This window comes from Cellvibrio sp. ARAG 10.3, assembly GCF_051846955.1.
Taxonomy (GTDB): domain Bacteria; phylum Pseudomonadota; class Gammaproteobacteria; order Pseudomonadales; family Cellvibrionaceae; genus Cellvibrio.
This window is the reverse complement of record NZ_JBPYCU010000013.1, coordinates 57,672-115,342: the sequence shown is the minus strand read 5'-3', so window position 1 is coordinate 115,342 and position 57,671 is coordinate 57,672. Positions and strand designations below refer to the sequence as shown.

Below are 57,671 nucleotides of genomic sequence, written 5' to 3'. Positions count from 1 at the left end.
GACTATTTCTATCGGGAACAGCCCGGATCCCATTGACAAATGCCGCTTTTTTTGAATAATATTATCATACAATATAGATAAATCGCTGAGGCCTTCGGTTCCTTTCGGCTCAGCCTATCCAACAAGGTGATATATGACGTCTTATGCCCTGGGCCTGGATTACGGCTCGGATTCGGTTAGAGCCCTGTTAGTCGATGCTCACACAGGTGCGGAAGTGGCCACCAACGTGGTGTATTACCCGCGTTGGAAGAAGGGTTTGTATTGCGTACCGGCGAAAGATCAGTTCCGGCAGCATCCACTGGATTATCTCGAAAGTCTGGAAGCGGTTGTGCGGGGTTTATGGGCCAAGGCGCCCGCCGGTGCGGCGACGCAGGTGGTGGGCATCAGTTTTGATACCACGGGTTCAACGCCGGTGGCGGTGGATGCGGAGGGTGTTGCGCTGGCGCTGAAGCCTGAATTTGCCGACAACCCCAACGCGATGTTTGTGTTGTGGAAAGATCACACCGCTATCAGAGAAGCGCAGGAAATTACCGCTGCGGCCAATAAGGCGCCGGTGAATTATTTGAAGTACGAAGGCGGTATTTATTCGTCCGAATGGTTTTGGGCGAAGGCGTTGCATGTGTTGCGCGAAGACGCAGCGGTGCGCGCGGCGACTTATTATTGGGTTGAGCATTGCGACTGGATGTCGGCGGTGCTGACCGACACCACTCATCCGACCAGGCTGCGCATGGGCCGTTGCGCGACAGGCCACAAAGTGATGTGGCATGAAAGCTGGGGCGGTTATCCGCCCAACGAATTTTTTGTGGGCATTGATCCCTTGCTGGATGGCCTGCGTGACCGTTTGCCGAAAGAGACATTTGCTTCCGATCAGGCGGTCGGTCCACTCACCGCAGCTTGGGCCGACAAGTTGGGTTTACCGACGGGTATTCCGGTCGGTTTCAGCGCGTTTGATTGCCATATGGGTGCCGTAGCGGCGAACGTAAAACCGGGGGTGCTGACCAAGATTATGGGCACCTCGACATGCGACATTACTGTCGCGAGTTATGCAGATATCGGCGAAAAATGTATTCGCGGTATCTGCGGCCAAGTGGACGGTTCGGTAATGCCGGGCATGGTGGGGCTTGAAGCGGGACAGTCCGCGTTCGGCGATTTGTATGCCTGGTTCCGCAACGTATTGATGTGGCCGGCGATCAATGTGCTGCAACAGTCCACCGCTGTGGACGATACAACCAAAGCCACGCTGATTCAGGATCTCGAAGACAACACGCTGCGTATGCTTGGCGATGCCGCCAGCAAAATCCCTGCGGGTGAAACCGGCATTACCGCTCTGGATTGGGTAAACGGCCGTCGCACACCGGATGCTGACCAGACCCTATCCATGGCCATTACCGGTTTAAAGATGGGCAGCCAGGCGCCGCATATCTTTCGTGCATTGGTAGAAGCAACGGCGTTCGGTGCGCGCGCCATTATCGAGCGGTTTAAATCAGAAGGCGTGGCGATTGATTCCGTCGTGGTGATCGGCGGTATCTCCAAGAAATCCGATTTTGTTATGCAAGTGTGCGCCGATGTGTGGAACTGTCCTATCGATGTGCTGGAGAGCGAGCAAAGTTGTGCGTTGGGTGCGGCGATTTTTGCCGCGACTGTGGGTGGTGTGTATCCCGATGTGGCCAGCGCGCAAAAAGCTATGGCATCGCCAGTGTGCAAAACCTACCAACCGGATGCCGCGAACGCAAAAATTTACGCAAGCCTGTATCAAAAATACCAGCAGCTCGGTGCATTTGTGAGCGGGAATGCGTCAGGAGATGCGTCATGAGTTATCAAGAATTAAAACGTGCTACCTACGAAGCCAATATGGAATTACAGCAACGCAATCTGGTGGTGTACACCTGGGGTAATGTCTCGCAGATCGATCGCGACAAAGGCGTGATTGCGATCAAACCCAGTGGCGTGGCTTACGAAAAATTAACCGTGGATGACATGGTGGTTGTCGATCTGGACAACAACATTGTTGAAGGCAAGTTGCGTCCGTCGTCCGACACCAAAACCCATACACATTTGTATCGCCATTTTGACACCATTGGGGGTGTTACCCACACCCACTCAACTTATGCCACCGCCTGGGCGCAAACCCAACAAGGTATTCCCTGTTACGGCACGACCCATGCGGATTACGCCTACGGTGAAATTCCGTGCACGGCGGTGATGAGCGATGAGCAAATTAAGCGCGATTACGAAGAAGAAACCGGTGTACAAATTACCGATTGTTTCAAAGAGCGCAGCCCGGTGGAGGTGCCGATGGTGATCGTCGCGGGGCACGCGCCATTTACCTGGGGCAAGAACGCGGCGGAAGCGGTTTACCACGCGGTTATTCTGGAAGAGATTGCGCGCATGGCGTATCTCACCAAAACCCTGGACCAACAAGTCGCGCCGTTAAAGCAGGGCATTGTCGATAAACATTACCTGCGCAAGCACGGCAAGAATGCTTACTACGGCCAATCGAAATAAAGATTTACGCAATTGGTCTGCCCGCGTGCAGACGACGTAACAAACTGACAAAACACCAACGTTATTTTTGAGGAATCAGTAATGAAGATTTACGGCGATAAAGAAGTGTGGCTGGTCACCGGTTCCCAACACCTGTACGGCCCCGGCGTGCTGAAGCAAGTGGCTGAAAACAGCCAAAAGATTGCCGAGTCATTGACTGCCTCGGACAAGATTTCAATCAAGATCGTCGCGCAGGACACGGTTAAATCTCCCGGCGAGATTCTGTCGGTGTGCCAGCGCGCCAACAGCAATGAAAACTGTGTGGGCCTGATCCTGTGGATGCACACCTTTTCTCCGGCGAAGATGTGGATTTCCGGATTGAAAGCGCTCAACAAACCCTACATGCATTTGCACACGCAGTTTAATGCCGAGCTGCCGTTTGCTGAGATCAACATGCACTTTATGAACCTGAACCAGAGCGCCCACGGCGACCGCGAGTTCGGTCACGTCAGCACGCGTTTGCGTCAGGACCGCAAAGTGGTGGTGGGTCACTGGTCAACTGATTCGGTACAAAAACAAATCGACAGCTGGTGCCGCGTTGCCATGGGCTGGCACGAAAGCCACAACCTTAAAGTGGCGCGCTTCGGCGACAACATGCGGCAAGTGGCTGTGACTGACGGAGATAAAGTCTCCGCACAAATTCAGTTTGGTTACGAAGTGCATGCTTACGGTTTGGGCGATTTACAAAAAGTGGTCGATGCGGTAACCGATGAGGAAGTGGCCAACCAAATCGATGTTTATCGTGCAGAGTACGATGTGTCGCCCGCGGTGTTTGATGATGAACATCAATTCCAGATGCTGAAAAACGAAGCACGTCTGGAATTGGGTATGCTGAAATTTTTAACTGAAGGCGGCTTTGGTGCATTCACCAACTGCTTCGAGAATTTAACCGGCTTGACCAACTTGCCTGGCCTGGCCACACAACGTTTGATGGCCGCCGGTTTTGGTTACGGTGGTGAAGGCGATTGGAAAACCGCCGCCATGGTGCGCATCGCAAAAGTGATGTCCAAAGGTCGCGCAGGTGGCTCTTCGTTTATGGAGGATTACACCTATCACTTCGGCGCACCGGATCAGGTATTGGGCGCGCATATGTTGGAAGTTTGTCCGTCTATTGCCGCGGAAAAACCGAAACTGGAAGTGCATCTGCACACCATCGGTTGTCGCAATGACATCGCACGCCTGATCTTCACCGGCAAACCCGGCCCGGCCTTGTGTATTTCGGTGATCGACCTGGGTACCCGCTTCCGCATGATTATCAACGAAGTGGATACTGTAAACCCACCGCAAGAATTGCCCAACCTGCCTGTGGCAAAAGCCTTATGGGAACCGCGCCCGAATCTGGAAGTTGCCGCAGCCGCATGGATCCACGCGGGCGGTGCACATCACAGTGCGTACACCCAGGGTATTACGGCGGATGAAGCGGTTGATCTGGCGGAGATGGCGGGTATCGAGGCGATTGTAATTGGCGCGGATACGACTGTGCGTAATTTGAAAACCGAATTGCGTCATAACGCTGCGTTTTACCATTTGAGTCAGGGTGTTTGATTGATGTGATGGGCGATTGGGTGACGGTGGGTGAGACACGCCGTAAACCCATCCGTGGGGGCTCAGCAGCGACGTCCTGTCGCTGATGGTCTCACCCACCGTCACCCAATCACCCCGGCAAGTTTTTCGTAGCCCCACAAAAAAGTGAAACCCCTATAAACCCGTAGGTCGGATTAGCCGCACAGCGGCGTAATCCGACGCGATGCCTAAAATTGACAAAAAATTCATTGTTGTGCACGGATTAAATTTCACATAAAGCAATTGAAATCTCTTGAATCTTGTTAAGAGCTTCGAGAACTCTGCTTTTAAAGAACCAAAATCCCTGCGAAAAACTTGCAGGTGGTATCGGGTACCTTCAGGCGGGACCATCAGCGACAGGACGTCGCTGCTGAGCCTACAGGGAAGTATTCACGGCGTGTCTCGCCTGAAGGTACCCGATACCACTTAACACCAAAAAAATTTGGGCCAACTCCACCCCCTATGCTCTAATCGCTGCTTTTACCCAGCGAGAAAAAATATATGTACGACCACTTTGACGCACTGATTTTCGACATGGACGGCACCCTGGTAGATAGCGGGCAGTTACACGAAGTTGCCTGGACCGAAACCCTTACCCGTTTCGCCATCCCCATCGACCGCCCCTATATGCGCTCACTCGCCGGTGTTCCCACCAAAGGCACGCTGGAATTGTTGATTGAAAAATTCAACTGCGACGTCAGCGCTACCACAATTGAGATGAATGAATTTAAAGAAGCCTTTGTGCGCGAACACATGCACAAATATGTAAAGCCAACGGCCTTGTTGGACATCGTAAAAAAATACCACGGCAAAAAGCCGATGGCAGTGGGGACCGGTGCTTACACGGCGGAAGCAGAAACTATTTTAAAATTGTGCGGGCTTGATCAATACATTGATGTGGTTGTCGGTGCGGATCAAGTGAGTCATCCCAAGCCAGCACCGGATACATTTTTGCGTTGTGCTGAGTTATTAAATGCAGATCCGAAGCGCTGTGTGGTGTTTGAGGATGCGCAAATGGGCTTGCTGGCGGCACGTAACGCCGGGATGGAGGCCATTGATGTTTTGGCCGTTTTACAAATAGAAAACGATTATTTCCTGTAACGGAATTGACATGCCTGCGGAAACGCAGGCGCGCTAACTGCACCAAGGCCGGTTTTTATTGCCCGATAATCAACCTGGAGATCTCTGCAAACCCACACGATGGGTTTCAGAAATAGCCTGATAGCCATAATAAGGTAACAATAATAATGCAAACACAAAAATTATCGATCACCGAGAAAATCGGTTTTGGTGCAGGCGATATGGCCGTGAATGTCATGATCGCGGCGATGTTTTATTTCATGCAATATTTCTATACGGATATCTTTGGGTTAAAGCCTGTTCATGTCGGGACCTTATTTTTGGCTGCGCGGTTCATCGACGCACTCAGCGATCCGCTGATGGGTTTGATTACCGACAAATACAAATCGCGCCTCGGTCGTTTCCGTCCCTATTTTTTATACCTCGCCATTCCTTATGGTTTCGCGGTCTTTCTGCTATTTACAACACCGGATTTTTCCTACAACGCCAAGCTGGTATGGGCTTACGTCACGTACCTGTTTGCGACCTTGATGTTTACCGGTGTAGCGATTCCTTATATTTCCTACATCGGGGTATTAACCTCTGACCCGCAAGAGCGGTTGTCGGCCAATGGTTACCGGATGTTTTTTGCCAAGATTGCCAACGTCGTTATTGTTGCGTCTGTACCGCCTTTGGCGTTGATGTGGGGCGGTGATAATCCGGCCAAAGGCTATCAGCTCGCCATGGGCCTTATGTCCTTTGTCGGTGTGCTGTTGTTGCTGTTCTGCTTCTTTACCACCCGCGAACGGGTTGAGCACGTCGTGGATAAAAAACCGCTGGGCGAGCAACTTAAGTTGCTCCTGAAGAATGATCAATGGCTGGTGTTGTGCGCTTGTTGTGTCTTGGGCACTCTGGGTTATGCGTTGCGTGGCAGCGTCGCGTTTTACTATGCGATTTATTATCTCGGTGGCGATGAATCCCTCGCCGCGAGTTTTACCAGTGCGGGTATTGCAGCATCCATCGTATCTATGGTGGCGTCTACCTGGATTACCAAAAGCTTCTGCAAGGTCAATTTGTTCCGCTGGTCGCAACTGCTGGTGGCGTTGCTGAGTGTGGTGATGTTCTTTGCTGTCTCGCCGGGCGACATTGTGTTGGCATTTGCTTTATATATCTTGTTGTCGTTTGTCGTGGACCTGCATGCACCGATTTTCTGGTCCGCCATTGCAGAAGCGGTTGACTATGGCGAGGTAAAAAATGGCAAGCGGGTGTCCGGTTTGGCCTTTGGTGGTATTTCTTTCTGCCAAAAAGCGGGGGCCGGTCTCGCGGGTTTTCTAACGGGTGTGCTGTTAACCTATTTCGGTTATCAGGCGGGCGAAGCCCAAACTGAATTCGCTTTGACTGGCATCGCTTTAATGTTGACGGTTATTGCGGGTGGCTTTCATGCGCTGATGGGGCTGGTGATGTTCAAATACCGTATCACCGATAATTATTATCACCAGATGCTTGCGCAAAAGCCGCCGCATGAAAAGTCCGCTGGCGACGCCAATACGACCGTCGCGAGCGGCGAATCTGCACCCATTTAAATCCTCTTGGAGAATGAACGTGAGCCAGGTATTAACACCACTGATCGAACAACGTGCCGACCCTTTCATCTACAAACACACGGACGGTTTTTATTATTTCACCGCATCGGTGCCCGCCTATGACCGCATTGAATTGCGTCGGGCAAAAACCATTGCGGAACTGGCCACGGCGAAAACAGTGGACGTCTGGCACAAGCCGGACACCGGCCCGTACAGCGAATTGATCTGGGCACCGGAGATTCATTTCAATAAAGACCCGCAATCCGGTGAATCTGCCTGGTACGTTTATTTTGCGGCAGCGCCAAGCCGAGAGATTAAAGACAAGCTCTTCCAGCACCGTATGTACGCCATTCGCAATAGCGCGGCTAATCCGCTGGAGGGTGAATGGGAATTTATGGGGCAGGTGGATAGCGGCATCGACACCTTCTGTCTTGACGCCACCACCTTTACTCACAAAGGCGTGCTCTATTATTTATGGGCCCAAAAAGACAACGCCATCGAGGGCAACTCCAATCTTTATATTGCCCCCATGAAGACACCCTGGCAGTTGGCGGCGGCGCCGGTGATGCTGAGCAAGCCGGAATTCGACTGGGAGATTCGCGGCTTTTGGGTCAATGAAGGGCCATCGGTGGTTAAGCGCGGTGGGCGTATCTTTATCAGTTATTCCGCCAGCGCCACCGATGAAAACTATGCGATGGGCTTATTGTGGGCAGATGAAAATACCGACGTGCTGGACCCGGCCAGTTGGCACAAATCGCCAGAGCCGGTGCTAAAGACTTGCTATGAATACGGCATCTACGGCCCGGGCCACAACAGCTTTACGCTGGGTGAAGATGGCCAGACAGTGATGCTGGTGTATCACGCGCGCACCTATACCGAAATCGAGGGTGATCCCTTGTGGAACCCGGACCGCCATACCTTTGTAAAACCCTTGCGCTGGGATGCCGAGGGGATGCCGGTGTTCGGTCGCCCTTCCGTTGTCGAAGATTGAAAAGCGGCAAACCCTGCCGCTTTTTTACCCGCTGTTATTCCTTAAAAATCAAGCGCTTCGCTCAAACAGGGTGGGGCGTTATATCAACCTTTCTTAACGCATGATTGACGAAAAATACGCCAAAAAGTGCGTGCAATTTCACATTCCTCTGCTAACCTAATCAAACCTGTAAGGTATTTGTGGGGGAGCTGTTTGTTCACCCACGGGATAAAAATGAGGCTCGCGTGAATAATTTATCGCTCAAGTGGAAGATCTTATTAAGCGTAACGCTCACCTGCGTGGCAGCGGTGATCGTTACGACCGTGGTGACGGTTCGGTCCGGTCTGGCCACGACCGAGGAAACGATTGTCAACGATACCCGCACCCTTGCGCAGGTGCTCGGCGAGTCCAGCATCGGCGCCATGACCTTTGATGACAGCATGACCGTAACAGCCTCATTGGGTGCCTTGCGGGTCAGCCCGCGCGTGCTGAGCGCGGTGATTTACAACGGCAATAAACCCTTCGCCTGGTACGCAAAAGGTTCGGGTGCAAAAGAATTACCAGCCGGTATGCCCTCAACCCCCGGTGCTGTTGAAGTGGTTTACCAAGGCAAAGTTGTCATGATTACCGAAGCCATTGAATCCGAAGGCTCGCGCGTTGGCACCATCAGCTTGCGTGTGGATATGTCCGAGGTGGATCAGATTGTTACCGAAGCACTGACCTACGCATTGCTGGTGATTGTGATCATCAGTGTTATCGCAGCATCACTCGCTTACGCGGTGCAATTAAGTATTGTTAAACCGGTGAATAACGTTGTGCGCGCGCTACGCGATATTTCTGAAGGTGAGGGCGACCTGACCCGTCGTTTACCAGTCACCGGCACTGACGAAATTTCCGAATTGGCGCAGTGTTTCAATACCTTTGTCGAGCGCCTGCACACGATCATCGCCAGCGTGGCGGAAACCGCTCAGGAAGTCAGTGGTAATGCGGCTGTGTTGTCCAGTCTTTCGCGCGAAAACGAACGCGAAATCAAAACCCAGCAATCGGAAATCCAACAGATTGTGGTGGCCGTGAAAGAAATGGCCAGCGTGGTACAAAACGTGACGGTCAGCGTGACCGAAACCGCCGACAAATCCATGCAGGCTGACGGTGCAGCGTCATCCGGTAAGACCATCGTGACCAACACCATGGGTCAGATTAAAAACCTGTCGGAAGAAATCAAAACCGCTGCCGAAGTGATTGATCGTCTGCGCAAGGAAACCGTCAGTATCGGTTCTGTGCTGGATGTGATTCGCGGTGTTGCCGAACAAACCAATTTACTCGCCTTAAACGCCGCCATTGAAGCCGCACGTGCCGGTGAGCAGGGGCGCGGCTTTGCCGTAGTAGCAGATGAAGTACGTACCCTGGCATCGCGCACGCAAAGTTCCACCACGGAAATTCGCGAGATGATTGAGCGCTTGCAGTCCGGTTCCCACGAAGCGGTGGAGATGATGTCAGCCGGTACTGCACAGGCCAATTCCTCAGTGCAACAAGCCAGCGAAGCCAGTAGCTCCCTCGAACATATTACCGAGATTGTCAGCGTCATTCGTGACCGGACTAACCAGATTGCCGCTGCGTCCGAGCAGCAAAGTGCTGCCACGCGGCAAATAGAACACAATATAGATCGGATCTCTTCCGTAGCGACCAATACTGCCGAAAGTTCAGTGAGGATTACCTCCAACACTGAACACCTGGCCGATATGGCCGCGCGGATGGCCGAGCTTGTGGGTCGTTTCAAAATTTAGATTATTGTTGAAATCTACCGGAGATATTTTTCAATAATGACCTGATGCACGGTTGACGATTTGCGCGAGCAGATTCTCAACCGTGCGTTGTTTGAAACGATTTTTTTAAGTGAATCGAATGGGAAAAAAACCGCGAATTTAAAGAACGGGATGAAACCAAAAAGGACCGAACCAGCAGGGAGTGATATGAAACCGCGATTCAGTGTCCAACCCTTGTCATAACGCAGTCTATTGACCATTATGAGATTAACCATCATGAAGAAAACATTACTTGCTATTTCAATCTGCTGTGCATCTTTGTTTGCGCTTCCTACCCTGGCATGTAATAAGCCTGCGGCCAAACCGGAAATTCCCGACGCGGAAACCGTGGTTACCGCGCAAATGGTGAAAGCCAACAACGAAGTGAAAGCGTATGTAAAAGCGTATGAAGATTATTTAGCTTGCGCCAAGCTCTCCCGCGGAGAAGAAAAGCAAGAACTGGATGGTCTGAAACAATTTGCTGAAGATTTCAACGTTGTCGTTCGCGCGTTTAAAGCCAGAAGTAATGGCTAAGTTATGCTGATACTGCGCGGCTGCGATTACGCCAGCCTGACGCTAAAAAATAACATTGCATTTTCGTATCCCCCAAAGCACTGCCGGCCCCCGGCGGTGCTTTGTTTTTTGATCCGACGAAAAAACGCTGGCAAAGCATTATATTTGATATATAATAATACAAATGAACAACGCCGTTCATGAGCCTCCGTTTTATCGTCGGTATATTTGGTAGCTTTCCTTATCATCTACCTGATACCACTTGCAGCTCGCCCGGGATTTACCCGCGCGAGCTTTTTTATTTACCAAAAGCGGATATAAATGGCCGCAGTAATACCGAGGATGATGAGTGTGTGGATGATGTCCCACTTATCGATGCCCGCCCGGATTTCCGCGCGTTGCGCAGCGCTGATTGACGAATAGGTGAGGCCCGCTAATTGCTCATCGCTGGCGCGTGGCGTGAACATACTGGTGAGGATCACAATCGCTACAATCACGATAAACAGCGCGGAGCAGTAATACAGCCAGTTCATCGCTACCAGGCTGTAAAGTACACCATCCGGTGAAAGCTGATCTTTGAAGATGGTTAATATCAAGCGCGCCATGCCGAGCACAAACCCGGCGACCAACCCGACAAAACCGGCGGCGGGCGTAATGCGTTTGGAAAAGACACCCAACAAAAAAACAGCGGCAATACCCGGTGCAATCAAGGCCTGCACCAATTGCAAATATTCATACAACACACCGGATACCATTTGCATTACCGGTATCCACACAATGCCGAGCACAACCACCACGATGGTGGCGATGCGCCCCACTTGTAGCAATTTTGCTTCGCTCGCGGCGGGTTTATATTTTTTGTAGAAGTCGATGGTGAATAACGTCGCCGAGGAATTAAACAGCGAGGCAAGAGAGCTCATCAGCGCCGCGAGCAAGCCGGCGATGACAATGCCTTTAATACCCGAGGGTAATAATTCCGTTACCAGCACTGCAAATGCCTGATCGGCACTGTCCACCTGGATTTTTCCCTGGGCATTCAGGGCAAATGCAATCATGCCGGGAAACAAAAAGATAAACACCGGCAACAATTTTAAATAACCTGCAAAGAGTGTTCCGCGTCGCGCCGCCTGAATACCCTTGGCTGACAGCACGCGCTGTACGATGTATTGGTCCGTACACCAATACCAGAAGCCGATAATAATGGAACCGAAGATCACGCCGGGCCAGGGAAAGTTTGGATCGTTCGCCGGTCGGATCAAATGCATTTGATCGCCGTTGATGCGCTCAAGCTCGGCCAAACCGCCCACCATATCGAGGCCGACGTAAAGGATCACCAGCGAGCCCAGAATCAATACCGGTGTTTGAATGACCGACGTCCATAAAATGGCTTTCATACCACCCAGCACAGTGTAAATACCGGTAACCAACACCAAGCCCAAGGCAGCAATCCAGAAAAAATCGATGCCGAATACGCTGTCGATACCCAGCACGGTTTTTAACACCACACCACCGGCATAGACGGTGACGGAGACTTTGGTTAACACGTAACTGATTAACGAAATAATGGAGAGAAAAGTTCGCGAACGCGTGGAATAACGCCGCTCCAGAAATTCCGGCATCGTATAAATCTTGCTGCTCCAATAAAACGGCGCAAAGATCCAGCCGAGCAGGATAATAATCCACGACTGCAACTCCCAATGCGCCATCGCCATTCCCGACTGCATCCCGGCACCGGATAAACCGACCAGGTGTTCCGAGCCGATATTGGATGCAAAGATCGATGAACCAATCACCAACCAACCGGCATTACGACCCGCGAGAAAATAATCTGTAGTATTTTCCTCCTTTTGTCGTAGTGACCAGATAACGATGCCGAGCAGGAGAATGAAAAAACCGGTGAGGACATACCAGTCCAGGGGGCTGAATTGGATCATGAGGGCTCCTTTTGTTATTTGTTTTATGTTCTTATATCAATATAAATTGTGAATGACGAGTAATATTTCTTGCGAATCTCTAACGAATAAAACCCCACTTTGTGCAAGTGAGGTTTTGTGTGGTTACGAGCCTCCAAACGGAGGCTATTGACATGCCTTTTCTCAACTACATGGAATACCGAATCCCCAGTGCGTAGGTTTTGGAATAAATTCCATTGCCAAAGTTGAACAGGTTTTGATTTCCCTCGCCGTAGTAGCTCTGGTACACATCGTCCAGCAGGTTAGTTGCATCAAAGGTGACCATGATACTGTCCGTTACGTCGTAACTCAGCTGGAAGTCCAGGCTCTGTTCGGGACGATTCCAGAACTGAATTGGATTGGCGAAAATGGCCGCTTCGTTGCCGGTGTAAAACTCTTCGCGCCACACGTAAGACAAACGCGCATCGAATGTATTTCTGTCATACGCCAGAACGATGCTGTAAGAAGAGTCGGAAACGCCACTCATCTTCGATTCAATGTAACCGTTGCGGCTGCCATCTTCGTTAAATACCGGTGTCTGTTGTGACGAATCCAGCAATGTGAAGCTTGCCTGAACGCCCAGGCCGTCCAGTGTTTCGGGCAAGTTATTTGGGAAATAAACCAGGCCAACTTCGAGACCTGACAGTTCCCCTTCACCGGCGTTGATGGGTGCGTTTAAAACGTAAGGTCTCGTAACACCATCAGTACCTGTTCGAACAATTGTGCTATATCCCGGAAGTATCATACCCTCTAATTCACGTTTAAATACCGCCCCGTAGAGGGAGCTGCCTTCGGCGAAGTACCATTCTAGTGAAAGGTCATAATTCGCAGATTCCGTAGGTTGTAAATTGGGATTCCCGCCAGTGCCGGTTCCGTAAGGTACAGTCGTTAAAGGGTCAGTCCAGTAGCGTTGTGCATTCAGCGAGTTAAACTCGGGCATGCGCAATGTCTGTGTATAAGCCAACCTACCAACGAGGTCTGCAGTAATATCCCAGTTCAGGACCAGGCTTGGCAGAAACTTGTCGGTCTCATTGGTGCCTTCGCTGTAATCATAGGTGTTGGATTGAGCTGCTTGCTCCGCCCAAAACTGCATGTCCTGTTCATAAGAAACATAGCGGACACCAAGTTCACCACTGATGCTGTCACCAAGGCGGAATTCACTGGTGACAAAGGCAGCAGCGGAGGTCTCTTCAATATCAAAGGTTTTGTAGACTTCTTCTTTTTCAAGGCCATAGACAGCCCGTACAGCATCCGCGTTGTCGAGCAGATAAGAGCCGTCTGCAGAGATGAAACTATCGAAAACATTAGCGCGACCGGCAAAATAATCTTCAACCGTAAAGATCAACCCGGATCCATCACCGCTAGCGCCTGCTGCTGTCAATTGCTGCATCAACATTGAGACGGTTGTCGCATTGGCAGGGGACGCATCCTGGCCGCGGGTAAATTCTTGCGCACCTCTGTTTTCATAACGCCCGCCCGCCTTGATAGTGTTGATAAAGCTTCCGTCAAGCTCCCACTCAGCGTCAAATGTAAAGGTTGTCGAGTCACCGGTATTACCACCACCATTGTCATAAATGGTGGAGGCATTCCAGTTCGCAACGGCCGCCATATCGGACTCGTCTACTGAAGTCGCCGCGTTGTCCCAGAAAACAATGGAGGGAATACCGTCACGATCATTGTAATCAACGTCCAGGCCGGGTGCTGTTCTGGTAAAACGCATGGCAAAGAAATCGGTGGTGAATTCGCTGTCCTGATAAAGCAGTTCAGAATTGATAGTCAGGCTATCTGTTGGTGTCCATTTGGCTCCCAATGCATAAAGATAACTGTCTGTTTCACCGTAGGAATAATCACCGCTCTGGAAGCCACCATTATTTCGACCTTGGTGTTCTTTTACGACGATAGTGCCTTCATAAACCTCAGGAATGTCGATGTTGCCGTTGCCATGTTCCAGTGTGTTGGAGAACCACATAGCATTTTGTGATGAGTTTCGATAACCGGTATAGAAACCTTCGGCAAGAACTTCCAGGTCTTCATTCGGGGCCCATTGAAAAGAAACGCTGGCCGCAGGACGTTCACGATTACCAGTGAAGGATGTACCAAAGATCGCATCACGCATGAGTAAATAGTCAACGGTCTCTCCTCCGACGCTTAGAGTCGAGCCGGCTGTATGCGGCAAACCATTTTCCAGTCCAGTTTGCCAAATTAAACTATTGTCACCGACCCCCTCCTTCGTGTACCTATTGGGAATCATTTCATAAGGTGAGTAAGCAAAATGTGGATCTTCTGTGAAAAACGGAAAGACCGCGCCGGCCGTCATGGTGTCGTCGCGATAATTCGTCTCTACATACGACAGGTTTAGCAGCGCACCAAACTCACCGGCAGAGGTATCCCATCGATTGCTGAATAGCGCACTGATGTTCGGATCGATTTTATCGGGTTGATCGGAATAAATACCACGCGCAGCTAATACGATTTTTCTGTCAGAGAAATCAAACGGACGGTGAGTTTTAATGTCGATAGAGCCGGCTATGCCTCGCTCTACCTGATCTGCTGAACGGGTTTTGTAAACCATGACGTTCGATAACAAGCTTGCCGGAATATCCTGCAGAGCGACTGCACGGCCCGCACCCGTAAAAATATCTCGACCATTAACGGTGGTGTGTACATCAGTCAATCCGCGTACAGTTACGGTACTAACTTCACCTGAGCCGCGACCAGTAACTTGCACACCGGTAACACGTTGCAAGGCTTCCACAACGTTATTGTCCGGGAATTTACCGATGTCTTCGGCTACGATGGAATCCACAATCTGGATGTTGGAACGTTTAATGTCCAACGCTTTGGACAAACTTCCCCGAATGCCCTGAACAACAATTTCTTCGATAGGTTCATTTGCTTCTTGCGCGATGGCCGACTGTGCCAAAATCGCTGCAAGTATTGCACTGGATAAAGCTTTTTTTGAGTACATGATGTGACTCCGGAACTTTTATTAATATTCGATTGATTGCTCGCGCCTTACACTTGTGAGAGTGCGAGGTAATCATGCTTCTTATAATTGCACGGAAGGAGGGAGCATTGCTCCCTCACCTCATTCAAGGTGCAACAGAAGCCGCCCCTTCTTGATAGAGTGCATTGATTGCTTCAGCGGTAATCGCACCGCTGAAAATCTTCAGTTCGTCAATGGCACCGTTGTAGGGTGTATCCCAATAATTAACACCCAGTGCAAACTCATTAGATTCGCCTGGCACCGTAAATACGCGCGGGAATCCGCTGGTTTCAAGTTCGAGTTGACCATTGATGTAGATCTTCAGCGTGTCTCCATTGTCGCCGTCGACTGTCAATGCAAAGTGGGTCCATTCACCTTCAGGAATGCGATAACCAAGCTCACCATTGTCGAAGAAGGTCCCTTGCGTAGCCCACACACGTGTTCTGTTAGTGCCATTCATTGAAGGCACAACGCTTAGCCAGGAGGAGTTCGATGCGCCGCCAAAAAATGCGGTGGTGTAATTGGTAAAGGCTTCGGGTTTTAACCACAAGGAAACCGAATAGTTATTACTGCTGATCAAGTTGTCCGGCAGTCTTACACCTGATGTGCCATCCAGACTAAGTGCTGAACCTTTCACACCTTCAACGTAATTCACGCTGCCTTCAGGAGTATTGATGAGCGGGCCAGTGATTTCGCCTGCTCCATAGAGTCCCTTGAGTTCGAGCAAATCATTCTCGAAACTGTATTCAGCTGGCGCGAGCGATACCACTGTGACTGCGAAAGTTTTCGTTTCGGTGAACCCTTGATAATTAATGGTTGCCGTTAACGTCACTTCCTGATCGCCCTGTAGTGCAGTGGGTTGGGTAACCACGGCGGTGCCGTTCACAGGCTTCAGGAAGTCTTCGTTGCTCGATGTCCAACTGATTCCGGAAACAAAAGGTCCGACACGGGGCAATTCGAAATTACCGCGAACTGCTGACAAATCGCCTAGCTCCAACGCATCTTTTATGAATGCAGGAAATTGCGCTGGATCGGTCAGGTTATTCATTGCTGCACCGTTGATATCGAGGCTGCTTAGAGCATAGTCATATGCAATGAACTCGTCGATCTGGCCTGCGAATGGCAAATCCCAGCCATAATTGACGCCGAGAGCGAAATGGCCTCCCGTACCATTGAAGAGATCCGGACGTGGCATAGATCCACTTAGAACTCCGTTGATATAAAGTCTCATCGTGCCGTCCGCATAGGTAATTGCAACGTGTTGCCATGTATTTATTGGTGTTGCCGCTGAATGTACGATTTGGTTCCAGTCTTCGAATGTAGTGCCGGCTTCGATATATTTGCTCCATACCAATCCGGTTGATGTGAAGTGGGCAGCGCGGTCGGGAATGTAACTGACCCATTGATCCGGCAGTGTCGTGGACGCAAAAAAAGCTGGCGTATAAGCCGTCAGCGCACTGGCTTTCATCCAGAATGAAACAGTGTATTCGCTCGAATCAATAATGTCGTCTGGCAGTCTTACACCGTTGTTGCCTAGAAAATTGAATGCCTGACCAGCAAAACCTTCAACATAACTGGCAGCCGTTGCATTCAGGTTGAGCAGGTTGTTATCCGTCGTATTCGCTTCGGCAAAATTCCCCAAACGATCACTTAGCGCACCCTCAAAAGCGTAATGCGCAACGGCATTTCTGAACGCAGGGCGTGCTTGCAAATCAACGGTGAAATTTTTGGTAACGCGCTCACCATTCAATTCGATAGTAGCGCTCAACGTGACACTTTGGTCGCCGCGGTCAGGTGTGGGAATAAATACACTGCCATTGTTCCCGATGTAATATTCGTTGCTACTTTCCCAATTAATAGCGGCCCCATTTTTTCCGACTGTGGGCAGGGCATAGCCCTCATCTGCAATCGTCAGCTCTGTTTTCAAATCCAAAGCACTTGAAACTATTGCCAAGGCTTCGCCGGTTGCAGTAAGCGGATCGACGTGGCTGCCCCAGATGGTTTCACCACCAGCAGACATAGCAGAAAAAACAGGAACCAATTTTTGCAGATTATCGTCCCATTGCCACTTGATAACGCCATAGTAAATGCCAGAGGTCAGTTCCAGTTTGATAGCATCACCACTTTGGATTGCCCAGTTTCCAGTTTCTGCACCAGTGACTGTCCGGTCTGCATGTAAAGTCACGTAGGAAGATTGAATCGCAGCGGTATTTACGGCGTTACCCTGATTAATAAATTTGTAAAAGCCGGGTATCTCTGCGACGTCAACAGTGTTATGCCCTTCAAGCGGCACATAGCGCTGTGGTGAAGCCACTAACCAACCCGCTTTGTTAACGAACATTTCATGGGTGCGCACCGCATGCGCTTCGATATTGTTGGGGTAGTCTGTGGATGACGCGGGGAAGCGTGTATGCGTTACAAGAATGTGACGATCAGTTACTGCGTCATAATAGGCGGAGTTATGGCCGGGGGATTGATAACCCCAGGATTCGCTTTCTTCACCCAATGCGGTGGTAAATTCAAAGCCACCCATGAGTTTTCCGCCCACTTCCAGGCCAGGTAGATCTGTAATCTCATTGCCGGCTGGATCGTAGTAAGGACCGTCAGGTGTTTTAGAGCGAGCAATGCGAATATTGTAACCGTCGTTTGCTGCAAAACCGGCTACGGAATAGAACAGGTAGTAGTAGTCAGCAATGGGACTATAAATAACAAAGGCACCTTCGATTGCACGGAAGTCTCCGCCCAGGAGTTTCTTGCCATAACCTTGGCCTTCTTCGGGCATACCGGTGGCTTCATCCATTGCCAGTACAAAAATGCCACCGGAATAAGAGCCGTAGACCATCCACAGATTACCGTCTTTATCGTAGAAAGCCGCAGGGTCAATCACATTAGGATCAACAGCACCGTTCCAGGTGGTCTGCCCGTTATCTAACGGGTAGGAGGTAAATTCTGTAGCTTCACGATAGCCACTACGCAGGAAGATGCCTTTGTCAACATAAGGCCCCTCAATGGAGTCCGCCTCAGCTAAACCGAGGTATGAACGATTCCAGCAACCACCATCGGCTTCTGTCTGTGCGCAGTGGTTGTAGTAAAACCAGTATTTACCGTTGGGAGCCTGAATGACATCAGCAGCCCAGTTGCCGGTATAACCATCAGTCCACTCAATACCTTCAGCGAATTCTGTTGTGTAAGTATTAAATAGTGGACTTTCATCGACCGCCTCATTGCTTGAAAGGACGGAGATGTATTCCCAGTTGATCAAATCGTCTGACTGTGCGGCAGCCAGATGTGAGCCGAAAATATAGTAAGTATCGCCGGCTTTAATTATCGATGGATCATGCACACTGATATCTTGCCAGTCGACCGAGCCCTCACTATTGAGGGGCACGGAGCTTGAAACAACGGGTTTGGAGTAAGTGGGTTCTTCCGATGCAGGAACAGTAGGTTTGGTAGACTCGCCGCCACCACCACAGCCGCCCAAAAGCAGTAAGCCGCTCATAACAAGCGCTAAGTTCGTTAATCTCATGTGGGTGTAACCTCTTATGTTGTTATTACTTATGTTGTTTTAACTTATGGAATGGAGCACCACCGATGACGGACAGGCTGACCTGCTATCGGGTTATGTCTCCCGGTACTACAAACTTGCTGACAGTTATTAAAGTCTTTATATGTCATACAATAATACTAACTGTGCATATTGTCACACAATTTGGTGTCAGTAAAGCTTGAAAACCTTCTTTTGCCAGAGGTTGGCGATAGATTAATAAGATAATATAGAGGGGTTTGGAGGAGATTGGCCGAAAGGGAAAGCTAAAGAACCTACGCTATGAGACGAAGTGAGCAAGCTGGGGGAGATGACCAGAAGTTCCACAGTCCGGATATGAGAAAACTATTAATGGAGAAGAATAATGCTAAAAAATCTTAACCTCTGGTATGTCATGTTGATGATTGTCTGTTCCTCAGGTTGCGGCTTCACAAAGGGAAACCTGAACCCCCCGCAACAATTTGACTACCAAGCCACTCCCCAGGAAATCGGCACAACAACGCAGGCCATCGCGGACATAGATGCTCTACTGCAATCCTTTATCGACGAGAAAAAAGCCAGCAGCATTGCTGCCTTCGCGGCGAAGGACGGCAAGGTGATGTATTACGATGCCTTCGGTTGGAAAGACATTGACAATAAAGTCCCCGCTTCTGTTGATGATTACTATGTGCTTTTTTCCCAAACCAAGGCAATAGTAACGGTGGCGTTTATGACGCTTGTGGATAAAGGCCTGGTGGCGATTGATGATCCAGTGGCGAAATATTTTCCGGAGATTCCGGATGAGGTCATCACCAGGATTAATGATGACGGAAGTTATGAAACACGTCCGGCGATGACGCCGATGACCTTTGCTCACCTGATGTCACATTCATCCGGTCTCGGTGCAGGATTAGCGGGAGATATTCGCCGCGCTGAATTGAAGCGCGATGATCGCCCCTCTGGCTTTTTCGGTGGGCCCATACCGGACATTATCCCGCACGGCCAACATACCGGTGGTGGTGATCTGAATGCGAAATATCTGGAAGAAGAGATGCTGGCGCTGGTGAAATACCCGCTGGGTTTTGATCCGGGTAGTGAGTGGAACTATCACGTCAGCACCAATATGCTCGGCTATCTCGTTGAACGAATTTCCGGGCAACCGCTACGACAGTACGTAAAAGACAATGTGCTTTTGCCGCTGGGAATGAAGGATACCGACTGGTATTACGCGCCGGATGCGCTGGGTCGTTTTGTAAAAGCCTACACGGCGGAAGACGGTAAACTAATCGCTGCATCCAATATGTACAGCCAGGGCGCGGTCAGTTCCCAACAAACTTATGCGGAGGGCGCGATAGGTTTGAACGGCCCCATCGCCGACTACGCAAAATTTTGTCAGATGATGCTCAATAAAGGCTCGTTTAACGGCAAACAAATTCTGAAACCGGAAACGGTTGAATGGATGACGACCATCAACCGATTGCCGGAAAAAAATACCGGCGGCGAAGGCTTTCAGTTTGGGCTTGGGTTTGAGTTATACAACGAGAAGAAAAAGCCGATACCTGACGTGTCCAATTCTGCGTATGCCTGGGGCGGCTTATTCGGGACCGAATACATCATCGACCCGGAGAACGATTTGATCGTTTTGTTTTATCTGAATATGTATAAACGCGATGCCCTTTATCCGGAATTTTTACGTGAGGTGTATCAAGCAGTAGACAAAGTGAACCCGTAAACGATGCATCATTGTACGAAGCGGGTCTGGAAAAACCTGCTCCCTCCCTCATGAAATAACGCAAGGTTTCGTGGCGTGCATCGCCTGCAGATTGTGCAGGCGATGCACTGGTTCCCTTTACTGAACGCGTGTCTTTGAAACTGCTGATTTAATCGCTGCTGACCCAGCTCCATTGGCATGGCCTGACGCCGTAAAAATTGAGCGACTGTCCAAGCTGGCGGCTCCCCGTCCTGCATGGTTGATTCAGGCGGCGCATCCTATTTTATATTATAAAAATATAATAAATCATCGTAATGTGATATATCGCGCAAGATGGAGTGGTCTGAGTAGTGGCTTAGCAGCGTCTGGCGCTCAAGGGTGACCCACCTGGTCATGGAATGTTTATGTTGACAGGCGATGAAAGGAGTTATAGGATTAATTGTCTTATAATATGTCCTAAAAATAACATTTGAGCTGGGATCGCATTTTTATGGCGATTGAGGCGTTCCATGCGCTATTGCCGTAACTGAACACGTTATAAGACAGACACAAACAGAATAGGCTAATAATAATTGCTGTTCCTGCACTCTCACTTGATGGTAGGAAAAGCGCTGTCACAGGGGTTATCTTATGTTCAATAAAAAACTGCTCAGCTTATCGATATCGATGATTATCGGGTTCTCAGCCAGTCACTCTTTTGCGCAAACCAACGATGCGGAAGGTGCTGAAGCTATTGAAGAAATCATCATCAGGGGTGTCCGCAGCAGCGTTAAAAGCTCGCTCGCGATTAAACAAAATGCCGAACAAATTACAGATTCCATCGTTGCAGAAGATATCGGTAAATTGCCCGATAACAGTGTGGCCGCGGCGCTTCAACGCGTAACAGGTGTACAAATTACTCGCTTGAATGGTGAAGCCTCTGGTGTGATGGTGAGAGGCCTGCCCAATGTGGTAACGACGATGAATGGTCGAAACATATTTACTACGACCGGTCGTGGAATTGCCCTGGCTGATATTCCTGCTGATTTGCTTCAGCGGGTGGATGTAAAAAAATCCTCAAGTGCTCAGGATATTGAAGGCGGTATTGCCGGCGTTATTGATGTACGTTTACGCCGACCCTTTGACTTCGATGATGGACTCACTGTTGCGGGTGGTTTGCGCGGTGAGTACAGCGATAAAGCGGATGCAACAGATCCGATTGGCAGTGTGACGGTAAATAACAATTGGAGTACCGGCGCCGGTGAGTTCGGCGCAATGCTCAGCGTGTCTTACCAGGATCGTCAGTTTATGGATCAGGTAAATTTTGTGACAGCACCGGATGCCGTCACGATTACAGATCCTCGCTCCGCGCCATTAAATATTCCGGGTCAACCCTCATTAATTCCACCTGTTGCCGGTGCGTATTATCGTCACGGTGACCGCAACCGCACGTCTACCAACCTGGCTGTACAGTGGAGTCCTAACGAGACGGCGCAATATTACGCCGAAGCATTTTATGTTGGATATGAGCAGGATTCAGAATTGAATTTCTGGGTGCCATTGCCATCCTGGGGTGGGCATGTAGGTTACGTGGGCGAATATAAAGACGGCACCAACGTCGCCCAAACATTTATTCGTGATAATGCACCTGGCACCATCACCAGTAACCAGGCATTCGGTAATAGCTCCGACACCTTGCAGGCTGCAATTGGTGGTGAATGGACGTTTGAAAACTTTACGTTGAAATCTGACCTGGCCTACACCGAGAGCACGGCAGATAATCGTTCATTTATCCTTGACCTCGCGTTCTTTGCACCTCGTATCATCTATGATTTTTCGAAAGACGGCTCAGGAGCGTCCGATGTCATCATCCAGAATGCCGATGGCACACCCTATGATCTGAGTGATGTATCCCAATATGAGTTATGGCAATTCTTTGACCAGCACAGTCGTCAGGAAGGTGAAGATATCTCCTGGTCTACCGACGTAAATTACGAGCTGGCTGATACGGGAATTACGTCGATTGATGCAGGCGTGCGCTTGAGCCAGCGCACGGCATTCAATCAGGCAGCGGATACGGGTGGTCGCGGAAACATATCCGGAGCCCGTGTCCCATTGACTGATTTTCCGGGCATGGAAAGTATGACCCCCAACGATTTGTTGGACAGTGTGGTCAATCTTAATACCTCTCAATGGTTGACTCCTGATCGTGATTATATCTATGACAATCGCATTAATATTCGCACCGCTATGGGATATGGACCGGAAGAACCGGAATATAAGCCGGAATTATTCTTCGACAACGACGAAGATAATTATGCCGCTTATGTGAAAGCAAATTACGCTTTTGATGTAGGATCGATGCCTCTGGATGGTCAGATTGGCGCACGCGTTGTGCAGATGGATTCCACGTTAAGAGGTACGCTCGCGACCTCCGTTGACGGTGTAACTACCTATGAGCAGGTTGCTATTGATACCAGTGATACCGAAGTTCTGCCCAGTGTGAGTGCTCGATTGGCTTTGCGTGATGATTTATTTTTGCGCGCCGCAGCGGGTATGACCGTAACACGCCCGAACTTTGCAGATCTTAATCCCGCAACGGCTTATTTTCAGGCGACCGAAACCGGCTTTGCGCAGGGCACGGGTGGTAACCCTTATCTGAAATCCGTTGAGTCCAAAAATTACGATCTGTCATTGGAGTGGTACTTCAGTGAAACCAGCTCGCTTTCGGCAGCTATCTTTTACCGCGATATCGATGGTTATATCCAGGCTTATGCGGCAGAAGAAGTTAAAGATGGTGTGGAATACTTCATCACGCGGCCACAAAATACCGGTGCCGGCAGCCTGGAAGGTGTGGAGTTAGCCTATACACAATTCTTTGATAACTTGCCCGGGCTTTGGTCAGGATTGGGTGTGCAATTAAATGGCACTTTTATTGATGGTGAAACAGAATCGCCAGAAGGTGAAATGCAGCCGCTGACGAATGTCTCTGATGAATCTTACAATGCTATTTTGCTGTATGAGATAGATCAGCTTTCGGCGCGTTTGGCCTACAACTGGCGCAGTGGCTGGTACGATAGTTTTAACGCTGCTGGCGCTCAGCCGGGCAAGTCTATCGTCAATAAAGATACAGATTCATTGGATCTTTCAATCAATTATGACATCAATGACAATGTGACCATGACGTTAGATGCAACCAATTTACTGGATTCTACCTACCGTAATTATTTTGGTGGTGATTCGTCAGCAGATGCATCCTTGTATCCTCGCGATATTATCGTACGGGATCGCACCGTATCTTTAGGGGTTCGCTTCCGTCTGTGATCGCTATGATGTATAAAAGATTTTACATCGCCTTGCCGAAGCCATTGATGTGCTTCGGCACGGTGGTGTGATCCTTGTCGAATCGAGATAACTAATCAACCTCAAGCGAGCGTGATTGGTCATCTCTCTTTTTAACCTCCAATGGAGGTTTTTTTGCTTTCTGGCGGTTCCTTTTATTGAAGGTAGGTATGAAAAAACATATTAGCTTTTATCTGTGGGTCTTCTCTATAGTTTGGTGTATGCACGGGCATGCTGCCTCTCAGTTGACATCGTTTCCTTTGGTGGATGTACGTCTTCTTGATTCTCCCTTCAAGCACGCCGAACAAACCAATCTACAGTATTTGCTCGCCATGGAGCCGGATCGCCTGCTTGCGCCCTATCGGCGGGAGGCGGGTCTACCGCTAAAGACGGAGAGCTACGGCAACTGGGAATCGTCGGGCCTGGACGGTCATATTGGTGGTCACTACCTGACAGCATTGGCATTGATGTATGCGTCAACGGGTAATGAGGTGGTGTTGCAGCGCCTGAATTACATGGTTGATGAATTGAAAAAATGCCAGGAAAAAAATGGTAATGGTTATTTGGGTGGTATTCCCGATGGTGACGACGCCTGGAAGGCGTTGGCTAAAGGCAAGATAAAAGTCGACAACTTTTCACTCAATGATAAATGGGTTCCCTGGTACAACTTGCACAAAACCTATGCCGGTCTGCGCGATGCTTATGTATACGCCGGCAATGAAACCGCAAAGACGATGCTGATTAAATTATCAGAGTGGGCGTTGCAGTTAACCGAGCCGTTAAGTGATGAACAGATGGAATTGATGTTGCGCAGCGAATACGGCGGCATGAATGAAATATTTGTGGATGTAGCAGAGCTCACTGGCGACAAAAAATACCTGAACCTGGCAAAGCGCTTTTCCCACCGTCTTTTGTTGAATCCGTTATTGGAAGGCAAGGATGAATTAACCGGCATGCACGCGAATACCCAGATTCCCAAAGTGGTTGGCTTTAAACGCATTGCTGATGCGACCGGTGATAAAAAGTGGAACGATGCGGCGCGTTTCTTCTGGGAAACTGTGGTAGAAGAACGCAGCGTCGCAATCGGTGGCAACAGTGTAAAAGAACACTTTCACCCGGCGGAGGATTTTCAGGCAATGATTGAGGATGTCGAGGGGCCAGAAACCTGTAATACCTATAACATGTTGAAGCTGTCTAAATTATTCTATGAATCGTCGGGCAATCTGAAGTATCTGGATTTTTACGAGCGCGGTTTGTACAACCACATTCTGTCGTCCCAGCATCCGGACACGGGTGGTCTGGTGTACTTCACATCTATGCGCCCCAATCACTATCGCGTGTATTCGCAGGTGGATAAAGCCATGTGGTGTTGTGTGGGTTCAGGCATTGAGAATCATGGCAAATACGGGGAATTGATTTACGCGCATCAGGGCGATCAGCTTTACGTTAATTTATTTATTCCATCTACCTTGAATTGGCGTGAGAAGAAAATCAAGGTGCGTCAGGAAACAGCATTTCCCGATGCTGAGCGCAGTACAATTCATATTGAGAGTGACGGAAAATTTACCCTGAACATTCGTTACCCCAGTTGGGTTGCTAATAAAGCACTAGCCGTGCGCGTCAATGATAAAAAAATCAAGATTACGGCGAAGCCGGGTCAGTATGTTCAGATTAAACGAGATTGGCGCGCGGGTGACAAAGTGACTATCGATACCCCGATGCAGACGCACCTGGAGTCGATGCCAGATCAATCCGATTATTATGCTGTGCTCCACGGCCCTATTGTACTCGCCGCAAAGACGCAGCCTTTTCCAACAGAAAAGCTACGCTATTTCGCAGACGACAGCCGTATGGGGCATATTGCAGATGGACAGTTATGCCCCCTGGATGCAGCACCCACCTTTGTAACGGATGATAAAAATTTCCTCACTAAAATCACCCCGGTGACTGATAAGCCTTTAACGTTTCGTGTGCCGGTTATGGAGGGGGAAACCACTCGCCAGGTGGAGCTGATTCCGTTTTTCCGGCTGCATGAGTCGCGCTACACCCTGTACTGGCCCATGACCAGCAAGACGCAATATGAACAGTGGAAGGCCGCGAACAGTATGAAAGAACGCACGCGAATCGCGCTGGATGCGATGACGGTCGATGAGGTGAATCCAGGCCAGCAACAGCCGGAGTCAGATCACTTCTTAAAATCCGAACGCAGCGAGATGGGTATTCACCTGGGTCGCCACTGGCGCCACGCGGAAGGTTGGTTCAGTTATGTGATGAATGATCCTGACCGTGTGGCCACAACCCTGCGCGTAACTTATTTCTCCGGTGATGCGGGTCGGCGTTTTGATATTTTGGTCAACGATCATGTGCTTGCCGAGGTGGAATTACACGCGAGGGAGGGTGAGGATTTTTATACGGTAGATTATCCGATTCCGCGTGCGTTGGTGGCCTCGGCGCGTGATGGCAAGTTAGTGGTGAAATTTGCAGCGAAGGAAGATTCTATTGCCGGTGGTATTTATTATGTGCGGTTGTTGCGGGGTGGGCGTGGGGATTGATTGCGGCTTGGAGTAACTGATTGGATAATTTGTTGGATTAGTGTTTAGTTGCTGGCTGGGTGTCGGATTACGCCTTTGGCTAATCCGACCTACCCGGTAGCTCCCGTAGGTCGGATTAGACGCGTCAGCGTCGTAATCCGACAGATACCTCAATCTATCAACTTACTTTGATAGCGATCCAGATCTTTCGGATCTACCTTTGGCCATCCGTCTTTATCCCATGTCATCTCAAGGATTTTAATCTTTTGTAGATAGTCATCCGCCGTTTCGTAAGCGTGCAATACCAGATAATCTTTTTTGTCAAAGGTGTAAGCGCTGTTGTGCCCCAGGGCAATCCAGTTTTTATTGCCCGCGATTACCAAAGAGCCGCCACCACGATTCATATCCACACCGTCTTTATCCAGATAGGGCCCGCGAATGTCTTTCGCGCGGCCAACCACAACTTTGTAATCGCTGTCTTTACCGCGACAACATTTATCCCAGGACGCAAACAAATAATAGTAATCGCCCTTGCGAAAAATAAACGGCGCTTCGATGGCGGCGGAGCCGGCGCTGGCATCGTCTTCCAACAGGGAGCGTTCGCGCTTGGCGATGGTGTGCCATTCCTGGGGCTCAGCCAGTGTTGTCAGGTTCTGGTCCAGTTTTACCAACTTCAACCCACCCCAAAATGAACCAAAACTCATCCAGGGCGTGCCTTCGTGATCGATAATCACCGCCGGGTCAATCGCATTCCACATATCGCGATGAGGCACTGACTGCAACACAATACCCTGATCTTCCCAGCCGTAATCCGGTGAGGATGTATCGAGGGTTTTGGTTACGGTCACACCCATAGCCGAGGTATTTTTGCCGAAGGCGGATACGGAATAGTACAGATAAAATTTGCCGTTATGCTGCACGATGTCCGGTGCCCACAGGTGGCCATTAAAACTGGGTGACACCTGTTTGGCCCAGGCAGGTTCCGTGGCAAAGGCGCGCCCGGCAAGCTTCCAGTTTTTCATATCCCTGGAGCTGTAAAAGGTAATGCCGGGGCCGGTGCTGAACAGGTAATAGGTATCGCCTTCTTTCGTCATGACCGGGTCATGGACATCCACCTGGCGGGCGAAGGACAGGCAACTGATTAACAGGCCGCACAGCAACACCAGAGAGGGAAGGGCTACGCGGACAGGGGCAAAGGAGAGAGACATGGATAGCTCCAGATGTGGTTATTTACATTTCTATCATTGTTATCGATGGCCGCTAGGGCCTATTCGGTCACTATTGTATTATAATATTCCAAGTTAAGATAAAAATAACACCGCCTTTCTGCGGAGAGGCCAACCGGAGCCTTAGGTTTTATGAAAATCCCTGTCTGTTTATCGACTGTTCTGCTCATCCTGATTTCCGCTTGCGCCCAGATGCCGCCGGAAGATACAACGCCTGCTGCCGTCGATTCAGCGGCTTCCTCACCCTTGATTCCCCAGCGCGCTGATCCCTGGGTGTACCGCCATGACAACGGCCACTATTTTTTTATTGCGACCTCGCCGGCCTTCGACCAACTGGAGATGCGCCAGGCAAACACCCTGCGCGGCCTGGCGGATGCTGAACCCAAGGTGGTGTGGCGTAAACATCCCACGGGTGAAATGGGCGCGAATATCTGGGCCCCGGAATTACATCGTATCGATGGGGTCTGGTACATCTTTGCGGCGGGTGAGGCAGAGCAACCCTGGTTGATCCGCATGTATGTGTTGGCCAATACGTCGGCGAATCCGCTGGACGGTGAGTGGCAGGAGTTGGGGCGTATCAAAACACAGCGAGATTCCTTTTCCCTCGACGCTACGCATTTTGAACATCGCGGCAAACGGTATCTGCTGTGGGCGCAAAAAGATCCTGAAGAAAAATTCAATTCAGCGCTCTACATCGCGCAGATGAAAAGCCCCACGGAGTTGCATGAACCCGAGATCATGCTAACCCAACCGGAACTGCCCTGGGAAACAATCGGCTACAAAGTGAATGAAGGTGCGGCAGTATTAATCCGGCATGGAAAAATTTTCGTGAGTTATTCAGCCAGCGCGACAGACCATAATTATGCAATGGGTTTGTTATGGGCCGATGCGGATGCCGATCTGCTTGATCCGGCGTCCTGGCATAAATCGCCGCACCCGGTATTTTTCACCAACGCATCCCTGAAACGCTTTGGCCCCGGTCATAACAGTTTTACCCTGGCAGAAGATGGGAAGACGGATGTGATGATCTATCACGCACGGGATTATCGCGAGCTAAAAGGCACGCCGCTCACTGATCCTAATCGTCACACCTACATGCGGCGTTTGTTGTGGAAGGATGGTATGCCGGATTTCGGGCAGAATATGAGTGACGCCGACACCTGGCGCGCGCAATAAACCCGGGCAACCATGAATGCCCGTGTTGTAAAAGGCGCTTCCGTTGCGGCGCCTTTTTCTTGTAGTCAATAAAACCCATAGTCAGTAGAATGCGTCCCTCCCTGATGCTATCCGGAAATATTGTATGTCGAAGCCCGCTATCGCCTCCTCGCCGTTTGGTACAACACCCGCCGGTGAAGCCGTTACCTTATATACCTTGACCAATGCCACCGGCATGGAGATTGGCATCATCAATTTCGGTGGCGTTATTACCAGTATCAAAACAGCGGATCGCGCCGGGCACCTTGCGGATGTCGCCCTGGGTTTTGATGAGTTGGAACCTTACCTGCAAGCCTCGCCGTATTTCGGCGCCCTGATCGGTCGCTTTGGTAACCGGCTGGCGAAAGGGCGGTTCGAATTGGATGGCAAAACCTATCAGCTGGCGACCAATAATGGCGAAAACCATTTGCACGGTGGCGTCACGGGCTTTGATAAAGTGGTGTGGCAGGCCACGCCGTTTTCAGCGGACACGCAGGTGGGGGTGAAATTATTTTATTTAAGCCGCGATGGCGACCAAGGCTACCCTGGAAATTTGTCAGTAACAGTGACTTATACCTTAACGAACGACAATGAAATCCTCGTGGACTATCACGCGACCACCGACCAGGCAACACCGATTAATTTAACCCAGCACAGTTATTTTAATCTTGCGGGGCAGGGCGATATTTTGCAGCATGAGTTGATGATCAACGCGGATGCCTTTACGCCGATTGACGACACGCAAATTCCTTTGGGTGAGTCGCGCCCGGTAACTGGCACGCCATTTGATTTCAGAGCGGCCAAAAAGATCGGTGCGGATATCAATCAGGTGGATGAGCAATTGCGTTGCGGCTTGGGTTACGACCATAATTTTGTGTTGAACAAATCCACTCCCAACACCTTAACGCTCGCCGCGCGCGCGATGGAAAATACCACGGGCCGTGTGCTGGAGGTTTATACCGAAGAACCGGGTGTGCAATTTTATTCAGGTAATTTTTTGGACGGCAGTTTGCGTGGTAAAGGGAAAACCTATGCGTATCGCAGTGGCTTTTGTCTTGAGCCGCAGCATTTTCCGGATTCGCCCAATCAGCCCGGTTTTCCGTCGACAATTTTGCGGCCGGGTGAAGTTTATAACAGCCGGACAGTGTTTAAATTTTTGGTGCAATAGTTTTTTGCGGAAACCTTGTCGGATTACGCTGCGCTAATCCGACCTACTTGAAATACCGCATCCGTAGGTCGGATTAGCCGTCAGGCGTAATCCGACATGAATTCGAAGCTCCCGCAATACGCCCGCCGCCTCATAACCATTCCCCTCATCCTTTTCCTTCCATTATTAAAAATCGTTCCCTCCGCCAACTGGTTCCCACTCCCTAAACTCGTTAAAATCCTCAAGTCTTCATATTGTAAGACAATATTATCAATAATAACGCTAATAAAGGTGAATCTATGTCTGCACAACCTCTTGCACGGGGCCTCAAGCTCCTGCGCACCTTGCCTGTTATCTGTTTATTCCTGCTCAGTGGCGCTGTGTCGGCGCTGGAGCTGACCGGCCTGAAGAATTCCCACGACCCGGCCACGATCATCAAGGATGGCGATACCTACTTCCATTTCACCACCGGTAACGGTATCTGGTATTCCACATCCACCAATCTGGTTCACTGGACTGCCGGGCCCTCCACTGTGTTTGGCAGCGGCTGGCCTTCCTGGATTAATAATGCCGTCCCCGGTTTTGCGGGGCATTTCTGGGCGCCGGACATTATCCAGATGAATGGCTACTACTATCTTTACTACTCGGTTTCGACCTTCGGTTCCTCCACCTCGGCCATTGGCGTGGTGCGGACGGCGTCCCTGAAAAACCCCAGTTGGCAGGATTTGGGTGTGGTGGTGCAATCCTACGGCGGCTCCAGCGAGATCAACGCTATTGATCCGGCGCTGTTCCGCGATCACGACGGGCGGGTGTATATGTCTTACGGTTCGTTCTTTGGCGGGCTGGGTGTGGCGGAGATCAACCAGAGCACCGGCAAGTTGCTCGGCAGCGTAAATCATATCTACGGCGGCAATCACCAGAGCATCGAGGCCCCTTACATCACCCGTAACGGCGATTATTACTACCTGTTTATGAATCGCGGCAGCTGCTGCCAGGGTTCCAACAGCAGCTATTACATTACTGTCGCGCGCTCCAGCAATGTGTTTGGTCCCTATACCGGCGAGCGCACCGTGTTGAGCAACCAGAGCGGCAAATACAAGGGACCGGGTCATGTTGGCGTGCTCAAGCAGGATGGTTGCAACTATGTGTCCACTCACTACTACGACCTGAACGACAACGGCAACGCCAAGCTGGATATCCTGCGTATGACCTACTCCGGTGGTTGGCCCAGCCTGACGCGTAACTTCAGCTCGATCACCAGTTGTGGTGGTGTCAGCGATGGCGTGTACAGCTTCACCGCGCGCCACAGCAATCGCGCGCTGGCCGTGGACAATGCCTCTACCGCCAACGGCGCTAACATCGAGCAATACGGTTATTCCGGTGCGAAAAACCAGCAGTGGTACGTGATCAGCCAGGGCACTGGCTACTACAGCCTGATCAACGTCAATAGCCTGAAAAGTGTGGACGTATGGGAGGTATCCACGGCGCCCGGTGCCAATATTGCGCAGTGGGATTACTGGGGCGGCGCCGGCCAGAAATGGAGCCTGACCAACAACGGTGGCTACTATGTGCTGACGTCGCAGCTGAGCGGCCTGGCGTTGGATGTGCTGAATTTCAGTACCGCCAATGACGCCAACGTGGTCCAGTGGAATGTCACTAACGGCACCAACCAACAGTGGACCATGACCCGCCGCTGAGTCTCCCCCGACACCTTGCCCACCGAAGCGGACCTTGCCCACTTCGATGGGCAAGGTCCGCTCTTCATCCCTCAACACAAATTTACCCGCGAAACACTGGCTTCCCTTGTTCATCCGCTATAGAATTTAAATATTATATTATAAATTTGTGGGCCGATTCGGCCCATCGCCTGTCAGTCCACAATAAAAAGGAAAAGCGGATGAAAATCTTGATCGTCAGTGTGTTGATGTTATGCCTTTGGGGTTGTAACGGCCCGTCACCTATCTCATTGGGCAGTCCCGATAATCGGATTCGGGTAGAGGTCACCCTTGATAGCGAATCCGCGCCCCGGTATGCGATCACCTATCAAGGTAAACCGGTGCTACAGGATTCCCGATTGGGTATTGCGCTCAACGACGCGGACTTTACCCGCGGCCTCACCCTGAAACAGGCATCGACCGTTAAAACCATCAACGACAACTACGAGTTGTGGACCGGCAAGCAACGCCAGGTCAATTACATCGCTCATGAACAGACACTGACCTTTGCCAACGCCGAAGGGCGCGAGGTGAATATTATTTTCCGCGTGTCTGACGATGGTGTGGCGTTTCGTTACGCCTTCCCCGGAGAGTCGGCCGATGTAAAACAAGTGTTGCGCGAAACCACCAGCTTTGCCTTGCCGAAGGATTCGCTGGGCTGGTTGCAACCTATGTCCGTCGCGCAAACCGGCTGGATGAATACCAACCCATCCTATGAAGAGCATTACCAGATGGCGATACCGGCAGGTACCGCCGCGCCCACCGAAGCCGGCTGGGTGTTCCCCGCATTATTTAACACCGGTGATACCTGGCTGCTGATTACCGAAGCCGATATGGATGGCCGCTTTCACGCGTCGCGTTTACAACAACAGGCGGAGCAGGGCGAATACCGCATCGGTGTGCCTATGGCACCGGAAGTCTTTACCGGTGGTGCACTGCTTGCACAATCCACACTGCCTTTTGCATCGCCCTGGCGCATCATCACGGTGGGTTCGCTGGCCACTATCATTGAATCCACTCTGGGTACGGATCTCGCCGCACCCACCATCGACATGGATACCTCGTTTATCAGGCCGGGCATCGCGTCCTGGAGTTGGGGTTTGTTAAAAGATGACGCCACGGTGTACGAAGTTCAAAAGCAGTTTATTGACTACGCCGCTGACATGAATTGGCCTTACACCCTGGTGGACGCCGATTGGGATCGCAAAATCGGTGACGAAAAAATCAAGGAACTGGCGGATTACGCGGCGCAAAAAAACGTCGGGGTGTTGGTGTGGTACAACTCCTCCGGTGCCTGGAATAAAACGGAATACACGCCCAAAAGTAAGTTATTGACGCGCGAGCAACGCCACGCTGAATTCAGTCGTTTGCAAAAAATGGGTATTAAAGGTGTGAAGATTGATTTCTTCGCCGGAGATGGCCAATCGATGATGCAGTACTACAACGACATTCTTCAGGATGCGGCTCAATACCAGTTGCTGGTGAACTATCACGGCTCATCCTTGCCGCGCGGTTTGCAACGCACCTATCCGCATATGATGACGATGGAATCGGTTAAAGGCTTCGAGATGATTACCTTTAGCCAGGAGACGGCAGATCTGGAAGCGAGCCACGCCAGTGTCCTGCCCTTTGCGCGCAATGCATTTGATCCCATGGATTTCACACCCACGGTCTTCCATGAGATTCCCAATATCGAACGAAAAACCACTAATGGTTTTCAGCTCGCGCTGCCGATTATTTTTCTCTCGGGTATTCAGCATATTGTGGAAACACCGGAAGGCATGGCCACCGTGCCGTACTTTGTAAAAACATTTATGCGTGAGGTGCCGGCGCATTGGGATGAGACCCGATTTATTGACGGCTACCCCGGAGAATTACTGGTGGTAGCGCGCAGGGCGGGTGACACCTGGTTTGTTGCGGGCATCAACGGTGAGCAACAACCGAAAACCCTTAACCTGGATTTAGCGTTCATCGGCGATAAAACGGGTTACGCCATTGAGGACGATACTCAGCCTCGCGCATTTGTAAAGCGGCCAGTCAGTGTGACCACTAATGTCGCGCTGACCTTACAGCCTGCGGGCGGCTTTGTGATGGTCTTTGAATAAACATTAAATCCAAAATTACATTGAATATTGTGGTGGAAAAACAGAATGAACCTTGTTGAGATATTTAAAAAATGGGGCGTGTCCCTTTCGTTGTTAGTATTGATGCTATCGCTGATATTGTCGGGATGTGCGGGCAATACCGCTGACACACCCGCAGCAGAAAAAGGTCAGCCTGAGAGCAAACCGACCACCTTCACCAATCCGCTCTTCAGCAACGGCGCTGATCCCTGGCTCGAATATTATCAAGGTAACTACTACCTCACGACGACCACCTGGACATCGCAATTGGTCATGCGCAAATCACCGACCTTATCCGGCCTTGCAACTGCCACGCCCATCAATATCTGGTCGCATACCGAATTTGAGCGCTGCTGTAATTTTTGGGCGTTTGAATTTCATCGCCTGAAAGGACCCAACGGCTGGCGCTGGTATGTGATGTACACATCGGGGCAGGACGGCACCCTCGATCATCAACACCTCAGTGTGATTGAAAGTGTCGGTGATGATCCGCTCGGCCCTTACGAATACAAAGGCTCGCCCATGCCCAACAGCTGGAACATCGACGGCACCTATTTTGAACACAAGGACAAACTTTATCTGCTGTGGTCCGAATGGGTCGGCGATGAGCAGTTGAATTTTATTTCCGAGATGAGCAACCCCTGGACCATCACCGGGCCGCGCATGGTGTTAACGCGCCCGACGTATGATTGGGAGCAAAGCGGTCGCAAGGTCACGGAAGGGGCAGAAATTCTGAAACATAATGGCAAAACCTTTGTGATTTATTCTGCGAGTTTTTGCGATACCCCGGATTACAAACTGGGCCAGCTGGAGCTGGTTGGCGACGACCCGATGAAACCGGCGTCCTGGAAAAAATCCACCGAGCCGGTCTTTCAAACTGCCAACGGTGTTTACGCACCGGGCCACAACGGTTTCTTTAAATCGCCCGATGGCACAGAAGACTGGATTGTTTACCACGGCAACTCATCCCCCAAACACGGCTGCAGTGCAACGCGCTCCGTGCGCGCACAAAAATTTACCTGGAACGCAGACGGCACCCCAAACTTTGGCGAACCCGTTGCTGAAGGCACACCGGTCGTTTTACCGTCCGGTGAAAACGGCCCCTTAACCACACGCGTATCAGGTGCGGAATATCAACTGGTCAATCGCAGCAGCAATCAATGTCTGGCCAAAAGCGGCAATCAATTAAACAGCGCCTGCCAGGGTGAGGCCGCGCAATGGGTACTCGACTACACCAGCGACGGCTACTTCCGCCTCGCCCACAACGCCACCGGCAATTTCCTCGGCCAATGCTCTGCTGATCAATTGCAGATAACCCCCTGGACCAACGCCAACTGCCAGGAATGGAAACTCGAAGCACAAACCGATGGCTGGCTACGCCTCGTAAATCGCGCAACGCAATCCGCATTAACCGCCGAAAACTGCACAACAGAACAATGCGATCAATGGCGCGCACAACCCATCGGCACAGTCGCCATCGCCAGCGTACAAAGCGGCAAGATGCTCACCGCCGAAGACTGCACAAAAAATCCCACCGCCAACCTCACCCAATCCGAATGGCGCAACGACACCTGCCAACAATGGACCTTCCAACCCACCGACGCCGGCTATTTTGAAATCCAGACAGACAAAGGCGCATGCCTGACCGTCGAAAAATCCGCAGTCGTCGCCGGCGCTAATATCTCGCTCAACAAATGCACCGGCAACAACAGCCAATGGCGCATCGACCACCTACCCAACGGCACCCAACGTCTCGTCGCCCGCCACAGCCAACAAATCATGGACCTGGCCCACTGCGGCCTGGCCAACGGCACCAACCTGGCCCAAGCCCCAGCACTGGATACCATTTGCCAAACGTTTCAATTGAGGGCGGTGGAGTAAAATTTTTCCGAGATGTGAGGCATGTATGTACCCCGGTTAGTTAGAAAAAATTCTGGGCAAATAAAAAGGGCGTTTATCTTGCGATAAACGCCCTTTAACTTTCTGATTGGCACAATGTGAGTTTGTCGTTAGGGGCCGGGTTTCGAAACCCTCAATTCAGGGATGAATTGAGGGAGCTACAGGGACGTATGCATGCGTTTTCGAAACAGAGGTCCTAATGACAAACGAACTACGAAGTCCGTTCAGGAATAAGGTGATGACTTAATTAGAAGCATTCTGCTCCCGCGCCACCAATTCCTCTTCAATAAAATTCAACGCCTCATCAATCAACAACAACATCGAATGCTTCGCCCGCTCCGCATTACGATTCTTGATCGCATTAAACACCTTCGCATGATCCTCCACCACACCCTCATGGTTCGCCTTGATCGGACTCGTATGGCGAATACTCACGCGCAACGCCGTCTGGATAAAATCACGCAGACGAATATAAAAACGATTCTGGCTTGCATACAGAATACTGACATGAAACGCGATATCCGCCTCCAGCTCAGCCTCCATATTATCGCCCGCCGCCTTCATGCGTTCGAGCGCTGCTTCAATCGCATCGATTTTTTCCGGCGTCGCATAACGCGCTGCAAGTGATGCCGCTTCCGGCTCAATCGCAATGCGCATCTGCAAAAATTCTTTCAACACTTTCATGGACGGATTGCTTTCCAGCGACCAGCGCAACAAATCCGTATCGAAAATATTCCACTGCTCTTCCGGTTGAATACGAATCCCCTGGCGCGGTTTGCTGGAGATCAAACCTTTGGCAGACAGCATCTTTACCGCTTCGCGCACCGCGCTGCGGCTCACACCAAATTTTTCACACAGTTCCGCTTCAGTGGGAAGGCTTTCATTTTTATCGTAAACACCACAGACAATCTGACGACCCAACTCCTGTGTCATGCGCTGTGAGAGATTAAAATTTCGATCGAGAATAGACATAAAATATTGTCCGTAACAGAGCGTGAAGTTGCGCAAGCATATCGCCTTGGTTGGGCGATTACAATCATATTATCTGAATCTACGCGCCGCGCCGGACGGGGGTTTCAGGGCAAAATTCGCCGATCCACCGGGGTGGTTTTTCAGGCATCGAACCCGCCGTTAACGGGCGGAAGTGCTAGAGTAAATAGCAGTGGGCAAAGGCCCGTCGGATGTTGTCACCATTAATCCCAGGGATGCTTGTTGATGCGTTGTTCATTCTTGTTGTCACTCATTACTCGTATCGGCGGCTTGCTTCTGGCATTGGCCCTGATGGCCTGTGGCCCCTCGGCTCGCGATCCCCTGCGCGTGGCTACCTTGCCCTGGCCCGGTTATGAGACGCTGCACCTGGCACAGAGCCTGGGTTACCTCAATGAACAGGATCTCCGTCTGGTGGAGTTGGTCAACACCAGTCAGATCGCCTCGGCGCTGCGTAACGGCACGGTCGCCGCCGCCACGGTTACCCTCGATTCCGCCTTGACGTTGTTGCAGGAGGGGGTGGATCTGCAAGTTATCCTGGTGATGGATTATTCCCTGGGCGCGGACGCAGTCATCGCCCGTCCGCCTCTCGCAACGCTGGAACAGATACGTGGCAAACGCGTCGCGGTAGAAAGCGCTACCGTCGGCGGCGTCATGCTGGATGCCTTATTGACAGAAGCGGGGTTGCAGGTAGGGGATATCCAACTGGTATCCATGACCGTCAATGAACATCTCGCGGCCTATCGCCGGGGGGAGGTTGATCTGGTGGTGACATTTGAGCCTGTCTCTGCCCTGTTGCAGCAGGAGGGTGGGCTGCGGCTCTATGACAGTCGCGCGATTCCCGGGCGCATTATGGATGTGCTGGTGGTGCGCAAGGATGTGATTGGCCGTTACCGGTCAGTCTTACCGACTTTGCTAATCGCCCATTTCCGTGCGCTGGATTATCTGGCGCAGTCGCCCGCCGATGCGCACGCGCGCATCGCCCCTTATCTGCGCGTTTCGGCGGAGCAGGTCGCCACCATGATGGCCGGGATTCGTCAGCCATCTCTCGGCGACAACCATCGGCTGCTGAATGGCAACCGGCCGGAACTGGTTCGGGTTGCCGGTGAACTGGCCGACTTTATGGTGCAGCGCCAGCTGCTTCGCAGCGCGCCTTTGGTGGACCACCTGGTACAACCGGATTTTCTACCGCCATCCAATTTATTTACGGCCCACTCGTCATTTACCGCCCACTCGTCCCGGCAGGCCCAACCATGAGAATTTATCGGAGCATCAACCTGCGGTTGTGGCTGCCGGTCATTATCCTGGGTGCCTTACTGTTGATGATGTCGCTGGGAGCCCTGTGGCGCTACGAACACCAGACTCGCCAGGTTGAGGCCGATGTCCTGGAATTATTGCAAAAACGCATGGCCCGGGACCGGCGCCACATCGAGAGTTTGCTGCGCATGGACCAGCAGGGCCTGGTGGCGGAATGGGTCGCTGATCTGGGCGGCATTCCGGATGTGGAGCTGGCAGTCCTTATCGATGACCAGCGCCGTGTCCTGTTTGCCAGCCATCCCCTGTGGCCCGGCCAGTCGCTGGATGCCATCGCGGATCACTGGGACGTGCGCTGGCTTCCCACTGATGTGCGGCGCTACCAGGCGCAGGTGACCACTGTGCGCGGGCAGCCGGTGGTCAACGCCTACCAGCCAATCTATATGCCTAGCCAGCCAGGGGAAATTCGCTCTGACCGGATTGGCGCCATCCTCTTGCAATACAGTCTGCACAACAACAAAGCAAAGGTGCGGCAAGCGGTGTTGCGCAGCAGCCTGGTGAACCTGGGCATCGGCACCTTGGTGATGTTGCTGATGATGTGGATGCTGGACCGCTGGCTGGCGCGCCCTTTGGGTTACCTGCGTAAACAGGTGGGAGAGATCAGCCGCGGCCATTTCAATATACCGATCAACATTGTGGGCGATGGTGAGATGGCGGCCCTCGCCACTGCGGTGAACAGGATGCAGACGCATCTGGCCCAGGCCAACGAGGCCCAGACCCAAACGCAAAAAGAACTGGAGCAGTTCAAGAACACCCTCGACCAGATCCTTGACGGGGTCTTTATTGCCAGCACTGATAACTTCCGCTTCCTCTACGCCAACCAGGGCGCCCAGCGCCAGTTGGGTTACACCCAGGCGGAGCTGCTGGGCATGAGCCCGCTGGATATCAAGCCCGATGGTGATTCGGAATCCCTGCGCGACCGCATGCAGCCATTACTGGATGGGCGTGTGCCCGCTATCAGTTTCGAGAGTCAGCACCGTCACAAGAACGGCCATGTTTTTCCAGTGGAGGTTTTTCTGCAAGTGATCCATCACCAGGGCGAGGCATCGCGTTTTGTGGCTATCGTGCGCGATATCACCGCGCGCAAATACGCCGAGGCCGAACTGCGCGCGAGTGAGGCGCGCTTCCGGGTGCTGTTCGAGCAGGCCGGGGTCGGCGTAGCGGTGATCGAGACGGCCAGCAGCCGTTTTATCCGTATCAACAAGAAATACGCCGACATTGTGGGCTATTCGGTGGTGGAGATGTTGCAGATGGACTTCACCATGATCACCTACCCGGATGACCTGGCGCCGGATCTGGCCAATATTGAGCGGCTCAAGGCCGGTGAGATTGACGAATTCACCATGGAAAAGCGCTATGTGCGCAAAGACGGCAGTATCTGCTGGGTCAATCTGACGGTCTCACCCATGTGGGAGGCCGGGGCACCCTTTGATTATCACGTGGCGGTAGTGGAAGACATTACCGCGCGCAAGCACAGTGAAACCTTACTCGGCAGTCAGATGACGGTGTTGGAGATGATCGCAAGCCGCGCGCCGCTGGCTAGCATCCTCACCGCCTTGATCCATGCCGTGGAGGCCCAGGCGCCGGAGATGCTGTGTTCGGTGCTATTGCTCGATGTCGAGGGGCAGCATTTGCACCACGGCGCCGCGCCCAGTTTGCCCCTGGCCTACAGCAACGCTATCGATGGGTCCGCTATTGGTGAAGCAGCCGGCTCTTGCGGGACGGCGGCTTTCCGGGGCGAACCCGTCATTGTGACGGATATCGCCAATGATCCTTTGTGGAAAGACTACGCCCAGCTGGCCTTGCCCCACGGCTTACAGGCCTGCTGGTCGACCCCTATCTTCAGTGCGCACCACCGGGTATTGGGAACCTTTGCGGTTTACTACCGCCAACCCGGTTCACCGGCACCGCGCCACCAGCAGATCATTGCCATGGCGACCCACACGGCGGCCGTGGCTATTGAGCGGGAACAATCCGAAGCCGCCTTGCGCGATGGTGCGGAATACACCCAGACCATCCTCGACAATGTGGCCGACGGCATCATCACCACCAACATCCAGGGCATCATCGAATCGTTTAACAATGCGGCTGCGCGTATCTTCGGCTACAGCGCCGAAGAAGTGCTGGGGCAATCCGTAAATCTCCTGATGCCCGGCTTGTATGAGGACGCCGGTAACGGCCAGGAGGGGCTTAAGGATGTGCTCTCCCGCGTGCTCGGCAAGCGGCGCGAAGTGGAAGGGCAACATAAAGGTGGCTCCACGTTTCCCATAGAGCTGTCGGTATCGCGGGTATTGCACAATGGCCAGGTCAAACTGATCGGCCTGGTGAGCGATATCTCGGAACGGCGCCGGCATGAAGAGCGTATCCAGCGGCTGGCGTTTTACGATTCCCTCACCGAACTGCCCAACCGCCGCCTGTTGATGGATCGCTTGCAGCACGCCCTTGCCAGCAGTGCGCGCAACGGCTCGTTGGGCGCTCTCCTGCTGCTCGACCTCGACCACTTCAAAAATCTTAACGATACCCACGGCCATGATGCCGGCGACCTCCTCTTGTGCCAGGTGGCAGAACGCCTTACCCGCTGCGTGCGCGAAGGCGACACCGTGGCTCGGCTCGGGGGCGATGAATTTGTGGTGGTGCTGGAAGGCCTGGGCAACAACGTGCATGAAGCGGCGGCGCGGGCCAAGGCGGTGGGCGAACATATTCTGTCGCTGCTGAGCCAGACTTACCTGCTGGATGAGATAGAGCATTACAGCAGCCCCAGTATTGGGATTACGCTGTTCAGCCAGCATGCCGAAACCGTGGATGCGCTGCTGAAACGGGCGGATGTGGCCATGTACCAGGCCAAGGCCGCCGGGCGCAATACGCTGCAATTCTTTGATTCCGACCTCCAGGCCTCCCTGGCGGCGCGCACCGCCCTGGAAGCGGATATGCGCCTTGGCCTGGCCCAGGAACAGTTCATGCTGTTTTACCAACCCCAGGTCGATGGCGAAGGCCGCATCACCGGCGCCGAGGCCTTATTGCGTTGGCGTCATCCGGTAAAAGGGATGATCTCGCCCGCCGATTTTATTCCGCTGGCGGAGCAATCCGGCTTCATCCTGCCGTTGGGACAGTGGGTATTGCAAACGGCCTGTGAGCAGTTGGTGCGCTGGGCCGGCGATCCAGCCACCCGCGAACTGACCCTCGCGATCAATGTCAGCGCGCGCCAATTCCGCCAAATCGGTTTTGTCGAGCAGGTACTGGATGTCATCCAGGCAACCGGTGCCGACCCGACGCGTATCAAGCTGGAGCTGACCGAGAGCCTGCTGGTGAACAACCTGGATGACGTGATCGGCAAGATGCGTGCCCTGAAGAGTTGCGGCGTGGGCTTTTCCCTGGATGACTTCGGTACCGGCTACTCCTCCCTCGGTTACCTGCGCCAGCTACCTCTCGATCAACTCAAGATCGACCAATCCTTTGTGCGTGATGTATTGATCGATCCCAACGACGCCGTGATCGCCCGCACCATCATTGCGCTGGGTCTTAGCCTTGGTTTATCGGTGATTGCTGAAGGGGTGGAGACGGAAGGCCAGCGCGCCTTCCTTGCCACCAATGGCTGCTATGCCTATCAGGGTTACCTGTTTGCCCGACCCATGCCGGCGGCGGAGCTGGATGTGTTGTTGCTCTCGCGCAGTGGAGTACTGAGTTAATTCGTTGGGGGCGTTACGGCAGGGCCTTCAGCAGAAGAGGGAATGGGCGTGGCGGGCTCTTCCTGCGGTGCTGATTTTGATGGTGGGTTTAGCAGGCGCCAGTCATCCACTTCGGGATGAAAAAAACCGCTCTCTTCATAGGCTTGTTGAATAATGCCGCGCTCCTTCATCAGGGTGATGCCTTTCTGCAAGGCCTCGTAATATTCCTGCCCGCGCGGATGGCGGCGGCTGACTGGCCAGTGCCGGGTGCCGTTGATGGCTACCTTGATGCCTTCAATAGGAATCAACTCCATGTTATCGAGCACTATCTTCATCCCGGCGGAGGGTTGAAACGGTGCGAGCGTGAAGTCCGCGCGTCCGGCGCTGACCATCCGCACCATATGAATCCAGTCGGTGGTGAAATACAGGTGATGGATACCCAGGTTTTTCAGGGTGGCGACATCCGCATACCACTGGATACTGGAGACGGCGCGCAACTGGCGTAGGTCGTCCAGGGTTTTGGCAGCCAGTGCCTTCTGGTTTTCAGGCGAGGTATACAGGCCGACAACAAACTCCCCCTCGTCGATCACCGGCTGGGTGATATGGAACAGGTCGGGCAGGTTCAGCACATCGGAATACCACACCAGCGCCCCGGAGGAGATCAATTCACCGTCCGCAATCTGGCGCAGGGTGCGCAGGTAATTTTGTTCATCGCGCAGTTCCAGCGAATCTTTGAAACCACCCAATTGCAAGGCTTGCTGCAAGAGCACCACCTCAATCACATCCCGCCGCGCACCAGAGCCGCCGTAATAATTAATATTTGCCAGATCCCGCCCGCGCACAAATTGGCGGTAGTCAGCATAGATATCTTCGTAGATAGACACCGCGAGCGGGTAGGCCGCCTCGGCTGCCTGGCCGGGAACAGACCAGGCAGCCAGCAGGCAGGAAGCCAGCGATAACCAACGACGCACTAAAGAATTGCTCATAGATGTAGGAAATACAGAAAAAGGATTACCCGCCATGGCGACGGAATTAGCTACAAAGTCAGTCTAGAGATGTGCGTTCAGCCGGGCAAGGACCAACACGCACGACAGTGCGCTATACCACCGCTCGGCGGGTTTTTTAATGGTTAAGCGTGATCAGGCCTAGTACTCCACCACCTGCCCGCGATAGATGCGCACCGGTCTGTGGGGCTCCTTGGTCGCACTGGCCAAGGGCGAATCAACCAGCGTGACCTGGCCGCGGTACACCTTGGTGATCTGCTTGGGAGTGTCGGGTTTAGGGTTGCTGGGCGTGTCGGGTTTGGGCTCGTCAAGCTGATCAATCCAGGGTTCACCAGCCAGTGAGAGCAGTTCCTTGATCAGTGTGCGGGTAATCGTATCCTTGCAGTGGTGATGGAACTCAGCCAATTCCTGCAACATATCCGGGTTGGCCAGCTTGATGCCCGGCTTCATCTTCGGGTCAACACGGCGACGTATTTCATACACCAAATCAATCATGGGTTTGCTGTATTGCATAGGGCCTCCACTTGGACAGGTGTTCATTCAAGCAAGAAGCCAGCCAACCGCCGAAAATCATCTACCGGATCGTTTTTAAGAAAATCCATGCGCCATGGCTGCACGCAACTGGTGCGTTATTTCGAGGCCATGCCTGCTTATTCATCAGTGGCGTGTCTTGGTAAGCGTGGGTGGAACTGGGGAAATAAACGAAACGAGAGGTGCGACAGTGGGAAGCTGTCGCACCTTGGGAATTAACTTAAATGATGATCCATATCCCGCGAAGGCTGCGCGCATTTGCTGTCACCGACCACCTTGGCCGGTACGCCTGCAACCGTGGTGCGCGGCGGGACATTTTTCAGTACCACGCTGCCCGCGCCGACCTTGGCGCATTCGCCAATTTCGATGTTGCCGAGGATCTTGGCACCGGCGCTGATCAACACGCCCTTGCGCACCTTGGGGTGACGATCACCCGCCTCTTTGCCGGTACCGCCCAAGGTCACCGACTGCATGATGGATACATTGTCTTCCACTACGGCGGTTTCGCCGATCACGATGCCGGTGGCGTGATCAAACATAATGCCTTTGCCAATCTTCGCTGCCGGGTGGATATCCACAGCAAACACCGACGAAATGCGATTTTGCAGAAACAACGCCAGTGGATTGCGCCCTTGTTTCCATAACCAGTGGGCGATGCGATAAGCCTGCAAGGCGTGAAAACCCTTGAAGTAGAGCAGGGGGGTTACCAGTGAGCAGCACGCGGAGTCGCGTTCATTCACCGCATACAAATCGGCGCGCACGGCTTCGCCGATGGAAGGGTCGTCGGTTAACGCCTGCTCAATCACTTCGCGCATCAGCATGGCCGGCATCGCCGGGCTGTCCAGTTTGTTAGCCAGGTGGAAACTGAGCGCAGCTTCCAGGGTTTCGTGATTGAGGATGGTGGAGTAGAGGAAGCTGGCCAATACCGGCTCGGACTCCGCCTGCTTGCGGGTTTGGTTGCGGATAGATTCCCAGAGAGCATCGATAGGCTTGGCGGCGGGGGCAGCAGTAGCAGTCATGATGAGATCCTTTAAGTGGGTCGCCGGGTGAAGCATTTGTGCATTATTGGGCCTTGAATCAGGGATTTCCAGTGCCCGGGGCCAGACGAACAGATACCTGTGTTAAAACACCGCCAGGGGCGGCTCATACAAGGCGGCCAATTGCTCGCGCAACTCCAGGATATGCTCGCCCCAATATCGTTCGGTGTTAAACCACGGAAAATGGCGCGGAAACGCCGGATCGTCCCAGCGGCGCGCGAGCCAGGCGCTGTAGTGCATGATACGTAGGGTACGCAGGGCTTCGATCAGATTCAGCTCAGCCAGATCAAAATCGCAGAATTCCCGGTAACCATCCAGAATCTCCGCTAACTGCAAGCTTTGTTGTTCGCGCTCGCCGGACAGCAGCATCCACAAATCCTGTACCGCCGGCCCGTTACGCGCATCATCGAAGTCGACAAAATGCGGCGCATCGTCGCGCCAGAGGATATTGCCGGGATGACAGTCGCCGTGGAGGCGAATGGGGGTGAAGTGTGTTTGCGCAAAGCGATCCTCCAGGCGGCGGATCAGGTCGGCACCCAAACTGCGATAGGATTCGCGCAGGCTGGGCGGTATAAAATCGTTTTCCAGCAAAAAGCTATAACTGTCGCGGGCAAAGCTTTGCACGTCCAGGCTGGGCCGTTCGATAAAAGGGCGGGCACGGCCCAAGGCATGGATACGGCCCAACACACGGCCCAGACTCAGCAACTGGTCATAATCATCCAGGTTAGGGGCGTGGCCGCCCTGGCGCGGGTAGAGTGCAAAGCGAAACGGATTGCCCTGATGGGCGAAGGTCCGTAGCGTGTTGCCATCGGCATCAGCAATGGGCGGCACGACGGAGATCTCCAGTTCATGCAGCGCTTGAGTGAAGGTATGCTCCTCCAGGATCTGTGCATCGCTCCAGCGCTCCGGGCGATAGAATTTGGCGATCAATGGGCTGGCGTCCTCAATACCCACCTGATAAACACGGTTTTCATAGCTGTTGAGCGCCAGCACACGGGCATCGCTCAGGTAGCCACAGCTTTCCACCGCATCCAGTACCAGATCAGGGCTGAGTGCTTCGTAAGGGTGAGCTGGGGACTGGGTCATAGAGATGGGCCTTTTTATGCTGGGTGGTGCATGGAAGTTCGCGGACAAATATCCTAGGCTGAACCATAAGTTTGCGGCCGGACAGTGTGCCTCACTGGCCGGGGGAGCGGAACCTCTAATCGCGGTAAATTTAATGCGGGCAGATCACATTTGCCGGCGCAGATAATGAATAACAGAAGGATTCAACGTGATGAAGATGCATCTCTTGGGGCTCAGGATGACGACCCGCCTATCTTGCGTGTTACTGTTAACCGGCCTGACCGCCTGTGGCGGTGGCAGTGGCGGTTCGTTGCTGGATGATCGAACCGGCAACTTTAATAATAATTCAGCTTGGGAGCCGGGGGTTTTCAAGCCGGCCAGTGACTTCAAGAATCGCTGTGATGCACCGCGCTCCGGCACTGATCCCTACACCGGTAACAGTTACCCGGATCGCACCGGCAATACCCTCGCAGAGAATAACTGGCTGCGTTCTTGGAGCAATGAAACCTATCTGTGGTACGACGAGATTATCGATACCGACCCCGCCGAATTTGATGAGCCAACGCTTTATTTCCAATTACTCAAGACTTTTGCGTTGACACCCTCGGGGGCGCCCAAGGATCAGTTCCACTTCACCTACGACACCGCCGAATGGAATGCCCTGTCCGGTTCGGGTGTATCGGCGGGTTACGGGGTGACCTGGGCGATCATCCGCGCATTGCCACCGCGGGAAATCCGCGTGGCTTATACCGAACCCAATACGCCCGCCACGGCAGAAGGTGTAGACCTGACGCGCGGCGCGCTGGTGCTGGAAATCAACGGCGTGGATGCAGTAAATGACAATACTGAGGAGGGTGTTAACACCCTGAATGACGGGCTTTTCCCCTCCGACACAGGACAAAATATCACCCTGGTGGTACAGGATCTTGGTGCTGATGAACCTCGCACGGTCACCCTGACCTCGACCACTATCACCTCGACGCCCGTGCAGAATGTCAGAACGCTTGCAAGTGAATCCGGTGAGACGGTGGGTTACCTGCTGTTTAATGACCACATCGCCACATCAGAGGATTTGTTGATTGAAGCGATTGACGAACTCAGCTCCGCCGGGGCGACGCAACTGGTGCTGGACCTGCGCTATAACGGTGGTGGTTTGCTAGCGATTGCCAGCCAACTGGCATATATGATCGCGGGCGATGTGCCTACGTCACAGCAGGTGTTTTACAACATCAGCTTTAATGACAAGCACCCGGAGCGCGACCCGGTAACCGGCCAAACCCTGACCCCCATTCCCTTTTACAAACAAACCCTGGGCTTTTCCACCGCGACCGGCCAACCCTTGCCCAGTCTTAACCTACAGCGGGTATACATCCTGACGGGCTCCGGCACCTGTTCTGCCAGCGAAGCCATCATCAACGGCCTGCGTGGCGTGGGCGTAGAGGTTATTCAGATCGGCACGTCTACCTGTGGCAAGCCTTATGGTTTTTACCCGACGGATAACTGCGGTACCACCTACTTCACGGTGCAGTTCAAAGGCGATAATGCCCAAGGCTTCGGCGAGTATTCTGATGGCTTTACTCCGGGTAACAACTCGGCCGATGCGGCCAGCTTGCCCGGTTGTAGCGTGGCCGATGACTACTTGCACGCTTTGGGCGACCCGGCGGAAGCACGGCTGGCTGCCGCTTTGGCATATCACGAGACCGGTGAATGCCCCGGCGCGAATACCGCAGGATTGCAGAAGTCTGCGCCCCCGCGAGTCGAAGGCTATGTTCATAAACCTGAGGCGCTGCGCAACATCATCCTACTGCCACCGGTTAACTAGTCGCATGAGTTGAAGATAGAGATAAAAGCGGTGAATGGTGGAGAAAAATCCATAAAATCCGCAAACAGTGCCGGTCAATTTTTGTGGAACAGGGCTCATTGACCGTGTCGGGACTTTCATCCTGGCCAGATAGAGGCTATAAGGAGATAGAGCCTATTTAAGGAGATGGGCCAAAATGACAGGTCCGTCTAATCAGCGAGCTTCCTATGATCACAATAGCGTTTTATAACCTCAAAGGTGGCGTGGGTAAAACCACCACAGCGGTCAATATGGCCTACATGGCAGCGGCGGCCGGGAAAAATACCGTGCTATGGGATCTCGATCCCCAAGCCGCTGCTACCTGGTTGTGCCAGCAGGAAAGTGCCAAAACCCGAGCGATCAAGGTGTTCAGCAAAGGCAAGGCAGTCGCTGATCTGGAAGTGGCCACGCCATTTCCCGGCCTGAGTGTCATTCCGGCGGACCTGAGCCTGCGCAAGATGGAGAAGGAGTTTGAGGGCCAGAGCGGTAATCGCTGGTTGAAGAATCTCATCAAACCCCTTGCCGATAAAAACGACATCCTGATCTACGACTGCGCGCCCTCCCTGTCACCTGCAATGGAGCAACTGCTGAGCGATGTCGATATCGTGCTGATTCCCATGATCCCCAGCCCCTTGTCTATTCGTGCCATGGAACAAGTCATCACATTCTTTGGCGACAAGAAGAACAGTCCGCAAAAGATTGTCGGCTTCTTTAATCAGGTGGATATGCGCCGCAACCTGCATCGCCAGGCGGCGGAAAACCTCAAGCAGATGCCGGTGCCGATGCTCAAAAGCTGGATTCCCATGAACTCGGCGGTAGAGCAGATGGCCCTGCGGCAGGCACCGTTGACCAGCTACGCCAGCCATGGCCGCGCCGCGCTGGCCTATCAGGAGATGTGGAAGGAACTGGCGCGTTTGCTGCGCAAAACCGAGCGGGAAGCGGTCGTTGCCTCCTGATCCCGGGGTGTGTTTATTGGCTTCACATCCGGCGTTCGTGCCAACGCCCACACATGCACTTCCTTCGCCCCCTGGCGGATCAACAAGTGGCTTAATTCCCGCGTCGTTGCCGTGGTTGTCACCACATCATCCAGAAGTGCAATCCGTTTTCCCTGAACAATCCTGTTGCCGGCGGCGGTCATGCTGAACACTTGCCGCAGATTTTCTTGTCGCTTGGCCCGGCTCAAGCCTTTTTGTGCCGGCGTATGCCGGGTGCGTCGGCAGGCGCGCGACGCCAGCGGAAGCTTCAGCTCCGTTGCCACCTGTCTACCGAGTAGATCGGTTTGATTAAAGCCGCGTAACCAGCGGCGCGTCCAGTGCAGCGGCACCGGGATGATCAACTCCGGCAGGCACCGTTCCTGCTCGTCGTAGGTGTGGAGGACGCACTGCGCCAAGGCCCGCCCCAGCGCCCGGCCAGCAGCGAGTTGACGACGGTATTTGAAATGATGAATCAGATAATCCACCGGATACTGATATCGGAACGGCACAACAGTGCATGAAAACGCCGGTGGTTTGGCCAGGCAATGGCCACAATAATCACCGGAGCTTTCCTGGGGTAGCGGGATAGCACACTGGTGGCAGCTGCCCTCCGTCAACGAAAGATGCGGCAACCCCAACTCACAATCCGGGCAAACCAGCTCACCCCGCAAACCCCTGCCACACAACAGGCAAACCGTGGGTACCAACCCGTTAAAAAATCGCCCAACCTTTTCCCAAAACCATAAAAAGCCTGCTTTCATACTTTTCCCTTTTCCCTTTTCCCTTTTCCCTTTTCCCTTTTCCCTTTTCCCTTTTCCGGACCGGACTCTAGCGCTACCGGTCCCGCTTGCCAAGTCTCCACCTGTTAACCCATTTCCCTTTTCAGGTTGACAGCTATCAATGTCCCGCTAAGATAGAGGCCATCTAACCCCGGTCATCCTCATTTACTTTCGTGAATTTCTTCCTATGAATGCTACCAGCCATCCCCTGATTCGCCACGACTGGACCCGCGCCGAAGTGAAGGCGCTGTTTGAGCTGCCTTTCAGTGATCTGATGTATCAGGCCCAGACCGTTCATCGCAGTTTTTTCAACCCCAATGAAGTCCAGGTCAGCACCCTGTGTTCTATCAAGACCGGTGCCTGCCCGGAGGATTGCGCCTATTGTCCGCAATCCGCCCGTTACGACACCGGCCTTGAGCGTGAAAAATTAATGGCGGTGGAAAAAGTTATCGAGGAAGCCAAAGCAGCCAAGGCCAGCGGTGCTACCCGTTTTTGCATGGGCGCGGCCTGGCGTTCACCCAAGGGCAAAGACATGCCTTATGTCACCAATATGGTTAAGGGTGTGAAGTCGCTGGGGCTGGAAACCTGCATGACTCTGGGGATGCTCAACGAAGATCAGGCGCAGGAACTGGCCAACGCCGGCCTGGATTATTACAACCACAACCTCGATACCTCGCCGGAATACTATGGCGAAATCATCACCACCCGTACTTATCAGGATCGTCTGCAAACCCTCGCCAATGTGCGCAAGGCAGGCATGAAGGTCTGCTGTGGCGGTATCGTCGGGATGGGTGAAGAAGAGGGAGATCGTGCGGGCCTGCTGGTGCAACTGGCGACCATGCCGGAACATCCGGAATCGGTACCCGTGAACATGCTGGTGAAGGTGGAAGGTACACCCCTAGCGGATCAGGCTGATCTCGATCCGTTTGATTTCATCCGCACCATTGCGGTTGCGCGTATCCTGATGCCCAAATCCCACGTGCGTTTGTCTGCTGGTCGCGAACAGATGAACGAACAAATGCAGGCCATGGCCTTTCTCGCCGGCGCCAACTCGATCTTCTATGGCGAAAAATTGTTGACCACGCCTAACCCGGAAGCCAGCAAGGACATGCAGCTGTTCAAGCGCCTCGGCATTACCCCGGAAGCTTACGAAATTCACGAAGATGAAGCCGAGCAGGAAGCGGCTGTCGTCAACCAATTACAAGAAGCGCAACTCGATTCGTTTTTTTACAACGCGGCGAAATAACTTTTACCTCAGGGAACGATATGAAATACGGATTGACAGCGTTATTAGCCGGTGCGTTAGTCAGCGTGCCGGTTCACGCGGAAAATTACGGTGGTCTGGCACTGGGTGCGGCAGAGTTTTGTGAAGGGGTCGGCGAGTCCGGTTTTTTCGGCGGTGATTGTTTAAACCCGCGCTTCCTGCTGCGTGGTTATGCGGGCCATCGGTTTTCCGATTTTGTCAGTGTTGAGCTTAGCTTTGATGCCATTCTTGATCCGCGCGGCTGGTTTGGCGGTGGGCACGGTAATACGGAAATTAATGGCGCTACGGTTGGTGCTTACGGATTAATGTCGCTGCCGCTTGCAGATGAAGTTCGCTTATTTGTTGGCCCTGGCATCGGCGGTTCGATGATCCACACATCCTGGGGTGACACCCGCTACATTGAAGCGGGTGACGAAACGTGGGAAACGCGTGAATCGGGTGATACCACCTTTGGTATGAACATCGGTTGGACTGCGGGGGTGGAGTTTGAAACGAACCATGCCGGCGTTGTGCGTGTGCAGTGGCAAACCTGGCGCTCTATGGATTCCGATGTATTGTTCGACGATGAATTCAGTGCGAATTATTTATCTGTTTCCTTGCGTGAGCATTTCTAACGCGGCCAATCGCTGGGCCGATCATTTTTAACAGGTGTAACCGATTTGCCCGTGGACCATTCTCTTGATCACATCCTTGCGCCGGCCCTGGCCGAACGCCGCGCCGCGCATCGCTATCGCCATCGGCGCCTGCTGCAAACGCCCCAGGTGCCAGAAGTCATTATCGATGGCCAACGTTATCTGTCCTTCTGCAGTAACGATTATCTGGGGCTTGCCAATCATCCTGACGTCATACAGCGCTTGCAGACAGCGGCAGCGCAATACGGTGTCGGCAGTGGCGCATCGCATTTGGTAAGTGGTCATTCGTCTGAGCACCACGCGTTGGAAGAGGAGCTGGCGGCGTTTTGCGGACGTGATCGCGCGTTATTATTTTCCACCGGTTACATGGCCAACCTCGGTGCCATTACCGCGTTGGTGGGGCAGGGCGATGTAGTATTTGAAGATCGCTTGAATCATGCGTCGTTGCTGGATGCCGGTTTACTCAGCGGCGCGCGCTTTCAACGTTTCCTGCACAATGACCTGGATAATTTGCACGCTCGCCTGGAAAAAACCGAAGCCGCCCGAAAATTAATTGTGGTGGACGGTGTGTTCAGTATGGACGGCGACTTTGCGCCCTTGCCGCAACTGGCACAACTGGCGCAGCAACACAACGCCTGGTTGATGGTGGATGATGCCCATGGTTTTGGTTGCTTCGGCCAAACCGGCGGCGGCAGCGCTGAACATTTCGGTTTGACGCAAACCCAATTACCCATCCTGATGGGCACACTGGGAAAAGCCTTCGGTACCTTTGGTGCGTTTATCGCTGGCAGTGAAACATTGATCGAAACGCTGATTCAATTTGCCCGTCCCTATATTTACACCACCGCCATGCCACCCGCGGTAGCAGCAGCGACACGCACCAGTTTGCAATTGCTGCAACGGGAATCCTGGCGACGTGAACATTTGCATCAATTGATCGCACATTTTCGTCGGGGCGCCGCCGAATTAGGTTTGCAACTGCTGGATTCAGTTTCGCCAATCCAGCCCATTATTTTGGGCGAAGAAGCGCGCGCCCTGGCATTTTCCGAACAGCTTGCGGCGCGCGGTTTCTTAGTAATTGCCATTCGCCCACCCACGGTGCCCGCCGGCAGTTCGCGCTTGCGGGTCACCATATCAGCAGAGCACTCTCAAGCACAGGTTGATGCCTTGCTGGATGCGCTTGATGCGGTAAACCAACAGGTGCCTGCGTGATGTCGGTGCAGCAACATTCATTACCCGCCACGCTGGCGGTGCATCATTACCCGGCGCAGACATTACCGGCGCAGCGCGAACCGCTCGTGCTGCTGCACGGGTGGGGGTGCGACAGCCAAACCTGGCAGCCCTTGTTGCCGGCGCTGCAACAGACCGGCGATGTCTATGCGATTGATTTGCCCGGTTTTGGCCACAGTCACGCTGTCTCTTTTGCGGATCTGGAGAGCGTGCTGATATTGTTGGAGCAACACCTGCCAGCGCGCGCTGCGCTTATGGGTTGGTCGCTGGGTGGCATGTTGGCAATCGCGTTGGCCGCGCGGGCACCCGAGAAAATTTCCCGCGTGATTTCACTGGCTACCAACGTTAAATTTGTGGCTTCCCCGGATTATCCAACGGCCATGCCGCCGGCTGTCAATCGCCAATTCAATCAACAATTTGCCGATGATCCGCAACATACATTGAAATTATTTACCGGCTTATTGGCGCAAGGTGATGCACAGGAACGTGCGCTGCTTAAAGCCCTGCGCGCGGTTAAAGCATTTCATCCAGACAGGGGTTGGAATGCTGCACTGGCCCTGTTGGCCCACCTGGACAACCGTGCGGCTTTTGCGCAATTGACCCAGCCGGGTTTACACCTGCTGGCCGAAGCTGATGCCCTGGTGCCGATGAGCGCCGCGGAGGCGTTGCGCCGTCTTAACCCGCACCAACATGTCGAGGTTATACCGCACGCCGCTCACGCGCTGCACTGGAGTCAACCGCAAGCGCTCATACCGTTGATTACTGAATTTTTGCGGCAGCCCCTGCCGGGGACGCTGGACAAACGCAAGGTGGCGCAATCCTTCAGTCGTGCGGCGCACACCTATGATGCGGTGGCGACCTTGCAGCGCGAGGTTGGCCAGCATTTACTGCAACAGATACCGCCGAACCTGACACCGCAATGCGCGCTTGACCTGGGATGCGGCACCGGTTTTTTCAGCCGGCGTTTGCGCCAACAGTTTCCATTGGCCGAACTTATCGGTGTTGATATCGCGCAGGGTATGCTGGAATTTTCCCGCAACACCCACGGCGATCTTGCCCAATGGCTCTGCGGTGATGCTGAACAACTCCCTTTTGCTAACGCCAGTATTGACCTGATTTTTTCCAGCCTGGCGATTCAATGGTGCACCGCGACGGACAGGTTATTTGCTGAACTCCGCCGCGTATTAACACCTGGTGGTGTCGGTGTGCTGGCCACGCTCGGACCGGCTACCCTGAATGAATTGCGGCACGCCTGGCAGCAGGTCGATGGTTATGTGCATGTCAATCAGTTTGAATCCGCTGAGCGGATGCAGGCGGCCATCAACACCGCTGGCTTGCACTTGAAAGATTGGCAAACGCAGCAGCGCCAGTTGCGCTATGAACGATTGGTGGATTTGACCCGCGAGCTGAAAGCACTGGGCGCGCATAACGTTAATGCAGGCAAGCCGGGAGGCTTGACCGGGCGTAAAAAAATTGAAGCCTTTAAACACGCTTATGAACAGTGTCGTTGTGATGGCTTGTTGCCAGCCAGTTATGAAATTTTTTATGTGTTGGTACAGGCTCCCGTTGAATAAGCTATTGAACGAAAAAACCTTATGGCTAATAAAACCTTCTTCGTCACCGGCACCGATACCGGTGTGGGTAAAACATTTATCTCTGCCGGTTTACTGCTGACGGCAAAACAACGCGGTCTATCCACGGCAGCATTAAAACCGGTAGCGGCGGGCTGCGAGATGACAGCGGCGGGTTTGCGCAACGACGATGCGCTCTTGTTGCAATCTGTCATTACCCAACCCCTCGCCTACGAACAAATTAATCCCATCGCCCTTGAGCCGGCCATTGCACCGCACATTGCAGCACAGCAGGCGCGGCGGGTGTTGTCGGTGGATCGGCTGAGCGGCTTTTGTCGCGGTGCATTAAACCAGGCAGATTTCACCTTGGTGGAGGGCGCGGGCGGTTGGCGTGTGCCGTTAAATCCAGCGGAAACGCTGGCGGATCTGGCGCGGGCATTGCGGTTGCCGGTCATCATGGTGGTAGGCATCCGCCTGGGCTGTATCAATCACGCGTTGCTGACAGCGGAAGCCATTGCGCGGGATGGTTTGCTTATGGCCGGCTGGGTGGCCAATGTGATTGATCCTGATATGCCGTGCCAGCAGGAAAATATTGTGTCCTTACAGCAACGCTTGGCAGCGCCTTGCTTGGGGGTCGTGCCTTATCTGGGGCAGGATGCAACACCGGCATTATTGAGCGACTTTTTTTCAGCGGAATCGGTCGCGCCGCTTTTTTGATTCGATAAGGTTCGATAGCCATTTTGGGCGCACGTCACTGAAGCGTCATCCTTTCCCTGCATGATTCCTGTCAGCAAAACCTGACCGAGACTGGCATGTTCCGTGCCTGACCATTTGCTGAGATTCCATTTATGCCAATGAGAAACTGTGTGTGAAGGGCAAACATTATCTGCTGATTCTGTGCATTAATCTTTGGTTAATCAGTTGTGCTGGCCCAGCTACGCGGGAACCGGTGGAGATTAACCTGGTTGCACTCAACGATTTTCACGGTTATCTGCAGCCCGGTACCTTCAGTTATAGCGATCCGCAGAATCAGGATGCAGTCATCACTGTGCAAGCCGGTGGCGTTGCAACGCTGGGCGGTTTATTGAATGAATTGCGACAGGATGATCCGCACCTGCTTTTCGTCGGCGTGGGAGATTTGATTGGTGCATCGCCGCCGATTTCCGCGATCTGGGCCGACGAGCCGACGCTGGAAGCCATGGCATTATTGGACATGCGTTTATCCTCCCTGGGTAATCACGAACTGGATGAAGGCAAGGCCGAATTGTTGCGGCAGATTAACGGCGGATGCGACTCACCCCGGCCCGAAAAAGCCTGCCAGTGGCGCGCGGATTATACCGGTACATCGTTTCCTTACATCGCCGCCAATCTGATCGATACCGAGACTGGCGACACACTGGTGGCACCTTATGTTATTGAACAGGTACGCGGTGTGAAGATCGCGTTTGTCGGCGCGCAAGTGGAAGACCTCGCGTCGGTTGTCGCTGCCAGTTCCATGCAGGGCATTCGTGTTGACGATGAGGCTGAAGCCATTAACCGTGTCGTGCCGGAAATTAAACGTAAGGGCGCCGACATTGTTGTTGCGGTTGTGCATCAGGGCGGCAATACGCTCGCCAGTTTTAACCAACCGGGCTGCACCGATCTGGAAGGCGACATCGTGGATATCGTTGAACGCCTTGATCCGGCAGTTGATCTAGTATTGAGTGCACACACGCACGAAGCCTATTTATGCACCGTTGGTACTATCCCGGTCACGCAAGCGGGATCATACGGCCGACTGGTCACTCACCTGACGCTGGTGTTTGAACCTGCCGGAAAAACATTACTGGATGTGCAAGCGCGTAATCTGATTGTTGATCCGCAGCGCTACCCGCCCGACCCCAAATTACTCGCATGGCAAACGGATATCGAAGCACGCAGTCGCTCGATACTTGAACGACCTGTTGCGCGCATTGGTGCTCCCATGATCACGCGCATGCCGAATCGTGCAGGAGAATCGGCCATGGGCGATCTGGTGGCCGATGCACAACTTGCCGCAACCGAACCATGGGGTGCGCAGATTGCGCTGATGAACAGCGGTGGTATTCGCGCTGACCTGGTTGTGAAAGATGAAGAACCTTTGAATTATTCCCAGGTGGCGGCGGTACATCCCTTTAAAGGCACCTTGCAAATCATCAGTCTGACCGGTGCGCAAATAAAAAACCTGTTGGAACAACAGTGGCAGAGCGACGGCCCCGGCAGCTTCAAACCCTTACAGATTTCGCACACATTTTCCTATCGTTGGGACGGGTCGCAGCCGCGCGGTCAGCGTATTCTGGCAGGCAGTCTGCGGCTCAATGGTGAACCCATCCTGCCGACAGAATCCTATCGCATTGCTGTGAATGCATTTCTTGCCGACGGTGGCGATAATTTTTCCGTGTTTACGGAAGCGAGTGATCGCAAAGACACGGGCCTGCCGGATCTCAAGGTATTGATAGATTATCTGGTCGCGCAGGAAAAAACGGGCGAGCCGGCAGGGCATGTTGAGCCGGCGGGGCGGATACGGCGGGTTGATTGATGGATATTTGCATGGTGTGGGTCAGGTCAATAAAAACGCTCCGTCGATAGCCGCCAGGCTCCGGGCACAGAAGATATGATGCTTCGGTTATATATGGCTTGTTATATAGAACCGTCTTTTGCGCCTAACTGGTCTTAAAAATCCCGACATGGGCGGCAATCCTGGCTGTTTTTCAGGCAAAGCCAAGCGTAAAATGGCTTCAATTGTGGGTAAGTCTGTCAGTCATCCATGACAATTGCCCGATACCAGCCATTATTGAGGAACTGCCATGCAAATCGGTTCAGTGATTACCCAGGGTTTGATCGGGATGCAGAATAGCCAGACGGAGATGACCCGTTCAGCTACCCAAATCGCTGAAGCCGGCACGATCCAGCGCGATAATCCGCAAGCTAATGATGTCGTCGAACCCCTGATCAACCTGCAATTGCAGTCACAGTTGTTCGACAGTTCGGCGCGCGTGGTCCAGGTCGCTGATAAAACACTGGGCACTTTGCTAGATACCAAGGCCTGACGGACCCCCCATGATTACCAATATCCCATCCAGCTATGCCAACGCCGTTGCGCCCTTTGCGCCGCTCGGTCGTCAGGCGGTGAGTGAGGAAGGGTTGGATCTCAAATCATCAAATTTCAAAGCCCTGGAGCAATCCGCAGAATCAGCGCGGGGTGAAAATCGTCGTTCTCCCGATGAGCGCCCCAACGAGGTGGGCGAGCGGGAACGCTTGCGGGAAGGGCGGATCAACGGTGATGAACCGCGCCAGCACGGCGGGCGGCAGGCTGATTCCAAACAGGCGCGCCAGGAGCAGGAACAACAGGAAATTCGTGAACTTGCCGCTCGTGATCGCGAGGTGCGTAGCCACGAACAGGCCCACGCTGCAGTGGGTGGTAAGTATGCGGGCAGTCCGGTCTACGAATTTGTGCGCGGTCCTGATGGTGTGAGCTATGCGGTCGGGGGGGAGGTCAGTATCGATACCAGCCCCATTCCCGGTGACCCGGAAGCAACTATCGCCAAGGCCCAACAGATTCGACGCGCTGCCAATGCGCCTGCCGAACCTTCTTCCCAGGACCGTCGTGTCGCAGCCGAAGCATCGCTGATGGAGGCCGATGCCCGAGCTGAGTTGCGCCAGGAGCGTGTTATCGAAAGCGAGCGGGCGCACGAAGAAAAAGCTGAACGTGCTGAAGAGAAAAAAGCGGAAGCGGCGCGCAAGGAAAAAAACGATGAAGCGCAACAAGTTGCCAGTGAGCGCGCTGAATTGCAGCGTGCACAGCGTGCCGAAGCTCTGGCAGAAGCAAGCCGTCGCAATATCGATATCAATCGCCGCCTGCTCGACATTGGTGTGAACAACACTATTCCCGTTATTGGTTCCTTTCTTGACCGGCAGGTATAACCCTTTCTGTTTTTCTTGCGTCATCCGCGCTGATCCCCTAGAGTTTTGCCCACTCCCAAAAATCAATAACTTCACAGATCGAGATCGTGACATGGCAAATAAACTGTCGCCGGAAGACCAGGCACGGGTAGATAGTGTGACATCCCGTGGTGTTAACAGTGTTGAGCGTGCGCCATTCCGCGTTTGGTTGTTGCTCGGAGTCATCCTGCTGGTGCTGACTGGATTAAGTATCTTCAGCTACATCGTCGCCTGGTTGCATGGTGTCGTGTAGATTCGTGATTTAGTTAGACTTTTCCCTTGACCGTTGTGAAATGCGTCCCTATAATTCGCGGCCTCACTTGGACACAGTCCAGTGAGTTGAGGACGCGGGGTGGAGCAGCTTGGTAGCTCGTCGGGCTCATAACCCGAAGGTCGTTGGTTCAAATCCAGCCCCCGCAACCAGCTTTATGTTTTGTGGCTTGATCCCAAGCGGCA

General features: G+C 52.8%; 39 protein-coding genes and 1 tRNA gene. 30 read left to right on the top strand and 10 right to left on the bottom strand.

Annotated features, from left to right (window positions below):
• Positions 1–133: 133 nt before the first annotated feature.
• The 8 genes from ACSV5M_RS15970 (at position 134) to ACSV5M_RS15935 (ending at position 10,055) form a co-directional block, all read left to right on the top strand.
• A complete protein-coding gene (locus ACSV5M_RS15970) occupies positions 134–1,813 on the top strand; it encodes a ribulokinase (RefSeq protein ID WP_439177314.1) in 1,680 nt (559 codons plus the stop codon).
• Complete coding sequence (locus ACSV5M_RS15965) at positions 1,810–2,505, top strand: L-ribulose-5-phosphate 4-epimerase (protein ID WP_439177312.1); 696 nt, start codon at positions 1,810–1,812, stop codon at positions 2,503–2,505. Before ACSV5M_RS15970 ends, ACSV5M_RS15965 begins: the two co-directional genes overlap by 4 nt.
• Positions 2,506–2,586: 81 nt before the next feature.
• On the top strand, positions 2,587–4,089 hold the full coding sequence (gene araA / locus ACSV5M_RS15960) for an L-arabinose isomerase (protein ID WP_439177311.1): 1,503 nt from the start codon (positions 2,587–2,589) through the stop codon (positions 4,087–4,089).
• Positions 4,090–4,608: 519 nt separating this feature from the next.
• Positions 4,609–5,208, top strand: coding sequence for a beta-phosphoglucomutase family hydrolase (locus ACSV5M_RS15955; RefSeq protein ID WP_439177309.1), 600 nt, complete (start codon positions 4,609–4,611; stop codon positions 5,206–5,208).
• Between the two features lie 146 nt (positions 5,209–5,354).
• Positions 5,355–6,749 (top strand): MFS transporter, encoded by a 1,395-nt coding sequence (locus ACSV5M_RS15950; protein ID WP_439177307.1) that lies wholly within the window; start codon positions 5,355–5,357, stop codon positions 6,747–6,749.
• A gap of 13 nt (positions 6,750–6,762) precedes the next feature.
• Positions 6,763–7,740 (top strand): glycoside hydrolase family 43 protein, encoded by a 978-nt coding sequence (locus tag ACSV5M_RS15945; RefSeq protein WP_439177305.1) that lies wholly within the window; start codon positions 6,763–6,765, stop codon positions 7,738–7,740.
• Between the two features lie 224 nt (positions 7,741–7,964).
• Positions 7,965–9,503: a methyl-accepting chemotaxis protein gene (locus tag ACSV5M_RS15940; RefSeq protein ID WP_439177304.1), complete on the top strand. Its 1,539-nt coding sequence runs from the start codon at positions 7,965–7,967 to the stop codon at positions 9,501–9,503.
• 255 nt (positions 9,504–9,758) lie between these two features.
• Positions 9,759–10,055, top strand: coding sequence for a hypothetical protein (locus tag ACSV5M_RS15935; protein ID WP_439177303.1), 297 nt, complete (start codon positions 9,759–9,761; stop codon positions 10,053–10,055).
• A gap of 281 nt (positions 10,056–10,336) precedes the next feature.
• On the opposite strand, the gene ACSV5M_RS15930 is transcribed toward ACSV5M_RS15935, so the two are convergent.
• The 3 genes from ACSV5M_RS15930 to ACSV5M_RS15920 form a co-directional block, all read right to left on the bottom strand.
• Positions 10,337–11,968, bottom strand: a complete 1,632-nt coding sequence (locus ACSV5M_RS15930; RefSeq protein ID WP_439177301.1) for a sodium:solute symporter — start codon at positions 11,966–11,968, stop codon at positions 10,337–10,339.
• Between the two features lie 166 nt (positions 11,969–12,134).
• Entirely contained in the window at positions 12,135–14,954 is a 2,820-nt protein-coding gene (locus tag ACSV5M_RS15925) for a TonB-dependent receptor (RefSeq protein ID WP_439177299.1), read from the bottom strand.
• A gap of 124 nt (positions 14,955–15,078) precedes the next feature.
• Entirely contained in the window at positions 15,079–18,498 is a 3,420-nt protein-coding gene (locus tag ACSV5M_RS15920) for a LamG-like jellyroll fold domain-containing protein (RefSeq protein ID WP_439177298.1), read from the bottom strand.
• A gap of 382 nt (positions 18,499–18,880) precedes the next feature.
• On the opposite strand from ACSV5M_RS15920, the gene ACSV5M_RS15915 reads away from it, so the two are divergent.
• From ACSV5M_RS15915 to ACSV5M_RS15905, 3 genes are all read left to right on the top strand, one after another.
• Positions 18,881–20,227, top strand: coding sequence for a serine hydrolase domain-containing protein (locus ACSV5M_RS15915; RefSeq protein ID WP_439177296.1), 1,347 nt, complete (start codon positions 18,881–18,883; stop codon positions 20,225–20,227).
• Positions 20,228–20,836: 609 nt separating this feature from the next.
• Entirely contained in the window at positions 20,837–23,509 is a 2,673-nt protein-coding gene (locus ACSV5M_RS15910; RefSeq protein WP_439177295.1) for a TonB-dependent receptor, read from the top strand.
• 188 nt (positions 23,510–23,697) lie between these two features.
• Positions 23,698–26,079, top strand: coding sequence for a beta-L-arabinofuranosidase domain-containing protein (locus ACSV5M_RS15905; protein ID WP_439177293.1), 2,382 nt, complete (start codon positions 23,698–23,700; stop codon positions 26,077–26,079).
• A 149-nt stretch (positions 26,080–26,228) separates the two neighbouring features.
• Here ACSV5M_RS15905 and ACSV5M_RS15900 read toward each other — a convergent pair whose 3' ends face one another.
• Positions 26,229–27,266: an arabinan endo-1,5-alpha-L-arabinosidase gene (locus ACSV5M_RS15900; protein ID WP_439177291.1), complete on the bottom strand. Its 1,038-nt coding sequence runs from the start codon at positions 27,264–27,266 to the stop codon at positions 26,229–26,231.
• Positions 27,267–27,416: 150 nt separating this feature from the next.
• On the opposite strand from ACSV5M_RS15900, the gene ACSV5M_RS15895 reads away from it, so the two are divergent.
• The 5 genes from ACSV5M_RS15895 (at position 27,417) to ACSV5M_RS15875 (ending at position 35,344) form a co-directional block, all read left to right on the top strand.
• Positions 27,417–28,460 (top strand): glycoside hydrolase family 43 protein, encoded by a 1,044-nt coding sequence (locus tag ACSV5M_RS15895; RefSeq protein ID WP_439177290.1) that lies wholly within the window; start codon positions 27,417–27,419, stop codon positions 28,458–28,460.
• A gap of 124 nt (positions 28,461–28,584) precedes the next feature.
• Positions 28,585–29,646 carry an aldose epimerase family protein gene (locus tag ACSV5M_RS15890; RefSeq protein WP_439177289.1) on the top strand — a complete coding sequence of 354 codons (1,062 nt, stop codon included), beginning with the start codon at positions 28,585–28,587 and terminating at the stop codon, positions 29,644–29,646.
• A gap of 278 nt (positions 29,647–29,924) precedes the next feature.
• Positions 29,925–31,322, top strand: coding sequence for a family 43 glycosylhydrolase (locus ACSV5M_RS15885; protein ID WP_439177287.1), 1,398 nt, complete (start codon positions 29,925–29,927; stop codon positions 31,320–31,322).
• 200 nt (positions 31,323–31,522) lie between these two features.
• Positions 31,523–33,445, top strand: a complete 1,923-nt coding sequence (locus tag ACSV5M_RS15880) for a glycoside hydrolase family 97 catalytic domain-containing protein (protein ID WP_439177285.1) — start codon at positions 31,523–31,525, stop codon at positions 33,443–33,445.
• Between the two features lie 45 nt (positions 33,446–33,490).
• The gene (locus ACSV5M_RS15875; RefSeq protein ID WP_439177284.1) at positions 33,491–35,344 is read left to right on the top strand and encodes a family 43 glycosylhydrolase; all 1,854 of its coding nucleotides are present in this window, start codon (positions 33,491–33,493) and stop codon (positions 35,342–35,344) included.
• A 261-nt stretch (positions 35,345–35,605) separates the two neighbouring features.
• Here the strand turns inward: ACSV5M_RS15875 and ACSV5M_RS15870 are convergent, their stop codons facing one another.
• Positions 35,606–36,334: a FadR/GntR family transcriptional regulator gene (locus ACSV5M_RS15870; protein WP_087466832.1), complete on the bottom strand. Its 729-nt coding sequence runs from the start codon at positions 36,332–36,334 to the stop codon at positions 35,606–35,608.
• A gap of 243 nt (positions 36,335–36,577) precedes the next feature.
• Here ACSV5M_RS15870 and ACSV5M_RS15865 point away from each other — a divergent pair, with 243 nt between their 5' ends.
• Together ACSV5M_RS15865 and ACSV5M_RS15860 are read left to right on the top strand one after the other, a co-directional pair.
• A complete protein-coding gene (locus ACSV5M_RS15865; RefSeq protein WP_439177281.1) occupies positions 36,578–37,606 on the top strand; it encodes an ABC transporter substrate-binding protein in 1,029 nt (342 codons plus the stop codon).
• On the top strand, positions 37,603–41,349 hold the full coding sequence (locus ACSV5M_RS15860; protein WP_439177279.1) for a PAS domain S-box protein: 3,747 nt from the start codon (positions 37,603–37,605) through the stop codon (positions 41,347–41,349). Before ACSV5M_RS15865 ends, ACSV5M_RS15860 begins: the two co-directional genes overlap by 4 nt.
• On the opposite strand, the gene ACSV5M_RS15855 is transcribed toward ACSV5M_RS15860, so the two are convergent.
• From ACSV5M_RS15855 to ACSV5M_RS15840, 4 genes are all read right to left on the bottom strand, one after another.
• Positions 41,346–42,314 (bottom strand): hypothetical protein, encoded by a 969-nt coding sequence (locus ACSV5M_RS15855; RefSeq protein ID WP_439177278.1) that lies wholly within the window; start codon positions 42,312–42,314, stop codon positions 41,346–41,348. The genes ACSV5M_RS15860 and ACSV5M_RS15855 overlap by 4 nt on opposite strands.
• Positions 42,315–42,473: 159 nt before the next feature.
• The gene (locus ACSV5M_RS15850) at positions 42,474–42,845 is read right to left on the bottom strand and encodes a hypothetical protein (RefSeq protein ID WP_439177277.1); all 372 of its coding nucleotides are present in this window, start codon (positions 42,843–42,845) and stop codon (positions 42,474–42,476) included.
• 233 nt (positions 42,846–43,078) lie between these two features.
• Positions 43,079–43,882 carry a serine O-acetyltransferase gene (cysE, locus tag ACSV5M_RS15845; RefSeq protein ID WP_439177275.1) on the bottom strand — a complete coding sequence of 268 codons (804 nt, stop codon included), beginning with the start codon at positions 43,880–43,882 and terminating at the stop codon, positions 43,079–43,081.
• A gap of 102 nt (positions 43,883–43,984) precedes the next feature.
• Positions 43,985–44,986, bottom strand: coding sequence for a serine/threonine protein kinase (locus ACSV5M_RS15840; protein ID WP_439177274.1), 1,002 nt, complete (start codon positions 44,984–44,986; stop codon positions 43,985–43,987).
• 190 nt (positions 44,987–45,176) lie between these two features.
• Between ACSV5M_RS15840 and ACSV5M_RS15835 the strand changes: the two genes are divergently transcribed.
• The gene (locus ACSV5M_RS15835; protein WP_439177273.1) at positions 45,177–46,787 is read left to right on the top strand and encodes a S41 family peptidase; all 1,611 of its coding nucleotides are present in this window, start codon (positions 45,177–45,179) and stop codon (positions 46,785–46,787) included.
• Between the two features lie 206 nt (positions 46,788–46,993).
• On the top strand, positions 46,994–47,761 hold the full coding sequence (locus ACSV5M_RS15830; RefSeq protein ID WP_439177271.1) for a ParA family protein: 768 nt from the start codon (positions 46,994–46,996) through the stop codon (positions 47,759–47,761).
• Here the strand turns inward: ACSV5M_RS15830 and ACSV5M_RS15825 are convergent.
• The gene (locus tag ACSV5M_RS15825; protein ID WP_439177270.1) at positions 47,692–48,540 is read right to left on the bottom strand and encodes a ComF family protein; all 849 of its coding nucleotides are present in this window, start codon (positions 48,538–48,540) and stop codon (positions 47,692–47,694) included. The two genes, ACSV5M_RS15830 and ACSV5M_RS15825, sit on opposite strands and share 70 nt — an antisense overlap.
• A gap of 205 nt (positions 48,541–48,745) precedes the next feature.
• Between ACSV5M_RS15825 and bioB the strand changes: the two genes are divergently transcribed.
• The 10 genes from bioB to ACSV5M_RS15775 all read left to right on the top strand — a co-directional run bounded on the left by bioB (position 48,746) and on the right by ACSV5M_RS15775 (position 57,638).
• Positions 48,746–49,804 carry a biotin synthase BioB gene (gene bioB / locus ACSV5M_RS15820; protein WP_439177269.1) on the top strand — a complete coding sequence of 353 codons (1,059 nt, stop codon included), beginning with the start codon at positions 48,746–48,748 and terminating at the stop codon, positions 49,802–49,804.
• 20 nt (positions 49,805–49,824) lie between these two features.
• Complete coding sequence (locus tag ACSV5M_RS15815; protein WP_439177267.1) at positions 49,825–50,436, top strand: outer membrane beta-barrel protein; 612 nt, start codon at positions 49,825–49,827, stop codon at positions 50,434–50,436.
• 51 nt (positions 50,437–50,487) lie between these two features.
• Positions 50,488–51,666, top strand: a complete 1,179-nt coding sequence (bioF, locus tag ACSV5M_RS15810; protein ID WP_439177266.1) for an 8-amino-7-oxononanoate synthase — start codon at positions 50,488–50,490, stop codon at positions 51,664–51,666.
• Complete coding sequence (bioC, locus tag ACSV5M_RS15805) at positions 51,666–53,258, top strand: malonyl-ACP O-methyltransferase BioC (RefSeq protein ID WP_439177265.1); 1,593 nt, start codon at positions 51,666–51,668, stop codon at positions 53,256–53,258. The genes bioF and bioC overlap by 1 nt, the downstream gene beginning before the upstream one ends.
• Before the next feature lie 21 nt (positions 53,259–53,279).
• Positions 53,280–53,972: a dethiobiotin synthase gene (gene bioD, locus ACSV5M_RS15800; protein WP_439177263.1), complete on the top strand. Its 693-nt coding sequence runs from the start codon at positions 53,280–53,282 to the stop codon at positions 53,970–53,972.
• 151 nt (positions 53,973–54,123) lie between these two features.
• The gene (locus ACSV5M_RS15795; protein ID WP_439177261.1) at positions 54,124–55,812 is read left to right on the top strand and encodes a bifunctional metallophosphatase/5'-nucleotidase; all 1,689 of its coding nucleotides are present in this window, start codon (positions 54,124–54,126) and stop codon (positions 55,810–55,812) included.
• A gap of 268 nt (positions 55,813–56,080) precedes the next feature.
• Positions 56,081–56,323 carry a hypothetical protein gene (locus tag ACSV5M_RS15790; protein ID WP_439177260.1) on the top strand — a complete coding sequence of 81 codons (243 nt, stop codon included), beginning with the start codon at positions 56,081–56,083 and terminating at the stop codon, positions 56,321–56,323.
• Positions 56,324–56,333: 10 nt separating this feature from the next.
• The gene (locus ACSV5M_RS15785) at positions 56,334–57,197 is read left to right on the top strand and encodes a putative metalloprotease CJM1_0395 family protein (protein ID WP_439177259.1); all 864 of its coding nucleotides are present in this window, start codon (positions 56,334–56,336) and stop codon (positions 57,195–57,197) included.
• A gap of 91 nt (positions 57,198–57,288) precedes the next feature.
• Positions 57,289–57,468, top strand: coding sequence for a DUF3094 family protein (locus ACSV5M_RS15780; RefSeq protein ID WP_439177258.1), 180 nt, complete (start codon positions 57,289–57,291; stop codon positions 57,466–57,468).
• 93 nt (positions 57,469–57,561) lie between these two features.
• Positions 57,562–57,638, top strand: a tRNA-Met gene (locus tag ACSV5M_RS15775).
• Positions 57,639–57,671 lie beyond the last annotated feature (33 nt).

Coding starts and splice junctions, on each gene's coding strand:
- araA (WP_439177311.1), top strand. CDS start 2,587: ATGAAGATTTACGGCGATAAAGAAGTGTGGCTGGTCACCGGTTCCCAA.
- ACSV5M_RS15785 (WP_439177259.1), top strand. CDS start 56,334: ATGATTACCAATATCCCATCCAGCTATGCCAACGCCGTTGCGCCCTTT.
- ACSV5M_RS15875 (WP_439177284.1), top strand. CDS start 33,491: ATGAACCTTGTTGAGATATTTAAAAAATGGGGCGTGTCCCTTTCGTTG.
- ACSV5M_RS15860 (WP_439177279.1), top strand. CDS start 37,603: ATGAGAATTTATCGGAGCATCAACCTGCGGTTGTGGCTGCCGGTCATT.
- ACSV5M_RS15955 (WP_439177309.1), top strand. CDS start 4,609: ATGTACGACCACTTTGACGCACTGATTTTCGACATGGACGGCACCCTG.
- ACSV5M_RS15945 (WP_439177305.1), top strand. CDS start 6,763: ATGAACGTGAGCCAGGTATTAACACCACTGATCGAACAACGTGCCGAC.
- ACSV5M_RS15790 (WP_439177260.1), top strand. CDS start 56,081: ATGCAAATCGGTTCAGTGATTACCCAGGGTTTGATCGGGATGCAGAAT.
- bioD (WP_439177263.1), top strand. CDS start 53,280: ATGGCTAATAAAACCTTCTTCGTCACCGGCACCGATACCGGTGTGGGT.
- ACSV5M_RS15880 (WP_439177285.1), top strand. CDS start 31,523: ATGAAAATCTTGATCGTCAGTGTGTTGATGTTATGCCTTTGGGGTTGT.
- ACSV5M_RS15935 (WP_439177303.1), top strand. CDS start 9,759: ATGAAGAAAACATTACTTGCTATTTCAATCTGCTGTGCATCTTTGTTT.
- ACSV5M_RS15910 (WP_439177295.1), top strand. CDS start 20,837: ATGTTCAATAAAAAACTGCTCAGCTTATCGATATCGATGATTATCGGG.
- ACSV5M_RS15905 (WP_439177293.1), top strand. CDS start 23,698: ATGAAAAAACATATTAGCTTTTATCTGTGGGTCTTCTCTATAGTTTGG.
- ACSV5M_RS15865 (WP_439177281.1), top strand. CDS start 36,578: ATGCGTTGTTCATTCTTGTTGTCACTCATTACTCGTATCGGCGGCTTG.
- bioB (WP_439177269.1), top strand. CDS start 48,746: ATGAATGCTACCAGCCATCCCCTGATTCGCCACGACTGGACCCGCGCC.
- ACSV5M_RS15885 (WP_439177287.1), top strand. CDS start 29,925: ATGTCTGCACAACCTCTTGCACGGGGCCTCAAGCTCCTGCGCACCTTG.
- ACSV5M_RS15830 (WP_439177271.1), top strand. CDS start 46,994: ATGATCACAATAGCGTTTTATAACCTCAAAGGTGGCGTGGGTAAAACC.
- bioC (WP_439177265.1), top strand. CDS start 51,666: ATGTCGGTGCAGCAACATTCATTACCCGCCACGCTGGCGGTGCATCAT.
- ACSV5M_RS15930 (WP_439177301.1), bottom strand. CDS start 11,968: ATGATCCAATTCAGCCCCCTGGACTGGTATGTCCTCACCGGTTTTTTC.
- ACSV5M_RS15855 (WP_439177278.1), bottom strand. CDS start 42,314: ATGAGCAATTCTTTAGTGCGTCGTTGGTTATCGCTGGCTTCCTGCCTG.
- ACSV5M_RS15965 (WP_439177312.1), top strand. CDS start 1,810: ATGAGTTATCAAGAATTAAAACGTGCTACCTACGAAGCCAATATGGAA.
- ACSV5M_RS15825 (WP_439177270.1), bottom strand. CDS start 48,540: ATGAAAGCAGGCTTTTTATGGTTTTGGGAAAAGGTTGGGCGATTTTTT.
- ACSV5M_RS15970 (WP_439177314.1), top strand. CDS start 134: ATGACGTCTTATGCCCTGGGCCTGGATTACGGCTCGGATTCGGTTAGA.
- ACSV5M_RS15915 (WP_439177296.1), top strand. CDS start 18,881: ATGCTAAAAAATCTTAACCTCTGGTATGTCATGTTGATGATTGTCTGT.
- ACSV5M_RS15835 (WP_439177273.1), top strand. CDS start 45,177: ATGAAGATGCATCTCTTGGGGCTCAGGATGACGACCCGCCTATCTTGC.
- ACSV5M_RS15900 (WP_439177291.1), bottom strand. CDS start 27,266: ATGTCTCTCTCCTTTGCCCCTGTCCGCGTAGCCCTTCCCTCTCTGGTG.
- ACSV5M_RS15870 (WP_087466832.1), bottom strand. CDS start 36,334: ATGTCTATTCTCGATCGAAATTTTAATCTCTCACAGCGCATGACACAG.
- ACSV5M_RS15920 (WP_439177298.1), bottom strand. CDS start 18,498: ATGAGATTAACGAACTTAGCGCTTGTTATGAGCGGCTTACTGCTTTTG.
- ACSV5M_RS15840 (WP_439177274.1), bottom strand. CDS start 44,986: ATGACCCAGTCCCCAGCTCACCCTTACGAAGCACTCAGCCCTGATCTG.
- ACSV5M_RS15815 (WP_439177267.1), top strand. CDS start 49,825: ATGAAATACGGATTGACAGCGTTATTAGCCGGTGCGTTAGTCAGCGTG.
- cysE (WP_439177275.1), bottom strand. CDS start 43,882: ATGACTGCTACTGCTGCCCCCGCCGCCAAGCCTATCGATGCTCTCTGG.
- ACSV5M_RS15925 (WP_439177299.1), bottom strand. CDS start 14,954: ATGTACTCAAAAAAAGCTTTATCCAGTGCAATACTTGCAGCGATTTTG.
- ACSV5M_RS15850 (WP_439177277.1), bottom strand. CDS start 42,845: ATGCAATACAGCAAACCCATGATTGATTTGGTGTATGAAATACGTCGC.
- ACSV5M_RS15890 (WP_439177289.1), top strand. CDS start 28,585: ATGTCGAAGCCCGCTATCGCCTCCTCGCCGTTTGGTACAACACCCGCC.
- ACSV5M_RS15950 (WP_439177307.1), top strand. CDS start 5,355: ATGCAAACACAAAAATTATCGATCACCGAGAAAATCGGTTTTGGTGCA.
- ACSV5M_RS15780 (WP_439177258.1), top strand. CDS start 57,289: ATGGCAAATAAACTGTCGCCGGAAGACCAGGCACGGGTAGATAGTGTG.
- ACSV5M_RS15895 (WP_439177290.1), top strand. CDS start 27,417: ATGAAAATCCCTGTCTGTTTATCGACTGTTCTGCTCATCCTGATTTCC.